The organism is Bacillus sp. TH17 (assembly GCF_016651125.1).
Taxonomy (GTDB): Bacteria; Bacillota; Bacilli; order Bacillales; family Bacillaceae_G; genus Bacillus_A; species Bacillus_A mycoides.
Genome location: NZ_JAEKEN010000001.1, coordinates 4,037,001 through 4,094,671 on the forward strand (window position 1 = coordinate 4,037,001; position 57,671 = coordinate 4,094,671).

The following is a 57,671-nucleotide window of genomic DNA, read 5'->3' on the forward strand; positions in this document are numbered from 1 at the left end:
AATAAGTAAGAACAGTAACCACTTCACAGCTCGCACTCCTTCATATTTCATTTAAAAGGTTTGAAAGTATATCACCCTTGCAAAACCCCTTAAAACGCTCATACAAGCTTCACAAAGGACAAATAACCCTCTTCCACTAAACATTATAATAAACGTTTTTCAAAGCGATTTCAGGTATTTAAAGCTACCTCTATCCTTTTTTGTGTAAAAAAAAGAGAAGGACTCCGATCCTTCTCTCCGTATTACTTCTTATAGCACTTCCGCATGTCCATTATAAACAATTCCGCGTGCTGCATCAACTGTTACTTCTTGGCCATTTTTTAAAGTTGTTGTTACGCCGTTTACACCAACGATAACAGGAATACCGATTGATACACCTACAACAGCTGCATGGCTTGTTAGACCGCCTTCTTCTACAACTAGAGCAGCAGCTTTTTCAATTGCAGGAATCATATCTTTATCCGTGCTTGTTGTAACAAGGATATCACCTTTGTTTACGTTCGCTACAGCTTCAGCAGCTGTTTTCGCTACAACTACTTTACCTTTTGCAGCTTTACGACCGATTCCTTGCCCTTTAGCAACTTCTTCACCAACAACGTGGATTTTCATTAAGTTTGTTGTACCAGTTTCAGCAACTGGTACACCAGCAGTGATTACTACAGTGTCTCCAAGTCCGATTAGACCCGCATCCATACCTGTTTGAATTGCTGTATCTAACATTTCATCAGTAGACGCTGCACGTTTTCCAGCCATAAACGCTTGTACACCCCAAACAAGTGCAAGACGACGTCCTACTTGCTCGTCAGATGTTACAGCTACGATTGGAGATTTTGGACGGTATTTAGAGATCATTTTCGCAGTATGTCCACTTTCTGTTGGAGCTACGATTGCAGCTACATCAAGAGCAAGTGCTGTGTGCGCAACAGATTGGCTAATTGCATCTGTAATTGTTGGTGTGAACTCTTTAATACGTTTTTTGAACATATCTTCATATTGTAATGATTTTTCAACACGTACCGCAATGTTAGCCATCATTGTTACAGCTTCTACAGGGTATTGACCCGCAGCAGTTTCACCTGAAAGCATGATTGCATCTGTTCCATCGAAGATTGCGTTTGCTACGTCACTTGCTTCCGCACGAGTTGGACGTGGGTTACGTTGCATAGAATCTAACATTTGTGTTGCAGTAATAACTGGTTTGCCTAATACGTTACATTTTTTGATTAGACGTTTTTGTACTAATGGTACTTCTTCTGGTGGAATTTCTACACCCATATCACCACGAGCAACCATTAAACCGTCAGAAACTTCTAAGATTGAATCGATGTTGTCGATACCTTCTTGGTTTTCGATTTTTGGTACGATTTGGATGTATTGAGCGTTATGCCCTTCTAATAATTCACGAATTTCTAATACATCAGATGCTTTACGTACGAAAGATGCTGCGATGAAATCAACTTTTTGCTCGATACCGAAAACGATATCTTGCACGTCTTTTTCAGTGATACCTGGAAGCTTAATGCTTACGTTTGGTACGTTAACACCTTTTTTATTTTTTACAGTTCCGCTGTTTAATACTTTTGTACGGATGTTTCCGTCAGCTTTCTCGATTACTTCTAGTTCGATAAGACCGTCATCGATTAGAATACGAGAGCCTGGATCAACATCATCATAAAGACCAGCATAAGATACAGAGAACTTCTCTGCAGTTCCTAATACTTGTTCAGTAGAAAGAATTACTTCTGCACCTGTTACAAGCTCAGCTTGTCCGTCTACGAAGTCATGTGTACGGATTTCTGGACCTTTTGTATCAAGTAAGATACCAACTGTTTTACCAGTTTTCTTTGAAGCTTCACGAATATTTTTAATACGAGCTCCATGCTCTTCATGGCTACCATGAGAGAAGTTTAAACGAGCAACGTTCATACCCGCTTCCATTAATTGCTCTAATTTCTCAATACTTTCACTAGCAGGACCTATAGTACATACAATTTTAGTTTTACGCATATTGCACCTCCGAAAATTATGAAACCGTTCCCAAATACAAGGCATTAAGCCGATTAGATAGATAATTCTTTAGATAATTGATACATATCTTTATCGATTGTATGCTTTTGAGCTAACGCTTCGATAATGTCATGATCAACAAGTTTATTATTTTGAATACCAACACAACGTCCGCCATTACCAGCAATTAATAATTCAACTGCTCTTGCGCCAAGACGACTAGCTAATACACGGTCTTGTGCACTTGGTGATCCACCACGTTGTACGTGACCTAATACAGTTACACGAGTATCAAAGCTTGTTGCTTCTTCAATGTGCTTACCGATGTCAATTGCACTTCCAACACCTTCAGCTACAACGATAATACTGTGCTTTTTACCACGTTCACTACCGCGTTTCAGACGAGCGATAACATCTTCCATGTCATACTTTTCTTCTGGAATTAAGATAGTTTCTGCACCATCAGCTAAACCAGCCCATAATGCGATATCTCCAGCGTGACGTCCCATTACTTCGATAACATATGTACGTTCATGAGATGTAGCTGTATCACGGATTTTATCAATTGCATCAATAACAGTGTTTAAAGCTGTATCAAAACCAATTGTGAAGTCTGTTCCAGGGATATCATTGTCGATTGTACCTGGTACACCTACACATGGGAATCCTTGCTCAGTTAATTTTTTTGCGCCTTGGTACGAACCATCTCCACCAATAACGACAAGTCCTTCAATACCATGTTTCTTTAATTGCTCGATCCCTTTTAGTCGTACTTCTGGGTCTTTAAACTCAGGACATCTTGCTGTATATAATTTTGTACCACCACGGTGGATAATATCGCCAACAGAACCAAGTTCTAATTTTTCAATATGACCAGAAATTAAACCAGCGTATCCATGGTAAATACCATATACTTCAATATCATGGAAAATCGCTTTACGAACAACTGCACGAATGGCAGCATTCATACCAGGTGAATCTCCACCACTTGTTAATACACCAATACGTTTCATTTGTACTCACCTCATAAAGATTATTTGCCTTATAATAAAATAACACGAAAAAATACAAAAACACAATGGAGAAGATGTGTCTTTTCATAATAAAAACGTGCATTCGCGAAGAGGAACGCACGCTTTTCTTATTTTATCCCAATGGAAGCGTTTGAAAACGAAACTTGCCCAATTTTCATATATTTTTCATAACGTTTTTCGATTAATTCATCTTTCGAAATTCCGCTTAATTGTTCAAAAGTTTTCTTAAGCATTAAATCTATATTTTCTGATTGTTTCAAAACATTACGATGTGCTCCGCCTTTTGCCTCTGGAATAATTTCGTCAATTACACCTAATTCTTTCAAATCTAATGCTGTAATTTTCATCGCTTCTGCAGCTTCTTTTGCTTTACCAGCATCTTTCCAAAGAATCGCCGCCGCACCCTCTGGTGTAATAACAGAATAAGTGGAATTTTCCAGCATATGAATGTAATCTCCTACTCCAAGACCTAACGCACCACCGCTACCACCTTCACCGATAACGATACAAATAACAGGTACAGTTAAACCCGCCATTTCAAATAAATTACGGGCAATTGCCTCACTTTGTCCACGTTCTTCAGCTGCTTTACCAGGATAAGCTCCCTTCGTATCGATGAAACAAATAATGGGACGATTAAACTTTTCCGCTTGTTTCATTAGACGCAGTGCTTTTCGATATCCTTCTGGATGAGGCATCCCAAAATTACGACGAATATTTTCTTTCGTATCTTTTCCGCGTTGGTGCCCAATTACAGTTACGGGCATCCCCTTATATTTCGCAATGCCGCCGACAATCGCTGCATCGTCGCCAAATAGGCGATCTCCATGACATTCAAAAAAATTAGTAAATAAGTGCTCAATATAATCGAGCGTTGTCGGTCGTTCTGCATGACGAGCAATTTGAACACGGTCCCATACTTTCATATTGCCGTATATATCTTCCTCTAGTTTTTCTAGCTTGTCTTCCAAAATACGAATCTCCTCACTGAAGTCCATCTGGCTGTTTTTCGTATAGTCTTTCAGTTCACGAATCTTATTTCTTAGCTCAACAACTGGTTTTTCAAATTCTAGCTCTGCCATACAGCCATTTCCCCCCCTTGATGAACTTCTAAAATCTTACGGAGTGATTCTCTCATATCATCACGATGCACCACCGCATCTAATTGACCGTGCTCTAGTAAAAATTCTGCCGTTTGGAAATCTTCCGGTAGTTTCTCACGCACTGTTTGTTCAATTACGCGTCTACCAGCAAATCCGATAAGTGCACCTGGCTCTGCAAGATTGTAATCACCAAGTGAAGCGAAACTCGCTGAAACCCCGCCCGTCGTTGGGTGAGTCATAACAGAAATAAATAACCCTCCTGCATTACTATGCTTTTTCAAAGCTACGCTTGTTTTTGCCATTTGCATTAAACTTAATATCCCTTCTTGCATACGAGCACCACCCGAAGCAGTAAAGATAATAAATGGAACTTGTAAGTCGTATGCCTTTTCAACCGCACGGGCAATTTTCTCTCCTACAACAGAGCCCATGCTGCCCATTCGAAAACGAGAATCCATTACTGCAACAACAACAAGCATGTCATCAATTGTTCCTTCACCAGTTACAACCGCTTCATTCAATTTAGTCTTCTTACGATCGTTTTCTAGTTTCTCTTCATATCCCGGAAACTCAAGTGGATTTAGTGAAACCATCTCTTTGTCATACTCACGAAATGAACCTTCGTCCAATATACTATCAAGGCGTTCCCATGCATTCATCGGATGATGATATCCACAATTCACGCATACTTTTAAATTTTTAAGAAGCTCTTTCGTATACATGATTTTTTTACATTTCGGACATTTTGTCATAACGCCATCTGGTACATCTTTTCGTACTTGTTCTGAAGGTATTGCAGCGTACTTTTTCTTTTTCACGAATAAATCTCTTAGCACAATTTGACCCCCTTCATTGAGAGCTAAGGTTAGCGTAAGAAGAAAATGGGGCTAACACCAATGTTTGATGTTAGCCTTATCTTCTCAATCTGTCTAATAACCTCTCTCTTTACGTTTAACTTTAACCGCTATGCGGTAGAATGTTTGTCATAACGTGTCATGGTCATTTCGACAAATTTTATACATTACGAGTGAAACTGTATATTCTCTACTAATTCATCGTAAATTTTTAATGCATCATTTTCTTGTTTCACTTCCAAAGTAGCATAAAGCTTTCTATACATTTCGATAGAATCTCCTGAAACTTCACAAGAAAGAGTTGCAACGTAATCATTTACGATCATCCAAATGCGATAGAGTAAATAATTATCGAATTGTTCAATAAGTGTTTTAAAGAACGTTTGATGAAGCACCGGAATTGAGCTTTCATTTTCTTCAAGCACTTGGTGTAATTTACTTAGTACTTCAGAAAACGTTTCTTTCGGTAAATTACATACAAGTCGAATCATATCTTTCTCAAGCAATCGTTTTGTTTGTAATAAATCACGAATTGTTTTCTCATCTTGCAGCAAGAACGGAGCAATTAATTGTACAAGACCGTTATCGTAAAAGTTTCGAATAAACGTTCCCTCACCACGTCTCGTTTCAATTAATCCTACCAGCTCTAACGCACGTAATGCTTCTCTTACAGAGGAACGTCCAACATTTAAGCGTGAACTTAACTCACGCTCAGATGGCAAACGATCCCCTGCTACTAAACAATCCTCTTCCATAATGGAACGGATTTTTTTTACAATTTCGAGATATACTTTTGTATTTGATGATGTCAATGGAAATTCCTCGCTTATTCTTTACCAATCAGCGCTAATTGTTTTGTTTTCTCAGCGACTTCATTTGGATCTACTTGACGGCGAGCTACTCCTGTCTCCATTGCTGCTTTCGCAACGTAAGCCGCTACTTGAGGCGCTACACGCGCGTCAAATGGTGCTGGAATGATATGATCTGCATTCAACTCATCCTCTGATACAAGCTCTGCAATGGCCTGTACAGCTGCCATCTTCATTTCTTCATTAATTTGTGTCGCATGTACATCAAGTGCACCGCGGAAAATACCTGGGAACGCTAGTACATTATTTACTTGGTTCGGGAAGTCAGAACGACCTGTTCCAACAACAGCTGCGCCCGCTGCTTTTGCCAATTCTGGCATAATTTCTGGAACCGGATTCGCCATTGCAAAAATAATTGCATCGTCATTCATTGTACGAACCATCTCTTCAGTTAATGCACCTGCTGCAGATACACCAATGAATACGTCCGCACCTTGTAAAACGTCAGCTAAAGAACCTTCTATACGACTCTTATTTGTATATTTTGCAACTTCATCTTTCACCGGATTCATACCGACAGGACGACCTTCATAGATTGCACCTTTACGGTCACACATAATAACGTCACGTACACCATAGCGATATAAAAGTTTAATGATTGCAATACCTGCTGCACCTGCACCATTTGCGACAACTTTAATGTCAGACATTTTCTTTCCAACTAACTTCAGCGCGTTCACAAGGCCTGCTACTGTTACGATAGCTGTTCCGTGTTGATCATCATGGAATATTGGAATGTTTGTTTCTTTTTTCAAACGTTCTTCAATAACGAAGCAGTTTGGCGCTGCGATATCTTCTAAGTTTACACCGCCAAAAGTTGGCTCCATTAATTTTACAGTTTCAACAATTTTATCTACATCGTTTGTATTTAAGGCAATCGGGAATGCATCTACACCAGCAAAGCTCTTGAATAATACAGCTTTACCTTCCATTACTGGAAGAGATGCTTCAGGTCCAATGTTACCAAGACCAAGTACAGCCGTTCCATCTGTCACAACTGCTACCATATTTCCCTTCATTGTATATTCATATACCTTACTTTTATCGTCATAAATTTCTTTACAAGGCTCTGCAACCCCTGGAGAATATGCAAGACTTAAATCTTTTGCATTTTCTACTTTTACTTTTGATACAGTTTCTAATTTTCCTTGATGCACTTTATGCATGTGAAGTGCTTCTTCACGAAGTGTTGACAAACTATCCACTCTCCTCAAATTATGCTTGCTGATATCAATTTCTCCAAGTGGTCTGACCACGAACACTACTACTATAATAATCGAAGTGTAGGGAAATTGTCCATTATATTTTCACAACGACATTTTCGTCACCGACAATTTTACGAAGTGCTCCTAGACATTCTTCGCTTGGATGAATCGATAAACTTCGAGATAATTGTACCATTTTATGTTCCTTTTCATAATAAATTAGTACTTTCGTAAAACCTGAATAATCAAACAATATTTTTGTAACTTGATTTACAAGCTTTTTTTCATATTGAGACGGCAATTTCACGTAAACAGATGCTTCTTTCATTCCTTCATAAACATCCATTTCTTCTAGCGGATATAGTCCATTCACGATCCATTGCAACTTATGATTTCTTTGCTCGATCGTACCATCAACTAAAACGATTGCACCTTCTTGTAACCTGTCCGAAAAATGTATATACGTTTCTGGAAAAATAACGGCTTCCATTTCATCATTTTGATCACAGAATGTAATAAACGCCATCTTTTGCAACTTTTTCGTACGAATAACTTTCACACTTGTTATATATACGATCGCTCTTTGTACTTTTTTCTTATGTCGCATCGCCTGAGCAAGAGATGGAATTTCTAATTCTTTTCCTAGCTCCGCATACTGCGCTGTCGGATAGCTAGATAAATAAAAACCGAGTGCTTCCTTCTCTTTATTTAACTGTTCAATAAAGGATAGCTCTTCTCCTTGTACGTATTTTGATTTCGGAACAGCATCCCCTAAATCAAAATCACGTGCAAGATTTGCATACTCCAACGCTCCTTTAAGACTTCTCCATAACGTCGTCCTCGAAACACCAAAACCGTCAAAACAACCAGACCAGACAAACGCTTCTAAATTTCGCTCTGTTACAAATTTTGATGGCATACGAAGACAAAACTCAAATAAATCTTCGAACATTTTTTCCTCTCGTTCTTCGAGTAATGCCGTCACGGTAGCCATTCCGATATTCCGAATCGAAAGTAAACTATATCGAATCGCATTCCCTTCTATTTGGAAGTTGTAACCACTTCTCTGAAGAGACGGCGGTAAAACGTGAAAACCTTTCCGCTTCGTTTCTCGTACATACTGCACAATCTTATCTTCATTTCCAATTGCACTTGATAATAACGCAGTCATAAATTCCAGCGTATAATTTGCTTTTAAATATGCAAGCTGATATCCGATCATACTGTAAGCTACAGCGTGACTTCGGTTAAAACCGTAATTCGCAAATCTTACAATTAAATCATAAATTTGTTCTGAAGATGTCTCATCGTATCCGTTTTCCAAACAACCTTGAACAAAATGCTTACGTTCTTGATCTAAAATATCACGATTCTTTTTACTCACTGCACGGCGCAGCAAATCCGCTTCTCCAAGCGAAAATCTAGCTAACTTCGATGCGATTTGCATAATTTGTTCTTGGTATACAATTACGCCGTATGTTCTTTCTAAAATCGGCTTTAAATCCGGATGTAAATATTCAATTTGTCTTTTCCCATGCTTCGATTCAATAAAGGTTGGAATTTGTTCCATCGGTCCTGGTCTGTATAACGAGTTAACAGCGACTATGTCTTCAAATTCATTCGGTTTTAACCCACGAAGTACATTTCGCATACCACCTGATTCAAGCTGGAATACACCTGTTGTATCCCCTCTTCCTAACAATTGAAACGTCTTTTCATCTTGCAGAGGTAAATTTCTTATATCAATTTGTTTCCCAGTTTTTTCAACAATAAATTTTATAATATTTTCAAGTAACGTTAAATTACGTAAGCCTAAAAAGTCCATCTTGAGCAATCCAAGTTCTTCCAATGCATCAGCTGGATATTGCGTAACATAGACATCGTTATGCCCTTCTTGAATCGCTACACTTCCCGTTAACGGTTCTTGGCTCATAATAACGCCAGCTGCATGAATAGACGTATGACGCGGTAATCCCTCTACACGTTTTGCAATTTCAAACACACGCTCATGTAACAGATTCCCTTGTATAAACTCACGGAGCGATTGCGATTCCTCATATGCATCTCTTAACGTTATACCAAGCTTTGATGGGATAAGTTTTGAAAATATGTCAATATCTCTTGGCAGGAGTCCCATTACACGAGCAATGTCTCTAATTGCGGCTTTCGCTGCAAGAGTTCCGAACGTTACAATTTGAGCAACACGAAGCTGACCATATTTATCTTTCACATATCGAATCATCTCATCACGTCTTATATCTGGAAAATCAATATCAATATCTGGAAGTGTCACACGTTCAGGGTTTAAAAACCTTTCAAATAATAATTCATATTCAATCGGATCAATATCTGTAATTTCCAATACGTAAGAAACGAGTGAACCAGCTGCCGATCCACGGCCTGGCCCAGTTAAAATATGATTTTCATGTGCATATTTCATAAAGTCCCATACGATGAGGAAATAATCGCTAAATCCCATACGAGAAATAACATTTAATTCATGATCCAAACGTCCTATATGCGCTTCTTTCGGCGTACCATAGCGTTTCTGCAAGCCTTCTTCACAAACACGGCGCAAATACGTATCATTCGTCTCGTTAGATGGAACAGGAAATTTCGGTAATTGATTTACATGGAAAGGAATTTCTACTTGGCAACGTTCCGCGATTGTTATTGTATTTTGAACCGCTTCCTCAGCATGAGAAAATAGTGCTCCCATTTCATCCGATGACTTTAAATAATACTGATCCGTTTTCATTCTCGGTCTATCTGGATCAGTCATTTTCGTTCCGCCTTCAACAGATAATAAACATTCATGAACAAGTGCGTCACTTTGATTAATATAACGAACATCATTTGTTGCAACGACTGGAACGTTTACCTTATTAATAAATTCAGGCAGTTTTTCTTGTAAAAGTAGTTCATCTTGAATCGCATGATGCTGCAAACTTATATAAAAATTGCTGAACATATTTTGATACGTACGAGCTACTTCTTCAGCCTGACTCTCTTTGTCTTCTAATAATAGCTGTTCAATCTCTCCGTCTTTCCCTGGTGAAATTGCAATTAACCCTTTCGCATAATGAGCAAGCCACTTCTTCGGGATACCTTCTTTTGACTTCGTCATAATGCTGCTAGAGATCTTTAATAAATTTTGATAGCCTATTTCATTCTCAGCAAGTAAGACAAGTGGATAAGACCTTTCTTCTTCTTCACTAAAAATAGAAGCTGTTAAGCCGATAATAGGCTGTATACCATTTTTCTTGCATGCTTTATAAAACGGAATAACTCCATACATAACATTTTCATCTGTAATGGCCAGCGATGAAAATCCAAGCTCTTTCGCCCGAATGACAAGCTCATCAATTTTACAAGCACTTTTTAATAAACTAAAAACGGTTTGACATTGTAAATGCACAAACTTCACTGTTGTACCCTCTCTTTACCTATGTGACTACTTTTATTATAGGTGATGAGGAAAGCGGAAATCAAAACATACTTCTCATACTTTGTCCATATATATGAAGAAGAAAGGGGAATGACGATGGATGTAAGAGAACATACTTTTTTCTCTCTGCTTATTATTAGTTATTTTATTGCCTTTGGAGTTATACTTGGTGGTTCATTAATTGGCGGATTTGGTGCATTTCTCATCGGAAAACCAGCTCTAACTTATATTAATCAATTCGCCCAAAATTTAAGAATTTGGGCACTCGTTGCAGCAATTGGCGGAACGTTCGATACCTTTTATAGCTTTGAAAGAAGCTTCTTTGGCGGAGATATGAAAGATATCGTAAAACAAATTCTCCTTATTTTTTTTGCAACTGGCGGTATGCAAACTGGTCTTATTATTATTAAATGGCTTACACAGGAACATGTATGAGAGTACCCAGTGCCAATACAGCCAAAAGGTGGTATTTAGTTTTAGCTGGTGCTGCTGTTGGAGGAGTGTTGAGCTGGTTTGTTTTTTTGTACATATACGGTGTTTTTCAAGAAGAACAAACTAGTAAAATAGCAGAACAAAAAGAAATTATCGAAAAACAAGAAGCAAAACTCCACGTCCTTCTCGAAGACCAAGAGAAATTGAACACAGAAAATAAACGGCTCTTAACAATTCAAGAAATCAAAATAAAAATTATAAATCGAAAAAAATATGATTTAGACAATCTTACACTTGAAAACATGACCACTTCTATCCATAATGATCTCCAGCATCTTTTAACGAAAAACATTCAAAGCATCGCAAAAAATAAAGACCTGCTCAAAAAAGTCATCGAAAATAAAACGTACAAACATTACGATCGTATATACCGCTTTAAAGTAGACACAGTCTCTTTTGATACCGTACTTGAAATTAGTATTGATATAGAGAAAGAAAAATAAAAAAAAGGAGGGCTTCAGTGCCTCTCCTTCTCTTTCGTTCAACATACAATTTTTATCTACACAGCTCACGTAAATCAGCAAACAGGCGATCTGCTTCTTCCCAAGAAGATGCTTTTGCACCAGAAGCCATCGGATGTCCTCCGCCATTATATTGCATTGCTAACTTATTAATAACTGGTCCTTTTGAACGAAGACGAACACGAATAACATCATCTTCCTCTAAAAATAGAACCCATGCCTTTAATCCATCAATATTACCAAGTGCTCCGACAACACCAGATGCTTCAGTAGAAAGTACATCAAACTCTTCTAGTACCTCTTTCGTTAATTTAATGTACGCTGCGCCTTCTTCTACCATTGTGAAGTTTTGTAAAATATAACCATTTAAACGAGCGATTTTTTCTTTTGTCTTATACATTTCATTGTATAAATCTGTGAATTTTACATCCATGTCAACAAGCTCACTTACGTAACGAAGTGTTTTCGCTGTTGTATTCGGGAATAAGAAACGACCTGTATCCCCAACAATACCCGCTAAAATAAGACGAGCTGCTTCTTTCGTTATCTGTAATCCTTTATCTTTTCCATAACTGTAAAACTCATAAATCATTTCACTTGTAGAACTTGATGTCGTATCTACCCACGTAATATCTCCGTACGGATCTTCATTCGGATGATGATCAATTTTAATTAACATCTTCCCTTTTGCATAGCGTTGATCGTCAACACGTTCTTGGTTCGCAGTATCACATACGATAACAAGTGCATCTTCATATACACTATCTTCAATATCATCCATTACTCGTAAAAATGATAAAGAAGGCTCGTTGTACCCAACCATATAAATATTTTTCTCTGGAAACGATTCTTGCAGAATTGTACCAAGTCCGCACTGAGAACCTAACGCATCTGGATCCGGACGTACATGACGATGAATAATAATTGTATCAAACTCTTTAATTGCTCCTAAAATTTGCTCATGCATATGTATAATCTCCTTTTTATTCAACTTCTTCATTTTATCCCGCATTAACGTGTAGTAAGACTCCTACCTCAAAAGTATTAAAAACAATGGGGCAAAATTAATTTGGAGCCTGGATGCACGTAAAAGCCCGATTGGTGAGGGCTAATAATTAGTATGTGGGATCTCCCCACACTAATTAAAGTTTCACTTTATCCCCCATTATAACGGAAAACATTTCATACATGCGAACAATTGCTTTATAATAAAAGTTAGAAAGTTTAGATTTTTCTTTTTTCTAAATTGTTATTTTTATACCAATCGATGGGAGCGTGTATTATGCCAGTATTCGTCTTTTGTATTATCATCTCATTTGTGTTGTACCTCTTCTACAAAACAAAGTTCTTTCGTACAAACCGTCCAATGGAGAAAGGTTGGCTCTCAGGAAAATCCGCAATGGCACTCGGCTTATTCGTCCTATTCTTTGGGATAAACCAATTCTTTTTAGAACTTTCAACTGCACGCATTATCGTTGGTGTTTTGTTTATTTTACTTGGCAGCGCGAGTACATTTAATGGATTCCGCCAATATAAACATTTTCTACCATTAGCAGTCAAAGAAGCCGAATCTTATAAAACAACGTAAAAAAGCATCAACATTGTGATGCTTTTTTACGTCCCTTCACTTTCAAAATCATATATGCAACAAACGCAGATGGTATATTAAAGGGATTACCTTGCACGTGAAAATGTAATTGTTCTTCTCCAAAAGACATCTGTTTGTATAGTTCTTGCTGAGATAATCCTGTTCGTTTCTTTTTTTCATTTAATCCTTGTAAGTATAAGTATTGAATTGGTATCATCACAAGGAAATAAAAGAGTGCGATACCACCAAAAAAGAGTAATTCTGATGACATATTGCATCCCCCTTCCGACATCCATTATCTTACAATCTAATTATATCATAGTATACAATCTAAGTGAATTAATATTCTGTTTTTTCTAATTATACATTCATCTCTCCTTATATATATTTCCCGCTAAAACTCTTCCACATCTTTAACAACAGCTTCCAAACCCAATAAAACAAAAAAGATGGAACAAACCAAAGCGATTTGTTCCACCTTTTTATTTATCGATTAACTGCACCATAAGTAATGCTTTCCCGACAACATTACCTTCATGATGTACTTCTACATCAACCTTACCAAATTTACGGCCAATTTCTAATACTTTCGGATGAACCGATACAACATTATCAATTTGAACCGGTTTTACGAAATAAATTGTTAAGTTCTCAACAATTGAATCGCTCTTCTTCTGCGCACGAATGACGCGGTTTGTTGCTTCTGTCACAATTGTTGTGAATACACCGTAAGATAACGTCCCGATTGAATTCGTCATTTGTGGTGTCACTGAAAATTGATATAAATGCTCATTTTTTGCTTCTTTCGGCGTCATAAATTGATTCGTTACAATGTCATCAATCGTTTCACCAACTTGTGGTTGACGCTGAATCATTTGCAGCGCCTGAAGTACATCTTGACGACTAATGATACCTTGCAATTTATTTCCATCCTCCACAACAGGAAGTAATTCAATACCTTCCCACACCATCATACGTGCTGCAGCTGCGACGGACATTTTTCCATTTACCGTAATAGGGTGTTTCGTCATAACTTTATCAATCGGTGTTTCTTTCGCAACACCAATCATATCTTTCGAAGTTACGATACCTAACACCTTTTTATTTTCATCCACAATTGGATAACGTCCATGCATCGTCTCTTCATTGTACTCATGCCATTTCTGCACTATGTCACTAGGCTTTAAATATAGTGTTTCTTCAATTGGTGTTAAAATATCTTCAACTAGTACAATTTCTTTCTTAATAAGTTGATCATAAATTGCACGGTTAATTAACGTTGCGACCGTAAATGTATCATAACTACTCGAAATAATTGGCAATTTCAATTCATCTGCTAACTTTTTCACATGCTCTTCTGTATCAAATCCACCTGTAATTAATACAGCAGCCCCTGTCTCTAATGCTAATTGATGTGCGTTCGTACGGTTACCGATAATAAGTAAGTTCCCCGCTTCTGTATAGCGCATCATCGCTTCTAATTTCATAGCCCCAATAACGAATTTATTTAACGTTTTATGTAGTCCTTCTCTGCCCCCAAGTACTTGGCCATCGACAATGTTAACGACTTCTGCATATGTCAGTTTTTCGATATTCTCTTTCTTCTTTTGCTCAATTCGAATTGTTCCGACACGTTCAATTGTACTAACATACCCTTTATTTTCTGCATCTTTAATTGCACGGTAAGCGGTCCCTTCACTTACACTTAGATCTTTCGCAATTTGCCGCACAGAAATTTTATGCCCTACTGGCAGGCTATTAATATGTTCTAAAATTTGATTATGTTTGGTAGCCAAATGGTTTCACCATACTTTCTTTTCCCTAAATTCTTCATGTGTTGTATTTTCAGTATACTATATTTCCAAAACTGTTACACTCTCTCTTTGTATGTCTGTACTATTTTTTTTATAACAAAATGCTCCTTACATTACACCAGTCATTCTATTACAACAATGTAATGGTATCGTCATCTAGTTCGATGGTTTGTCCACACGCTTCAATATACAATTAAGACAAGAAATGAAACAAAGGAGCGAATACATTATGAAAAAATTTTTAGAGGTTGTAGGTGCTGTATTTTTAGCTTTCGTAGATGGGAAAAAAGTTGCGATGGAATTGAATGAAACACCTGAACAGCCACTTCCAAAAAGAAAAGAATCACCAAAACAAGTGCAAACTTTAAAAGCTGTACTACACACGTAAAAAACCCTTCACTTGTCTTTTCACAATGAAGGGTTTCTTTTTTATAGTGTAATACTTTCTCCAGCTTCTAATACTTTCCCTGTACAATTTTGTAGCTTTTCTACAAATTGATATGGATCTTGTTCGATAACTGGGAACGTATTGTAATGCATCGGTACAACCGTTTTCGCACCAATCCATTTTGCAGCTAAAACAGCATCTTCTGGCCCCATTGTGAAATTATCACCAATTGGTAAAAATGCTACATCAATATTATTAAGTTCTCCAATTAACTTCATATCAGAGAATAAAGCAGTATCTCCTGCATGATATACCGTTTTCTCCTCTGCTGTAAACAAAATACCAGCTGGCATACCTGTATATGTAATCGTCTTATTTTCTTCATCAATATAACTAGAGCCGTGGAATGCTTGAGTAAATTTCACTTTTCCAAAGTCAAATTCATGTGAACCACCAATATGCATTGGTTGTGTATTTACACCTTGCCAACTTAAAAATGTCGCCAGTTCAAATGGTGCTACAACAACTGCATTATTTTTCTTCGCAAGCTCTACTGTATCTCCAACATGATCACCATGACCGTGAGATAAAAGAATTGCATCAACTTTTACATCTTCAGCCTTTAAATCTGTTTTCGGATTTCCCGTTAAAAATGGGTCAATTAAAATAACTTTTCCATTCATTTCAATCTTTACAACTGAATGCCCGTGATACGATACTTTCATCATTACATTCCTCCCCTATTCACATTCACACTTTTTATTCTACATGATTTCTCAATTCCCTGTCTTTTCTAACATCGATTTACTTGTCATAACGCTTTCGTCCGATGTAAAGTTATATTTGTAATTAAATATCTCGGGGGTGCCAATCGATGAATGCTAGATTAGAAAATTTAATGCAATGGCTAAAAGAAAAAAACGTAGAAGCTGCGTTCTTAACTTCTACACCGAACGTCTTCTACATGACAAACTTCCACTGTGAACCACATGAAAGACTACTTGGTATGTTTGTATTCCAAGAAAAAGAGCCTATTTTAATTTGTCCTAAAATGGAAGAAGGCCAAGCACGTAACGCTGGCTGGGCACATGAGATTATCGGATTTACTGATACGGACAGACCATGGGATATGATTGCAAAAGCAATTAAAGATCGTGGTATTGATGCAAATGCAGTTGCAATTGAAAAAGAGCATTTAAACGTAGAACGTTACGAAGAATTAACAAAGTTATTCCCAAATGCAGCTTTCAAATCAGCTGAAGAGAAAGTTCGCGAGCTTCGCTTAATTAAAGATGAAAAAGAACTTTCTATTTTGCGTGAAGCAGCTAAAATGGCAGATTATGCTGTTGAAGTTGGTGTAAATGCAATTAAAGAAAATCGTAGTGAGCTAGAAGTATTAGCAATTATTGAGCATGAATTAAAAACAAAAGGCATCCATAAAATGTCATTCGATACGATGGTATTAGCAGGCTCAAACTCTGCTCTTCCACACGGTATTCCAGGTGCAAACAAAATGAAACGCGGCGATTTCGTACTATTTGATTTAGGTGTAATCATTGAAGGTTATTGCTCTGATATTACGCGTACAGTAGCATTTGGTGATATTTCTGAAGAACAAACTCGCATTTACAACACTGTACTTGCTGGACAACTACAAGCAGTTGAAGCATGTAAACCAGGCGTTACATTTGGTGCAATTGACAACGCCGCTCGCTCTGTTATCGCAGATGCAGGTTATGGAGACTTCTTCCCACACCGACTTGGTCACGGACTTGGAATTAGCGTACACGAATATCCAGATGTAAAAGAAGGCAATGAGTCTCTATTAAAAGAAGGTATGGTCTTCACAATCGAGCCAGGTATTTACGTACCAAACGTAGGCGGCGTTCGTATTGAAGATGATATTTACATCACAAAAGACGGATCAGAAATCTTAACGAAATTCCCGAAAGAATTACAATTTGTGAAATAATAAAAAAGGTAGCGTGATCGCTACCTTTTTATTAAAGAAGGCCCTTTAAAAAGTGCCTTCTTCTATCTCACTAATATTTATTTGAAATTTCACGATCCAAACTGAGAAAAGGTGGACAAGAAGCGCAAACGCCATACATGCTCCGCTTAAAAAAGTTAGTATAGGATGCGAATACACGTGCCCTAATCCATAGGATATCGCCACGAAAAACATTGTTATGTAAATATAAATTGCTCCATGTATTTGCCTCATATAAACCTCCTTTTCCCATATTATAACATAAATTTTCTGATTATTCACATTAATTAATTGTAATCAATATTTCTCAACTGTTACGCCTCTTACAGCCGCCTTAATATATGGTGCTCCTTGTAAACCTTGTAAATCCTCTGTTTTCCCTGTTACAACTACACCGTATATTGGTAGGTCTTTTGGTTTCGTGTTTTTTATTTCTTTATAATATTGTTCAAAATAATCACTTGGTATACCTTCACTATTTTTTGCTAAATACTTCATTTGGTATAGAAATTCTTTTGAGTTTATTGTTAAATCGTTTTTCAAAATAAAAAGCACATCTATTTTGATGCGCTTCTCTCCAACATACTATTCTATTATTTCATTACTTCCTTCACAACATCTTGAATCATAACAACTTCTGTTTTCATATCAACAGACGGTGTTTCTTCATCAATACATTCATACCAAAACGCTAAGTGCTTTTTATCAATTTCATGATGAGAATTTTCGACAAGAGCCCCGCCTTCTCCTTGCACAGAATACCAATATAAGTACTCTTCTCCATCTCTTATTTCCCGGAAAATTGTCTCTACATACATCTTTTCGTCGTTTAATGTCAAAAGCACTTCTTTCATATTATCATTAAGAAGCTGCATCCATTCGTCTACCCGATGACTTTTACCTGGCTTGACTTTGAATCTTGTTAATTCTACGTTCATCTTTTATTCCCCCATTTTCTTGCGGACAAACAAAACATATTCTACTGGATTATGGAAGCTTAATTTACTAGCTAATTTTTGCGAGGGAATATTATCTACATTACAATCCCAGCATGGTGTAATATGATTTTGTATACACTGTTCAATGAAACGTGTTGCGACAGCTTGAGCTAACCCTTTCCCTTGATGTGCTTCATGTGTTGCAATATCAATTTCAGCAAAACCATTCCCTCTAAATATTGAGACGCATTCGGCTACAATCATCCCATCTTGTTCTATACAAAAACCAAAGCCGTTATTTAAAAACACTTCTTTTGATCCCCAATATTCTTTGTAATAATCCTCTGTAAATTCATTACTTCGTTCTATATCACTTTTATCAATACGTTTAATTTCATATGTATTTTTGTTTAATTCTATTCTTCTGTCTTCAAAAACTTCTCTTTGAAATTGAAATGTCATTCGTGGGATGTTCCGAAATGCATTACTAAAGTACTCTTCAATCATCATTTCCCACTCTTCACTCGAAGTGAACAGTGTAAATCGTTTCTCTGTTTTTTCAATAGCCATTTTTAAATACGCAAATAAATATTCGTTATAATTTTGATCATCCGTATCACCAAATAAATAATAGATACCATTAGCTGTACGAATTAGTCCTGCTGTTAACTTCTCGTTTGCAAAAACTTCACCATCTATCATTTGATCACATACCGCATGAGCAAAGGTTGTTGTCCTTGTATGACCTTCTAAAATCGGAAGGATTTTTCTATACTGGGCTACAGATAATGTTTTCATAATTGCTCCACTTTAATCGTATCCGCCTCTATATTTTCAAAACAAAGATTTACCGTTCTCTTGAATGCTCTCGTTCTATGGATCGTGCATGCTGGAATTAAGATAGAATCATTTGGCTTTAAAACCGCCGTCTCTCCATCTTCAAAATCGATAAGTAGTTCTCCCTCTAGCACAATAAATAATTCATCCGAATTAGAATGATAGTGCCAATCATATTCACCAGTAAATACGGCGATTCGTAAGCAATGATTATTTACATTTGAAACGACGAAGTTTTTATGTTGTTCTTGAATGTCCTTTGTTAATTCTAATAAATTTACAGTTTCCATCTTTCGTCCCACCCTTTCATTAGTCGTTCTTCTGAAAAACTAACTTAGTCTCCACCACCTCCGCAATCTCCCCCACCATCACTTGAGCTGCTACAATCGTTGCTACTGTAGTCACCAAATCCACTTGATGAGCTTGAATCGGATGAAGATTTTTTCTCTTTTTCTTTTCCTATCTCTCTTACTTTCATAACTAGGCCATACTTTATGAAAGAATATAACGAATAAGACTAATTCTATTACAACAAGGATAAAAACTAGACTACTCTCAATAATATTAGGAGTTATCTCAAAACTGTAAAACAGTCCAAATGAATACATACACAAAATCACATACAGAGCCATACAAATATACCGAAATGTTTTTTCTATCATAATGACTACTTTTTTTGAAAGAGGTATGTTCTGTTCCTGTTTTTTCTTTATATACTTTTGTCTTTTAGCTTGCTTTTTCTTCCTATTTTTACTCCCCATTGAATCTCCTCTATCGACTTTCATTTTTCATTTAATTCCAAATTATCACAAAAAACAACATCATAACAAGCAATATTTCTCGTAAAGTTTCATTTACTTTTTGTAAAGTTTTATTTACTTTTTACCTAAAAATGGATATTATAAATGTAACAAATTTACAAAAAGGAGACTTTGTATATTTGATTAAAAATAAAGTAAAACAATTCCGCGTCGTTAGAGACATCACCCAAGAGCAATTAGCTTCCTCTGTTCAAATCACTAGACAATCCCTCATCGCTATCGAGAAGAATAAATACAACCCAAATTTAGAATTAGCATTGAAATTATGTGAGTTTTTCGGCTGTAAAGTGGAGGATTTATTTCAATTAGATAAGACTGGGGAGGAAAAAAATGAAAAATAATTTTAATCAAGAGTTCATTTCGCATCTTACCATTTTATTGTTAGGTTCAACTTTTCTTTATTTCAATAGTAATGATGAAGAAAAGATTAGTTCTGTCCTTCTATTCACTGGCGTATACATACTCTTAGCCTTAATACTATCCATAGTGAAACGAATATTCTTTAAGAAAAAGAAGCACGATTCCGAGAAATATCCATTCCCTGAGATGGATGAAAGAATCGAGAAGATGAGTTTAAAACTTATGGCGCAAATTTTCGGCCTCTCTCATTTAATCGGTTCTGCGATACTATTTATTTTATATATCACTGACAAAAATTCGATGATACGAGTTGAGTATGCCTTGTATTATTTGTTTGGTATTCTTTTCTTTACAATGATGTTCGGATTAAGAATTGTAAAGAAACTAGACAATTAGCCTAAATAAAAAGCCCCTCCTTACAAAAGGAGGGGCTTACATGTATTTCTATTATGATAAAGCAGGAGCTTTTTCAAGAAGCTCTTTTGCATCTGCATATTGTAAGCTGTGCGCTTCTGCAACTGCTTCGAATGTTACGTAGCCATCTAATGTGTTAATACCTTTTAATAATGCAGTGTTGCCTAGGCAAGCTTCTTTGTAGCCTTTGTTAGCAATTTGTACTGCATATGGTACTGTTACGTTTGTTAATGCAAGAGTTGATGTACGTGGAACCGCACCTGGCATATTTGCAACTGCATAATGAACAACACCATGTTTCTCATAAGTTGGGTTGTCGTGAGTTGTAATACGGTCAGTTGTTTCGAAAATACCACCTTGGTCAATCGCGATATCTACAACGACAGAACCTGGTTCCATTGATTGAATCATTTCTTCTGTTACAAGTTTTGGCGCTTTTGCACCTGGGATTAATACTGCACCGATTACAAGGTCAGATTCTCTTACAGCTTCTGCAATGTTATACGGGTTAGACATTAACGTTTTCACTTGGTTTCCGAAAATGTCATCTAATTGACGAAGACGTTCTGCACTTAAGTCGATGATTGTTACATCTGCACCTAAACCTACTGCAATTTTCGCTGCGTTTGTACCAGCTTGACCACCGCCGATAATTGTTACTTTACCGCGTTTCACCCCTGGAACACCTGCAAGTAAAATACCTTTACCACCTTTGTTTTTCTCAAGGAACTGTGCACCGATTTGCGCAGACATACGACCAGCTACTTCACTCATAGGTGCAAGTAATGGTAAAGAACGATTGTCTAATTGTACTGTTTCGTATGCAATTGATACCACTTTGTTATCAATTAATGCTTTCGTTAATTCTGGCTCTGGAGCTAAGTGTAAGTATGTGAATAAAATTAAACCTTCGCGGAAATAACCGTATTCACTTTCAACTGGCTCTTTTACCTTCATAACCATATCTTGATTCCATGCTTCTTCAGCAGTTTCAACAAGTTTCGCACCAGCTTGTACGTATTCTTCATCTGTAAAGCCTGATCCTACACCTGATCCTTTTTGAACAAAAACTTCATGACCATTTTGTACTAAATGTACAGCTCCCGCTGGCGTCATTGCCACGCGGTTTTCATTGTTTTTAATTTCTGTTGGAATACCGATACGCATTATTAGTTCCCCCTTGAGTTATGAAATGACCCCTGAATCATTTTTTAAAGCGCTTTCTATACTCTTATATTCTAACATAATATCTCAATATTTGACAAAAAAATAATACAAGTTTTCCGATAGATTTAATCTTACATGAAAGGACAGTATTATCCGTACCTCTCAGTATAAAGGATAAACTGTCCAATTATTCGAAACTTCACTTTATTTAATTCTATCGATGTCTATGAATAACATCAACAGCGCCTGTTACTTCAATAATCGTGCCAGTAATCATATCAGAATCGTCCTCACATAAAAACGAAATGGTTCTTGCGATATCTTCCCCTGTTCCAGATCTACCAATTGGTGTGTTACTACCTTTCAGATTTCGTGCTTCTTCAATCGTTGCCTCTTTCATTTCACCAATTATATCACCAGGACATACCATATTCGCAGTAATACCGTATTCAGCTTCTTCGTATGCGACTGTTTTCGTTAAAGAAACAAGTCCGACTTTCGCAGCTGCAAAGGCTGAACGATAAATCCATCCAGGCGCGCTATCTGCCCCTTGAAATCCATAGTTAATAATACGGCCAAATTGCTGGTTTCTCATAATCGGTACGACAAGTTTTAATAAATGAAACACCGCTGTTAAATTACCCTGGATCATTTCATTCCATTCGTCTTCTTCGTAATCGACTAATTTTTTCCTTTCAAATACGTAAGGACCAGCATTATTAATTAAGAAGTCAATTTTGCCAAAACGGCTCATCGCTTCTTCTACTATTTTATGTAAATCTTCCTTTTTCGTGACATCAGCTTGCACGAACTGTAGACGTTCTTCCATATTTTTATATGTTTCTTTCATTGTTTCCATAGCACCTGTATCGCTATGATATGTTACTGTTACTGAATATCCTTTAGCCAATAACTTTTCTGTTACTTGCTTTCCTAAACCTTTCGTACCGGCTGTAATGAGCGCGTGTCTCACAAACATGCCTCCTTTTAAATTGCTATACTCCATATGTAACAAGTTCTCGCTTCAATTACAACTAAAATGAATTAAGGCAAAGTTTTCAAAATTCTGTAACGTTTCCGACAAGCACATTACCAAAATTTGTTTTATAATAAAGTTGTAAACGGTAATAAAAATGATTGGGAGGAATTTACTATGAATAATACATATACAAATATTTTAATTGCGGTGGACGGTTCTAAAGAAGCAGAAAAAGCCTTTAAAAAAGCAATTCAAGTTGCAAAACGAAACAACGCAACATTAACAATTGCTCATATCGTTGATGTAAAAGCATACTCAGCAGTAGAGGCTTATAGCCGCGCAATTGCTGAACGTGCAAATCTATTTGCAGAAGACTTATTAGAAGACTACAAAAAAACTGCGCTTGAAGCTGGTCTTGAAAAAGTGGAAACTGTATTAGAATTTGGTAATCCTAAATCTAAAATTTCAAAAGAAATCGCTCCAAACCATAAAGTGGATTTAATTATGTGTGGTGCAACTGGTTTAAATGCTGTAGAACGTTTCCTAATTGGTAGCGTCTCTGAACATATTATTCGCTATGCGAAATGCGATGTCCTTGTTGTTCGTGGTGACGAGGAGCAAGGTGATCTTTAATTTATAAATAAAACACCAAGTCCACATAGGCTTGGTGTTTTTCATTTCACAAACTTCACTATAAATACAAGACAAGCTACAACAACGGTATCTGCCAACACATACGACGGAAGGAATTTCAAAGACCATAACGCCATCATTATCGTCGCAACAGTTAAGTACGTTTGCTTTGCATCTTCTGTCATTTTTTTACGAAGTAAGAAAACATACACATAACCGATTGGCGGCGCAATGAAGCAAAGAACATATATAATTTTTGATTTTAAATACCACTTTTGTTCGCCAAGTTTCTTTATGTCTTCTTCTATTCTCTTACTCTCTTGTTCTCTCACTTCTTCTTCAATCGGATCTTCCTCTTCTCCTCGCCTTTCTTTCATATAAGGAAGAAAGTGCATGAAAAAATAACATGCAAATACGATTGTCCAAAATTCAATATCCAATCTTTCTAGTGGAATATGCTCGCTAAAAAATGCAGCAGCAATCACTAAAGAAAAACAATACGTTGTCATCCAAAATGAACGTTTTCTCTTTTTCCGTCCTATTTCTTTTTTATCTTTTACTTCTTGTACTTTCTTTTTTCTAGAAAGCCATTCAGAAATACAGCAATCTACTACAAATAAAGTAAAGATAAAGATTGCTATATGCATTGTTGTTACATTCTCAAATGAAAATACTTCTGGGAATGCAACGTGTAATACAATTAGCGTGTACAAAATTAACCCTACAAAATAAAGTGAAACTTTAATCAGTGGGGTTTTGTTCATCCCCCACTGATTATTAGTTGAACCAATCGGGCTTTTACGGGCAGTTGATCCCCCACCTAACTTCTTTGCTTTCGCTGAATTTTGAGGTGGGGGTCTTACTGCCCGTTAATGCAGGATAAATACGTCTCATCTTCCATTCCTTTCTCATTTCCTAACATTAGGCTAACATACATTTTTTAGAAATAGACGGACAAAATATATGTGTTTAGAAAAGGAGGATGCTACATGGATGATTATGAACGTATTATTTTAGATGTGAACGGTACAGAACTCGAAATGTTAAATACGATTCGCGAGCATTTTAAAGAAAAACATGGTGTTGAACTAAGTCACGGTGCATTACTTAGAGATTTAATGGATATTGAATACATTCGAATTACAGAAGATCGACACAAGTATGATTAATCAATGAAGCTTTAAGCCTAGAGCATATTGTTCTAGGCTTAATTAAATCCATACAAAAAGGTAAGGTACTTTCTAAAAAAGCACCTTACCTTCTATATCATATATCATTTAACTTCCAACAAACTCTATTGCTAACCCCTTCGCTTTCTCCAAAGCTTTTTCAATTTGCTCAAATCCTGTCCCGCCAGCACTGTTACGACGCTTTACAGCTGCATAAGGTGAAAGAACTTCATATAAATCTTCTTCAAATAACGGACTCATTTCTTTATACGTTTCAAGTGGTACATCTAATAAATAGATTCCTTTTTGCGTACAATGAAGAACTAGTTTCCCGACAATTTCATGAGCTTGACGGAACGGCAGTCCCTTGCTTGCTAAATAGTCGGCAATTTCTGTTGCGTTAGAGAAATCTTGCGTCACAGCTTGCCCCATTTTTTCTTTGTTTACAGTCATCGTTTCAAGCATGCCTGCCATAATATGAAGGCATCCTTCTACTGTTTTCACTGTATCAAACATTCCTTCTTTATCTTCTTGTAAGTCTTTATTGTAAGCGAGCGGCAATCCTTTCATTACTGTAAGTAAACTGAATAAATTACCGTATACTCTGCCAGTTTTGCCACGAATAAGTTCCGCCATATCCGGATTTTTCTTCTGCGGCATAATACTGCTTCCTGTTGCGTATTGATCGCTCATTTCAATAAATTGAAATTCTTGACTACTCCATAAAATAAGTTCTTCGCAAAAGCGTGATAAGTGCATCATAAGCATAGATGAGTTACTTAAAAACTCCAGTATGAAATCACGATCACTCACCGCATCTAAACTATTTTCATAGATTCCATTAAATCCAAGAAGCTCCGCACTATATTCTCGGTCAATCGGGAATGTTGTACCAGCTAGTGCTCCTGCTCCTAATGGTGAAATGTTAATACGCTTTAACGAATCTTCATAACGATTCACATCGCGCTCTAACATCCAAAAGTAAGCAAGAATATGATGCGCAAATGAAATCGGCTGTGCACGTTGCAAGTGCGTATAGCCGGGCATAATTGTTTCAATGTTATTTTCCGCTTGATGAACAAGAACAGTTTGCAATTGTTTTGTAGCTTTTATAATATCTTCTACTTTTTCTTTTAAATACAAATGCATATCTGTCGCTACTTGATCGTTACGGCTTCGGCCTGTATGAAGTTTCCCTCCTACTTCACCGATTCTTTCAATTAACATCTTTTCAATATTTAAATGAATGTCCTCAGCCTCGACTGAGAAATTCAATTTATTTTGTTTCGCTTCCTCTAGTAAATATTGAAGCCCTATCTTTATTTTCTCTGCTTCTTCTTTCGTAACAATGCCTTGCTTTGCTAACATCGTTACGTGTGCGATACTCCCTTTTATATCTTGATTTACTAATTGTTGATCAAAGGAGATGGATGCTCCAAACTCTTCAACCCACGCTTCCGCTTCTTCTGTAAAACGTCCGCCCCAAAGTTTGCTCACGCTTCCACCTTCTTTTGATTCACTTGGCTGTATACTTTCGTAGGTAAACCGAATAATGAAATGAATCCAACTGCTGCATCATGATTAAATTCATCCTGGGCAGTATACGTTGCTAATTTTTCATCGTATAAAGAGTACTCAGATTTACGCCCTTCTACAATCGCATGACCTTTAAATAATTTCACACGCACTGTACCTGTTACATTTTTTTGCGTTTCTTGTAAGAAAGTATTGAGCGCTTGTTTTAAAGGTGAGAACCATAAACCGTTATAAATTAATTCTGTTAGTTTTTGCTCAATCATCGGTTTGAAATGAGCGACCTCTTTCACAAGTGTTAAATCTTCAAGTTCTTTATGCGCTGTTATTAATGTCATTGCCGCTGGGCATTCGTACACTTCACGAGATTTAATACCGACAAGGCGATTTTCTACATGGTCGATACGTCCCACGCCATGTTTTCCAGCTAAGGCATTTAACGTTTTAATTAGTTCTGAGAGTGGGTATGCAGTGCCGTTTAAAGTCGTCGGTACTCCTGCTTCAAATCCGATTTCTACAAACTCTGGTTTATTCGGTGTATCTTCTAATGCTAATGTCATCTCGTATGCTTCTTCTGGCGGCGCTGCCCATGGATCTTCTAAAATTCCACATTCGTTGCTGCGTCCCCATAAGTTTTGATCGATTGAAAAAGGGCTATCTAAATTAATTGGAATCGGTATATCATTTTCTTTTGCATATGCAATTTCTTCTTCACGTGACCATTTCCATTCACGTACAGGCGCAATAACTTCTAAATATGGATTCAACGCTTGAATAGAAACTTCAAAACGAACTTGGTCATTCCCTTTCCCTGTACATCCATGTGCAACTGCACTTGCGCCTTCCTGCTCTGCAATTTCTACTAATTTTTTTGCAATAAGCGGACGAGATAATGCAGAGACAAGAGGATATTTCCCTTCGTATAACGTGTGAGCTTGCATCGCTATCAATGCATATTCATTCGCATATTCTTCTTGAACATCAATCATATATGATTTAATTGCACCTACTGAAAGTGCTTTTTCTTTTACAAACGCTAAGTCTTTACCTTCCCCTAGATCTAAGCAAAGCGCGATAATATCATAATTCTTCTCTTGTAACCATTTAATTGCAACGGAAGTATCAAGACCTCCGGAATATGCTAATACAACTTTTTTCTTCTCCATTTTGCATCCCCCTAAAGAATAAATATTCATCTTTTCTTATAATAATCCAAACTTTATCACCTTTCATAAAATGAATCAAGGGGAATTTATAAAATTTTTTCAAACAATTTCGTCGAACTTCTTTCTTTTTTTATGTAAAATAGAGGAAGGAAAATGGAGGGGTGTCTATGAAAAAGTATTTTATATACAATGAACATCTAGGAATTGAAGTACCGAACATACAAAAAAAATGGGAAGACATCTCTGAACAAGCGCAGCATTCTATTTTATTAAAATGGGAGCAAATTCGCGGAAAAATACCTGATCGCATAAAGGAACTTGAGCACCATATTAACGCTAAACAACACCACTTAAATAACGAAGAAGACTTCGAAATTTCTTGCAGGCTAAATTCAGAAATTGCCGATCTTGCTTCAATTATTAACGATCTTTGGCTTTGGTATCGTCTAACCCAAAACGTATCTGAGGGAAAAGCACACCAATGAAAAAAGCATGCCCCTCAATTAATTCGGGTCATGCTTTTTTGTCGTAACACGATTTACAATATATTTCTTGTGCTGTTTTCGCCAAACACACATCAAACGGACCAACTAATATACTTCTTTCTTTTGGCAACTTTACAAAAGCAACTAGCTCTTCTTCATATTGAATCTTTTTCTGACATGAAACACATTTTAATTCTTTTCTTTTAAACATGTCTTTTAGCATATCTCCATTCTCCCCCTCATCTATCTATATTAATATACTCTCATAATAGTTAGAGCTTGTAAAAAAATGACACATTCCGAAACAAATTATTCATATACTATGTACAAAAGGAGGTCTCAAACTTATGCGAGCTTTCATTATTATCGCTTTAACTTTTTTAAGTATCATTAGCTGGGATGCATTTTTTAAAGATAAAAGTGATGAGAACAATACAATTGAATAAAAACCCTTCTTTTCTTACTTATTGGACAAACTTCTAAAAGTTGTCCAGTTCTACGAAATAACTTAGGCTTTTCTACAAAAATATTTAAACATAACATTTTTTGTAGATTCTCTTCGGTTATTGTCGGTTTCCATCCGCATGTATTTTTTGAAAGTATGATATAATAATATAAATCTTGAAGGAAGGGATTTTGATATCATGATCGCTCGAAGGAGCATGTGGCATCGTATTGACGAATCATACACGTAGCGTATTTTTCAGCTCAGATACTTTAGTCTAGCGAAAAAAATACGAGAGTGGGGAAATTATGATTGCCCGAAGGATAATTTGGCAAAAAAAAGACTCTTCTTACACATAGCGTTTTGTTTAGGACTTAATTGTTACTAGCTAAACAAAACAAAGAAGAGCAGGATTGCTAAATGAAGAATCCTACTCCCCGTTTTGTTTAGTCGCTTTAAGACTTAAACTAAAACGAAGGTAGGGAGAATTGATGGACGAGAGGATTATTCGTTATTTCTTCAGCGACATATAGCGTAGTTAGTTTTTTTCGTAAACTAACTGAAAGCTACATGTGAGCTCGTAGTTAGTTTACAACACCAAAAGGACTACTAACTACGGAAAGAAGGAATAACGATGAGGAACATCCAAAGTCGACAAATTATTAAAGAAGTTTTTATGGTTTTAATCGGTTCATTTATATTAGCAGCAGCGCTATATCACATTCACTTCCAAAACCACTTAACAGAAGGTGGCTTTGTAGGTATTGCACTATTCATCCAAAATTTTTATGATATTTCACCGTCTATTTCAACTGTAGTAATGGATATCCCTATTATTTTACTATGTGCTTCATTTTTAGGTAGAAAAATGGTTGGCTATTCATTCTTAGGTTCACTTTCATTCGGAGTATTTTATTCCCTTATGGAAAATTATTCTCCTTTTACGGTAGATTTATCAAATAATTTATTTGTAGCTGCAGTAGTTGGCGGTGCGTTAGCTGGTATTGGACTCGGTTTTATATTGCGATTTGGCGGTGCAACCGGTGGAGACGATATTTTAACAATTATATTAAGTAAACGAACTCGGTTTACAATTGGGCAAATTTTCTTCGTCTTTGACGCGATTGTTCTTGCGCTTTCATTATATTATTTAAATTGGACAGAAATTGCTTTTACTATTCTTTCGATTGCCGTACAGGCAAAAACATTGGATTTAATTTACTATCCAAAAACAGAAAAGAAAGCAGCAAAGCAACCCGTTTCTATTCCAATATCCAAAAAACATGCGACAAACTAAAAAGCGAAAGGCTTCGGCCTCTCGCTTTTTTCATGCTCTCTTTTCTTTTTCTAATATGTAGCGTACTTGATAAAACTTATTTGCAAATTCAGTAACATTCCTCGTTAAGCGATAGTTCACTGTAGAGCCAATCGCCATTCCGAGTACAGGAATGCCTTGGAATACTTTACGACGAAGAGCATAAATCGAAAACGTCTTCAAAATTTGTTTTAACACAACCTCAGTAGAAGCTGGCTTTAATACTGCTTCGTCTCCTTCATAGAAGAATGAATCCTCTTGTTCGAGTTCTCTCAGTAAATTGTACCATGCATATTGCTGAAGTCTCGCCGGCAATAATGCTGCATGGAATACCTTTAACGCAAGCATCATTTCATACGGCTTGTTCACATCATGCCCAAATGATGTCGCAACAAGTTGGACAGCCTTCACATTTAACGCAATCATAACCGGAAAATCAGCCGTTAATAATAATAAACCACCAGCACCAGTTGCTCCGCCTTGTACGAATGAATATAGACGATGACGTGCTGTTTGCTGCTCTGCTATGTATGTTAATTGATCAATAGATAACGCCTTCAAATCTTCAAGTTGCTCAATTGATTCATCAAATAATCTCGATGTTCCTAAAATACGATTACGTGCATCTAGCTGTGATTGTGAACTTTGAATAAGTGCATGCAAATGAAAGAGCCATCCATCTGCTTTCGTAAAAAAGTCTTTTCGTTTTTTCTCAGGTAGTTTTGCAACTGTAGTATGCAACCACTTATCAAATATCTTTTGAAAATCGGTCGCTTCTTGCTCTACTAATTGCCCTTCCCACTCTTTTATATTGTCTAAAATGGCTTGTTCTCGCTTCGATCGCATCACAACAACCACCTCGTTCGATTTTTTCCTATTGTAACATATTTCCGCTTGTTCTTTGCAAATATGCTTGTCTATCTTTATTCACATACCATTTTTTAGTGACATAAAATATTAGCAAAAAGGATGAGATGAATCACATGAATCTATCCAATATAAAAAAAGAATATAATGCAGTATTCAGCTTAGGACAAAACTGCTGGCCTGCTTGGGCTTTATATCAATTCGAATTATCACCATTTTTTGGTGTTATCGATTTTATGCTAAGCCCTTCATTAGAAAAAGTGAATTTATTATTACAAAATCGATTTGACCGTTTTTTACAGTTCGAAAACTTATCCTTCATCTCATTTTGGGATGATGATGCGAAATTAAGACTCCGTGACAACCTATATGAAATCGACTCCTGTCACGACTTTAAAACAGATGTAAACACACCAACATCCTGGCCTTCTTATACAGAAATTAAGTTAAACTATGAGCATCGAATTAATCGTTTTCTAACTACAATCGAAACGGCAGAATCCACATTGTTTATTCGAACGGGAGGAACATACGAAGAAGCACGTTCCTTGGAACAAATTTTATCTCAAATAGTTAAACATACATTCTCTGTCCTATTACTCATTCCTGAAGATGTACCAACTATCGCCCAAGAAGATTGGGGATTACAAAATATTTGTGTTATAAAATGCCCAGTGATGGATATATACCAGTACAATGAAGCATTTTGGAATGACTTATTTAATGGCATCACAATTCGGCCAAACGCTTAAATACACGTCACCTTTTATCACACCCTGCCTTATAATCATCCTTATACAAAATAAATAAGGAGTAATTATATATGTATCCACGTGCAAAAGCTTTTGGCATTGCTATACATCACGGTCGCCTTCTCGTACAAGAATATCATACAGGCGACGAAACATATTACCGACCTCTTGGCGGATCAATTGAACTTGGTGAAAAATCAGCACATACTGTTATTCGCGAATTTCAAGAAGAGCTTCACACAGAAGTGGAAATCACCAATTATTTAGGCTGCTTAGAAAACATCTTTCATCTAGATGGAGAAATTGGTCATGAAATCATTCAGCTATATTCTTTACGCTTATTAGACACATCACTATATGAAATGGAAAAAATGAATATACAAGATGAGCAAACCGTATCGTATGCGAAATGGATTCCCATTACAGCTTTCATTCAGAAGGAAAAAGTGCTATATCCAGATGGAATTTTAAACTATATCCAAAAGAAAAAAGACGAAATCCTATAGGATCTCGTCTTTTTTTATATAGTATATTAACCAATATCTCCAAGACGTAATACGTCACGAGCAATCATAACTTCTTCGTCAGTTGGAATTACGATAATTTTTACTGGAGAGTGCGGGAAGCTGATGAATGCTTCTTCACCGAATACGTTATTGCGTTTTACGTCGAAGTATACGCCCATGTACTCAAGGCCTTCTAATACGCGCTCACGAATAATTGCACTGTTTTCACCTACACCAGCTGTAAAGATGATAGCGTCAACGCCTTTCATACGAGCTGTGTAAGAACCGATGTATTTATGGATACGGCTCACGAACACGTCAAGTGCTACTTTCGCACGGTGGTCGCCTTCTTCTTCTTTCGCAATGATGTCACGTAGGTCACTAGAGTAACCAGTAAGACCTAACATACCACTCTTCTTGTTTAATACGCTAACTACTTCTTCTACAGTTTGGCCTGTTTTTTCCATGATGTATGGAATTAACGCAGGGTCAATGTTACCAGAACGCGTACCCATTGTTACACCAGCAAGTGGAGTGAAGCCCATAGAAGTATCGATAGACTTACCGCCTTCTACTGCTGCGATACTTGCACCGTTACCTAAGTGACAAGAAAGTAGGCTTAAGCTTTCAAGTGGACGACCTAATAATTCAGCCGCACGCTCAGTTACGTATTTATGAGAAGTTCCGTGGAAACCGTATTTACGGATGCCAAATTTCTCATAGTATTCATATGGTAAGCTGTATAGGAATGCAGATTCCGGCATTGTTTGGTGGAATGCTGTATCGAATACTGCTACTGCTGGTACGTTTGGTAGTACTTCTTGGAATGCTTTAATACCAACAAGGTTTGCTGGGTTGTGAAGTGGTGCTAAATCGCTTAATTCTTCGATATCAGCTAATACTTCAGCATCAATTAAAACAGAATCAGCAAATTTTTCGCCGCCGTGTACAACACGGTGACCGATACCGCCAATCTCATCAAGAGATTTTACGATTCCGTTTTCAGTTAATTTCTTAAGAAGCATGTTAACTGCTACTGCATGATCTGGGATGTTTGTAATTTCTTTTTGTTTTTCGCCATTTACAGTAATTGTGAAGATACTATCTTCTAAACCGATACGTTCTACTAAACCTTTTGTTAATACTGTTTCACTTGGCATTTCAAATAATTGGAACTTTAACGAAGAGCTTCCTGCGTTAATCGCGATGATTTTTGACATCTAGTCTTTCGCCCCTTTTTCTCTTGGTAGTTGTGTGGATCATTCCACAAACCGCTCGATTTTATCTAATTAAATTCACTCATTATGAAAACGTTTCATCATTAGTAAATTTTATACTCACGATTTTAATTTAAACATCGTCCGACATATATTTCAAGTGAAAAAATTGTAACACCAAGAAAAAAATATATTACAGATTTCAAAAAAATTCAGTTAAATCTTATATATATTAAAAAACATTACATATCCTATAAAACTGTACTACATTAATTACTAACCCTGTTACATATATATCGTATTATTTATGTGTTGCAAACCAAGTATTCAATTGATCCATAATATTCTCCATAGCCTTCATGTTAGAGAATTTAGGTAATTCCACTAGTAGTGCCTGTTTCGGCATTGTTACACCTTGGCCTTTCTTTTGGAGAACAAATATACTTTTTGCATTTTTCTCGTTTTTAAACATGGAAACAGGAAGCTGTAATAATCCTTGAATAAAACATGTCTCTTTAATGAATGCATGTAGCTTTGGCGCTTGATCACTTTCAAAAATGAAGTTTGGTACTAAGAAGAATAAATACCCGCCTTCTTTCGTATGTTTCACACTTTGTTCAATAAATAAGTGATGTGCATATGACATTCCTTCATTTGCTTTTAATGTATATTCACTTGCAACAATTTCATTTGGATAATAACCAATTGGTAAATCTGAAACGACTGCATCAACTGGATCAATATAAAGTGGTGCTACTCCATCTTGGTGGAAGAATTCGATTGCATGCTTTTGTAAATTTGCATTTACTAAAGCAAGTTTAATTAACACCTCATCCACTTCTACACCAAATCCACTCATTGTTAGTTCTTCTTTGGCGCTATTAAACAATGTAGTCATTAAGTTACCAGTTCCAATTGCAGGGTCTAAAACAGTAATTTCTTTTTGACCTTGCATAAACTTATGGAATAAGTAGCTCATGAACATTCCAACTGCATCTGGCGTCATTTCGTGATTCGCTTGTACGCCCTCTTTCATTCCTTTTAAAATGGCTAGCTGAAATGCTTTACGAATTTCTTCCCCTTTATATGTTTCTTCATTAAACGTACTATATTCACGATTCAACCGTTCAATTGTTGATTCGGATAATTCCTCTTGTAAAATCGCTCCTTCAAACAAGTTATCACCTGTTTCTACAAGCGCCTCTAAATATGTTACATCTAATTCTTTACGTAAAACTACCGTAGAAGAATCAAAAATAGAAAATAATGTTTCTACTGCCTGACTCACGTACATTCCTCCTTCTCTCTTTTACACATAACTTATATCATACCATAATCTAAATTTTTCCCAAAAGAAAAAGCGACCTCTTGCAAAGAGCTCCCCTTCAAGTTGTTTATGATGTAACGTCTTTTCTCATATATTGGTTCAGTTAACAATACATGAGAAAAGACGACCTCTTCTAAAGTAAAACTTTAATGAGAGGTCGTCTTCATTTACATTACTTCGCAGATTTAGCTGCTTCTAATGCTGCTTCATAGTTTGGATGGCTTGTACCTTCGCCTACGTATTCTGCGTAAACTACTTTGTCATTGCTATCTACTACGAATACTGCACGAGCAAGTAAACGAAGTTCTTTCATTACTAAGCCATAAGCTTCACCGAATGAAAGGTCACGGTGATCAGAAAGTGTTACAACATTTTCTAAACCGTTTGCTGCACACCAGCGTTTTTGAGCGAATGGTAAATCAGCGCTAATTGTTAATACTTTCGCGTTTTCAATACCTGCTGCATCTTCGTTAAAACGACGAGTTTGTGCATCACATACACCTGTGTCGATTGAAGGTACAACACTAATTAATTTCACTTCACCTTTGTATGTTTCTAAACTTACTGGAGATAAGTCATTTGCTAATACTTGGAAGTTAGGCGCTTGATCGCCAACTTTAACTTCTGTTCCAACTAAAGTCATTGGGTTACCTTTAAAAGTTACATTTGCCACTTAAAAATCCTCCCTTATTTTAAACAAAATATGTACAATGTAAATGATAGTTTGTCCCTATCGATAATGCAAATAAAATCGCTTTATTTACAAAAAAATTAAAGAAGCTAATCCACTGATCAGCTTCTTTATTCGTTAAATTTGAAATTCAGGATCATCTTCTTTTCGTTTATCCATCATTTCTTTCACTTTATCAACAGCTTGTGGCGCTAATTCAATTATTTTATCGATGACGTGTGTTTGCTTATCTAAGTGTAATACTTTCACACCTTCTCCATTTATAACAAGAAAGGCAACAGGATTAATAGAAACTCCTCCACCACTTCCCCCGCCAAATGGATGACGGCCTGAATGTTCTACTTTACCAAATTCACTTCCACCAGCAGCAAATCCAAAACTGACTTTCGAAACTGTAAGAATTACACTTCCATCTGCCGCTTTAATTGGGTCACCAACAATTGTATTTACATCAGTCATTTGTTTTAAATGCTGCATTGCGGTTGTCATTAAACCTTGAATTGGATGGTCCATTCTATATCCCCCCTATGCTTGAACAGATTTTTCTGTCATACCAGATCTTTGCTTTCTCATAAACACGAGTAATTTTATCGCTGTTTTTACAGTACGGAATATACGAAAAGATGCTGTTAACTCGCATCTTGATGCAAATCCCTTTCCTTGAAAAACAGGGGTAATTTCAAATTCTGGTATGTCGACAATATGCATATATTGTCCTACAACTCCAGCAGCCATTCCTTTTGTCCCCCATGCATATCCAGTGACAATTCCAGTACTAGCCGCGTCGCCTGCTCCAATTTGCGTATGCCATTTCCAACCATTGATTTTCACTCTTTTGAGAAAATCTTTAACAATAGTATGAACGTCTTGAAGCTTTTTTATCAGTTCCCCTATACTATCAAGTTGTGCCATAATTTTATTATCTATTCCGCCGTCCTCTTCAGCTTTTTTAATTTTTTGTCCTGTCTTCTTCTGCTGTTTTTCAATTCTTTCCAATACATCAAACGTATATCGAATCATCCATATTTTCACTTGAAATAAACATTGTTTTTCCATTTCTGAATATAAAAACGTCACCTTAAGCGATATTTTCGATAATAGTATAAGCAAAATAAAAAGTAGAAGAATTATCATTCCAATTACGAGCCACTTCATTCGTACCATCCTTTCACTCCATACCCATTATCGACAAGTTTATTCATCATTAAACAGACTTTGATAAAATTGAATATAGAAATTTTTCTAAAAATAAAAAGGAATTTTGACAATTTATATCGAAATATACTATTTGAACATATCATCCAGAAACATACTCTAACGATATGTAGCACTAAGACTAGAAAATTTAACTGCAGTGGAGGGATACATAATGGCAAATCGTCGCAATTTATTTTTCTTTTATGGTGATGACAAAGTAACACTCGTTGAAAAAATGAAACCAGTATATCGTATTTTAGAGGAGAATGGATTTACCATATTAGATCATCCAAAAAATGCAAACGCTATCGTCAGCGTTGGAGATGATGGAACTTTCTTACAAGCCGTTCGTAAAACCGGCTTTAGAGAAGATTGCTTATACGCAGGTATTTCTACGAAAGATGAAATTTCTTTCTACTGCGATTTCCACATCGATCACGTTGATACAGCCCTTCAAGAAATTACAAAAAACGAAATTGAAGTGCGAAAATATCCAACAATTCAAGTAGATGTAGATCACGGTACATCTTTCCATTGTTTAAATGAATTCACATTACGCTCTAGTATCATTAAAACATTTGTCGTAGATGTACACGTCGACAATTTACATTTCGAAACCTTTAGAGGTGATGGATTAGTTATCTCCACACCAACAGGAAGTACCGCTTACAATAAATCATTACATGGTGCAGTTGTCGATCCACTTATCCCATGTTTCCAAGTAAGCGAACTAGCATCTTTAAATAACAACACATACCGTACACTCGGGTCACCGTTCCTTTTAAATCACGAGCGTACGTTAACTTTAACACTTAAACCAGATGGAAATGATTATCCTGTTATCGGAATGGATAACGAAGCACTTAGCATTAAACAAGTGGAAAAAGCCGTTGTTCGTTTAAGCGATAAACAAATTAAAACTGTTAAATTAAAAAACAACTCTTTCTGGGAAAAAGTACAGAGAACGTTTTTATAGTAATCAAAAAACCCTCGAATTATGGGATTTCCATAATTCGAGGGTTTTTTATTTATCAAATGCAACTTGACGCTGTTTCACAAAACATTTTGGAACAGGACAACAGTATATGAAATTATATCAACGATTTTACCCAAAATATCAATTTACCGACATCATCAACCTATCTAAAAAGAGGAAGCAGCACCAAAATGTATTTTCGGAGCCGCTCCCTCAAATTTTTAGACGTCTTTTCTATAAACAATCTTCCCATCAATGACGGTCATTTCTGCCTGTACTTCTTTTATTTCTTCCGCCTCAATTTCAAAAACATTGCGGTCTAATATCGTAAAGTCTGCCTCATATCCTTTTGCGATTTGTCCTCGCTTCGCTTCTTTTCCGATTGCATAGGCACTTCCTGTTGTAAATAAAGAGACAGATTCATATACCGTTAATCTTTCCTCTGGCATATAGCATACACCATCAATAAAACTTCTACGTGTAACAGCACTATATATACCTAAAAACGGATTCACTTGTTCAATTGGAGCATCAGAGCCTCCATTACAGTGTAATCCCGCATCCAGTAACGTCTTCCAAGCATACGCATAACGAAGACGGCGTTCTCCTAGTTTTTCAATCACTGACGGGAAATCTGACGAAACAAAGACTGGTTGAATATCAATAATAGCTGGCAATTGTTTCATTCTTTCAATCAACTCTTCACGAGCTAGCTGACAATGAATAATACGGTCACGTAATCCTTCTGCAGGTGGATGTAATTCAAGCGCATCAATGACATATTCAAGCGATAAATCACCAATTGTATGAATCGCAACTGGCATATGTAAATCTCGTGCTTTTTTCACTAAACCTGCAAGCTCTTCACGTGAGAAAATGGCAACTCCATTTGTTTCCTTCGCATCTTCATACGGTTCACTTAATAAAGCTGTTCTTCCGCCAAAAGAGCCGTCAGAAAAAATTTTCATCGCACCAAATTCAATATAGTGCTCATTTTCATATTCTTTTCGTTCATTCGCTACTTCATGGTGAACGAGTAAATGCGCTTTAAACCGCATTTCTTTTATAACGTTTGAAAACGCATTGTACGTTTTTTGAAAGCCGCCATAATAATTTAAGTCTTCCGTATGTCCGCCAACTAATCCGTATTGCCAGCAATCTGAAATCGCTGTTTGCAGAGCACTTTGCAAATAAACTCCATCTATTTCAGGCTGAGCATGTTTAATTAACTCTTGTCCTTGCTCATATAAAAGTCCTGTTAAATTATTTGACGCATCACGGCCAATTTTCCCGCCCTTTGGATCTTGCGTCGCTTCTGTTATGTTCGCTTCTTGCAATATGTATGAATTCACCCATGTCACGTGACGACAAACACGCTTTAATAAAATCGGATGTTCTTTAGAGATTTCATCTAAATCACGTACATGAACTTGTTTTGTATCTGTGAAATTATTTTCATTCCATCCTTCTCCGATAATCCAAGATCCTTTTGGCGCTTCTTCTACTCGCTTCTGAACAAGAGTAAGTACTTCGCTATAAGATTTGCAATTTGATAGATCTAGACGAAGCAACCTCTCCCCATGCCCAATAAGATGCATATGGCTATCAACGAGTCCTGGAATCATCGTTTTCCCTTTTAAGTCATATAACTTCACTTCTGAATATCGGTTTTCTAACTCTTCTTTATTCCCCATATGAACAATGACGCCATTTTCAACGTAAATAGCTTCTACTTTTTCATTCTCTTCTCGCATAGTGTAAATGGTGCCGCCATACCAAATTTCTCCCATATGCTCATCCCCTTTTTCCTTTAGTCTACGAAATTAGAGCGTATAAAAAAAGCACCATTTCGATTAAAAATGGTGCTTTTCCAAAAATTAATTTTGTTCAGTAGGATTCGTTGTAACTTGCCATTCAATGTTAAATTTATCTTTTAGTTGTCCGTATGCTGGGCTCCAGAAAGTTTCTTGAAGTGGCATAATAACTTCTCCACCTTCTTGTAACTTATCAAATACTTCTTTCGCTTTTTCTGCATTATTAATTTGAATTGCGATTGTTACTTGAGATCCGATTGTATGCCCTTGACCTGGGAATGTATCAGAAATCATAAGGTCCGTATTACCAACTTTTAAAGTAGCATGTAAAACGCGCTCTTTCGCTTCAGCTGGAATTGGGTATTCTGGATTTTCAGGCATGTCACCAAAAGTTTGCATTACTTCTACTTTTGCGTCTAACGCCTCTTTGTAAAACTGTACAGCTTCTTGCCCACTACCATCTAAAACTAAGTACGGATTAATACCTAAAATCATACGAACACCTCTTTTTTTAGTTTATAAAATCGAACTTGTGTTCGTTTTTATAATATCATCGTTTTACATTTCATTCAACTATTTACTTCCCTATTTTCAAAATTATTTTGAAGGAAGCTCCATTTCTTGTTTTCTAAGTTCAATACGGCGAATTTTTCCGGAAATCGTTTTTGGTAGTTCATCTACAAATTCAATTTTGCGAGGGTATTTATATGGTGCAGTCAATTCTTTGACGTGTTGTTGGAGCACTGGAATTAATGTTTCTTCGTTCTTGTCTATATTCTCTCTTAATACGATAAATGCCTTCACGACACTTCCGCGAATTTCATCAGGGCTTGCGACAACCGCACATTCTCTTACATATGGATGTTTTACAAGTGCATCTTCGACTTCAAACGGTCCGATTGTATAACCAGAGCTAATAATAATATCATCACCGCGACCTTCAAACCAAAAATAGCCTTCTTCATCTTTTTTCGCTTTATCACCGGTAATATAATAATCACCGCGGAATTGCATCGCTGTACGCTCATCGTCTTTATAATATTGTTTAAAGAGTGCTGGTGTTTCAATGTGAACTGCAATATCACCAACTTCTCCTACCTGTACAGGAGTTCCTTCTTCATTTACGATATCAACATGGTTTCCCGGCGTCGGTTTTCCCATTGATCCTGGTCTAATGTCCATCCCTTTCATTATCCCAACGAGTAATGTGTTTTCCGTTTGCCCATAACCGTCTCTTACCGTAATATCAAAATGCCTTTGGAACGTTTCAATAACTTCCCTGTTTAACGGCTCACCAGCTGATACAGCGCTATGTAACGCTTCTAAATTGTACTCACTTAAATTTTCTACCTTTGCCATTAATCTATACTCAGTCGGCGTACAACAAAGCACATTCACCTTATTATCGCCTAATAAATTTAAATACGTTTTTGGTTCAAACTTACCATTGTATACAAATCCTGTTGCACCTGAACCGAGAGTCGCTACAAACGGGCTCCAAATCCATTTTTGCCAACCTGGACTAGCCGTTGCCCATACAACATCTTCTTCTTCGATTCCGAGCCAGTTCGGGGCGCTTGTACGTAAATGAGCGTATGCCCATGCATGCGTATGAACAACTCCTTTTGGATTTCCTGTCGTCCCTGACGTATAAGATAAAAAGACCATATCTTCTTTATCCGTCTTCGCCATTTCTAACGTATCACTTTCCGTTTCTAATGCTGTTTTTAAATTCGTCCATCCATCTACTGAACGCTCGCTCAAAACGAATTTTTGAAGAGATTCCACCGCTTCTACGCCGTCGAATTGTCCAATATACGGTTCGTAACTTACAATTGCTTTCACTTCTCCGTGCCCAATACGGTACTCAATATCTTTTTTACGCAACATTTCTGAGCTTGGAATAACGACAAATCCTGCTTTAATCGCAGCAATATACGTCATGTAAGCTTCAATTAAGCGCGGCATCATAATAAGGATCTTGTCCCCTTTTTGTAAGCCACTTTTTATAAAAGCGTTTCCAATTTTATTCGCACCTTGCATTAATTCAAAATATGTAATCTCTCGTCTATTCCCTTTATCATCTTGCCAAATTAAAGCAAGCTTCTCTTTATCACTCGTATATTTCTCTATTTCCGAAACTAAATTATAAGACGGCGGCGCTAACAATTCCTCTCTCTTCATATAACATCCTCCTTTATTTCTATGCCTCCCTTATATAATAAAGAATTTTCAGTAAATTTTGAACCCTCTTCTTTTGACAATTTTTTTATATTTATGTCGAATTGATGTATGAATGTATAGCGACGATGTTTTTAACATAACGATTCATCGGCAAATAACGACGAAAACGACAAAAAGAAAGAGCGGGAGAACCCGCTCTTTCTAAGCCATCGTATATGGGATTATTTTTGGTAACCGCCTAATTGTTGCTCAGCTAGTGAAACTAGACGTTTAGTAATTTCGCCACCAACAGATCCGTTAGCGCGAGATGTTGCATCAGCTCCAAGTTGAACACCAAACTCTTGAGCGATTTCGTATTTCATTTGATCTAATGCTGCTTGAGCACCAGATACTGCTAATTTATTTGTGCTTGCCATGTTGTATCACCTCCTTGTGAGTATAGAGTGTGATAAACAACATGACTTCATGCACATTTGAATGTGGTAATTTATGGGTTTAGAAAAGTTCTTCGAATTTTTCTTCTTCAGCCACTACTTCTACTGTTTGTAATACCATTGTTTCTTTGTTCGCTACAGCCTCTTCAATTAACGGCGCGAAATCGTACTTCGCTTCAAAACGATTTGCTTTCTCACGCTTCGGTTTCGTCGATGGACTTGCTGGTGTAAACACTGTACAGCAGTCTTCATATGGACGAATTGAAATATCATACGTTCCAATTTCTTTTGCAATTTTAATAATTTCTAATTTATCCATCGTAATAAGCGGGCGAATAACAGGATAGTTTGTCACTTCGTTAATCGTATGCATACTATCTAACGTTTGGCTCGCTACTTGTCCAAGACTTTCACCAGTCGTAATTGCAAGTGCATTACGCTCCTCTGCAATACGCTCTGTAATACGCATCATCATACGACGCATAACTGTCATAGAATAGCTAGATGGAATTTCTTTATTAATCGTTTTTTGCACTTCAGTAAATGGAACAAGATGAAGTGTTACACGTTTACAGTATTGCGTTAACTCTTGTGCTAAATCGATTACTTTTTGTTTCGCGCGCTCGCTTGTGAAAGGTGGACTATGGAAGTGAACTGCTTCCACAGATACGCCGCGTTTCATCGTTAAGTACGTTGCTACCGGGCTATCGATACCACCAGAAAGAAGTACCATTACTTTTCCGCCAACGCCAACTGGTAAACCGCCAGCTCCCATGTGCTCACCACACATAATATAGCTGTAACCACTGCGAATTTCTATACGTACATTCACATCTGGATTATGAACATCTACTGTGATATCCTCTGTATTTTCTAAAATGTGCCCACCGATTTCTGGAAGTAACTCCATCGTCTTCATTGGGAAGCGCTTATCAGAGCGGTGCACTGTAATTTTAAATGTTTTCACATCACCTTTTACTTGTAAGAAAGCTGCTAATGCACCTTTTTTAATATCTTCTAATTCTGATGGTACTTTCATTGCTAAGTTAAACTTATGAATACCAAATACATCTTTCAATCTTTCAGAAATTGCTTCATGGTCTTCACCATTTAACTGAATGTACATACGATCATGTGTTGCATCAATTTTAATGTTTGGGAATTTTTTTAATTTGAATTTCACATTATCTTTTAACGTACTTACAAACTTAGAACGGTTCTTTCCTTTTGTCGTCATTTCTCCATAACGAACTAAAATATATTCATATGTCATCATATTTCTTTACCTCATCACTTCATATAATTTTGGCATCGTCTCTTTAACAATACCTTCAAATTGTTTTACTTCTTCCATCGTGTTGTCTGGTGCTAGACTAATGCGAATCGCACTTGTAGCTGCGGCGTGCGGTACTCCCATTGCCACTAGTACTCTGCTCACTTCATTTGCTTTTGAAGAACAAGCAGACTTCGTCGATACATATACACCATGCTCTTCTAAAGCATGAACGACTACTTCTGGTTTTAAACCGACAAATGATACATTTAAAATGTGCGGTGCCGCATATTCAAGTGATGTATTAATCGTTACAGTTTCCATCTCTTTAAAGAAACGGACCAGCTCTGTTTGTAAATTTTGCAAATGAACTATCTTTTCTTTCACTTGTTCCATCGTCATACGAAGTGCTTTCACCATCGCTACAATACCAGGTAAATTTTCTGTACCTGAACGATACTTGAGCTCTTGTTGACCACCTGATAAGATTGGATCTAACCTTACACCATCACGTACGTAAAGAAGACCTGTCCCCTTTACGCTATGAAATTTATGTCCAGATATTGAACAAAGGTCAATATGAGAAGCGTATAAATCAAGTGGTACTTTTCCTATCCCTTGTACATGGTCCACGTGGAATCTTATTTTCGGATAGTTCGTTAATAATGTTCCAATTTCAGCAACGGGCTGAATCGCTCCAGTCTCGTTGTTCACGTGAATAATTGACACAAGAATCGTATCTTCACGAAGTGCTCGTTTTACATCTTCTACCGATACAACACCGTGCTCGTTAACCGGTAAATACGTTACATCAAAACCGAGATCTTCTAATTGTTTATATGCTTCAAACACAGACGCGTGTTCAATATTTGTTGTAATGATATGTTTGCCGCGCGAACGATTCCTCATCGCTATCCCTTTAATCGCAAGGTTATTCCCTTCCGTTCCACCTGATGTGAAAATAATTTCAGAAGGTTTAACGTGAAGGAGCTGTGCCGCAATCGTTCTCGATTGTGTTAATAGACGCTCTGCCTCTCCTCCAAGCGAGTGGATAGAAGAAGGATTACCAAAATATTTCCCTGCAACCGTTACGTACGATTGAAGCGCTTCTGGATATGGCTTCGTCGTCGCACTATTATCAAAATAGATCATCGTTCTTCCCCTTTCAGCGCTATCACATCATATAATCATATCACAAATACGTGTAATTACGCTAAGACTACTCAAAGGTTCCGTTTTTATATAAAAGTGTACATTTCCCCCGGCCATTTGCAGGCATACTGAGTGGTGAAGATTAATAATCAGTGGTGGATGAAACCCCATCACTTATGGTTTCACTTTATTTTGAAACGAACAACCTTACTGTATTCCGCTATTCATTATAGCAACATCGACTTCAAAATTACACAAAAAAACAAACCCTTTATTAAAGGGTTTGCTCATTGTCTACATATTCAGCTATTTTTTGAACAACACCAGGTTCAAGTTGCTCTAATATAGAAGCCGCTTGTTCTAAAGCTGCATCGTATTGATATTCACGGAATAATTTCTCCGCATAATTTAAGCTTTCTGCAAGATTCTCATCATGACTGCGGTATCGGTTACCGTATTGAATTAGTTTTTCAACTAAATAAGCTTGTCCAATTACTTCTTCTGTCATTTCAGATACACCATTCACAACTGTGTATGCTTCTTCTAAACTGCTATTTACAGTATTCATATTTAACGGCTTTACTTCTAATTGCTCATATACAGCTTGCATCGCCATTTGCCCTTTTTGTAAATCTTCCATAATACTCTCTGGAAGACCTGGTAAATTCGACTTTTGCATAAAACGTTTCGTCTCAAAAATTGTATTTCGCATTTCTTGTAACTTCTCACGTGCTTCAAATTCTTCTTTGCGCATCGTTTGCAGCATTTCTTTATATTCTGCATGAAGTACTTTTAAAGTTTCACATTGCTCATAAACCTCTTCTAGTTCCTCACGAATGATAGAGAATGCAATATCTTGTTCAGCAACGCGTATTTGTAACACTTCAAAACGTTTCATTAAAATATGCATTTGCTTTTCAATTACTTTTTGTGACTCAATATCTTTGTCTTGTAATTGATAACTTTGTTTCACAAGTTGTGTTTCTATTTTCGTTTCAATTGTTTCTGTACGAATTTCTTCTAAATCTTCATAAACAGACAGTGTTTTTTGCTCCACATAATGTTTCGCATGCACTTCTTGTTCAAGTTGATCATAAAAACTGTCTAAACGAGTTTTTAAGTTCTCTACTTTTTCTGCTGCTTCTGTTATATGAAGTTCCTGTATATCCATTAAACATGTGTGTAGTTGTGTCGTCATATCGCGGACTTCTTTAGGGATTTCCAAATACTCTAATACATAGCCTTGTCTTATCATATCATCATGACCTTGTAATAAATCTTCCAGCTGAACTGGTAATGTCGCTTGACACTCTACCAATAAATCCGGAATTTGATGAATAACGATTTCTAAACTTGCTAAACCTTCTTCTAAACTAATAACAATTTCTCTCGCTTTTAAATAATCACCATTATCTGTTGCCTCTTCAAAAGTTTTGAACTTCTCGGATTCAACATCTAACATCTCTTCAATTTTTTGCTCAGCTACTCCATACATGTGTCGATGAGCAAGAACGCTCTTTTTCATACTACGATATGTATCACGTAACCCTTCAATTTCCGCGCTATTTTTCTCATGGCTTTCTAACAGTTGCTGTAATTCATTTAAAATGTCTGTAATACGATTATCAGCGTCATCTAAACCACTTATGGATTCTTTCATCGCATGCTTTGCTTTGCGGAAGGAGAATTGCGAGGCGAATTTTCGCGCTTGCCCTAAATCTTTTTCAGCTTTCGGAAGAGTTGTTGATACAATTTCATCCCACTCTTCACGCCATTTACCAAACAGCTCTTCTGTTTGACCTGTCATATTTAAATCTTTTACCCGCTTTAGTTCATCTGCCACAGGTTTATCTTTTATCTCTTGTTTCCACTGCTCCAGTGCTTCAATATCTTTATATGAACGATTTCTTATCACAAGCTCTATCATGAGCAGCACTAGAATAGAGCTTACTACAATGATAACGATCGTCAGGATAGAATCCATGCAAAAAAGCCTCCTAGTTATATCTCTTTTTTTGTCCGTTCCGTTTATGAAATGGAAGGCATTATGTATAAAAAGGGAATTCCCCTATATTTAACAACTAACAATGTTCTAATCATACCATGTAATGACGTGTTTTTGACCTAGTTTTTTTTAAAATTTCATGTTTCTTTACATGTGATTGTAATATTTCTTAATATTCCACTTATTCCATTATCCGTCCTCAAATGAATGCAATAAAGGTAAGACTTTTACCGGCAGTTAATGCAGGATAACGAGCTCTCTTTCATATGAGAGACGAAATAAATCTTTCGCATTAGTGGTGGTTCTACAGAAATCGCACGTACGTTACCTTGCATTACGGCTTACTGTAAAGCGGTTTCCGGAAGCAATGTTATACCAAGTCCAGCTCCTACCATCGCAATCATCGGTTCTGCATAAGATGTTTCAACCGCAATTATTGGTTTCGCGCCCATACATTGAAACACATTCATAATCATTTTCCTTACATCACATATTTCTAGGTATACAATTAGCTGTTCATTAACAATTATTGCGCTAGTATGCAAAAATTTATGGCAAAGAAAACAACATATAAAAATCCCCACCTCAGTTCGTTAGGTGGGGATTTTTCACATATGAACAGCTCTTGGTAGTTCATAATACATACTCGCTTTATATAATGTTCGTTCCATCCATTGCTCAATTTCCTTCGTATACATTTCTAAGAAAAACGTCTCAGACGGAAATGAGTGTAGCACCTCTGATATATATTGTGGATATAAAAACGGCATATTTATCATGCCTTTTAATTGCGTCATAAACATTGTAAAAGATATCTTTTTAAATTCTTGCTTCATTTGTCCTTGTTTAATGATTTGCTCTATATAATATCTTTCTCTAGAAAAATAAACGGTCATCACTTCACGAATTAATGTCGTATCAAGCGAAAGCTCTCTATAAAAAAAACGTGTCAGTTCTCTATTATCAAATTGATATCGTAAAATCCCGCGCACCATTTGCACCATCACATCTTTAGCCGATAAATATTCTCTCTGTTCAAATGACGTTTCAATTACGTGAATATATCCTTCTAAAAAATCAGTAATAAGCTGTTCTAATAACCCTTGCTTTCCAGCAAAATAATATGAAATATTCGCTACATTCACATCCGCTCGCTTTGCAATTTCTCGCACCGACGTTCCATCATAACCTTTCGTATTAAACAACGATATTGCCGCATCAATTACTTTTTGTTTCGTCTGTTTCATGCGCTCACTTCCTCTCACTGAACAGCTATAGTTTAAATTTCTTGACTTTTAAGACAAATTCCTTTAATTTTCTATCGACAAAGTCATGTGAAATACATCGTATTTTGCTATCGTTTTACATATCTCGCTAAAAAGGGAGTTGTTTCCATGTTTACAAAAGAAAGTTATGCAGGATCTCGTGAAGAGCAATATGAGACAGTAATTAAACAACTGGATGCATTATTAACTGGCGAACCGAACGTAGTCGCAAACTTATCAAATGCGTCCGCACTATTAAATCAATTTTTAGATCGCGTTAATTGGGTTGGCTTTTATGTAACAGAAGGAAATCAACTTGTTCTTGGACCATTCCAAGGGATGCCAGCTTGCGTGCGTATTCCGTTCGGACGTGGTGTTTGCGGCGTTGCAGCTGAAACAAAAACAACGCAACTTGTAGCAGATGTTCACCAATTCCCAGGACATATCGCTTGCGATAGTGCCTCTAATTCTGAAATCGTTGTACCGATTATGAAAGAAGGAAATATCATTGGTGTGCTTGATATTGATAGTCCTGAAAAAAATCGTTTCGATGAAGTAGATCAGCACTATTTAGAAAAGTTTGTGGAAACACTCCTAAAACATATTTAATAAAGAAAAGAGTGAGCTATCGATTACGTACGTAACGTACGAAACCGATAGCTCACTCTTTTTTATTGATTACTAACAGTAGATATCTTCTTTAGTGCCTGTTCTAAATCAGAAACGATATCTTCCCATGATTCTAAGCCGACAGATAGGCGTATTAAATTATCAAAAATACCCATTTCTTTTCTTAGTTCAGCCGGAATAGCTGCATGCGTCATCGTCGCTGGATGCTGAATTAACGTTTCTGTATCACCTAAACTTACGGCAATTGTAATAAAATGGAGGTCATTGATAAACGACTGTGTTTCTTCTTTCCCGCCTTTAATTGAAAAAGAAATAACGCCCCCACCTCGTTTCATTTGCCGAGATGCTAATTCTCCCTCCGGATACCAAACACCTTCTACTGCTTCATGATTTTTCAAAAACGATACAATTTTTTCCGCATTATCACAATGACGATCCATTCTTACTGCTAATGTTTTTAATCCGCGTAACAATAACCACGCGTCAAACGGCGCCATAATACCGCCGATATCTTTTCGCATCGGACGGATTTTGTCAGCTAACGTTTTCGTTCTACAAATTGTTACACCCGCTACAACATCCCCGTGACCACCAATATATTTTGTCGCACTGTGAACGACGGCGTCACAACCGAGCTCAAGAGGTCTTTGTAAATAAGGTGAACAAAACGTATTATCGACAATAACAAGCAAATCATTGCGCTTCGCTACCCCAATCACCTTTTCTAAATCAATTAATTTCATCGTTGGATTTATCGGTGTTTCAACGAAAATGAGCTTTGTATTTGGACGAATTTTATTTTCAATATCAGTCTCTGTCTCCATATCACAAAACGAATGAGTAATCATAAATTTCTCTTCTAATACTTCTAAAAAACCGTACGTACATCCATATAATCCATTTGAACAAATAATATGATCTCCAGCCTTTAGAAAACCGATTAAAGTTGCTGAAATGGCTGCCATACCTGAACCGAACGCCAGCGCCTCCTCTCCATCTTCTAAAACAGCCATACGTTCTTCAAATAATTTCACAGTTGGATTCCCAAGCCTTGAATAAATATAAGATGGATCTTCTCCCGCAAAACTCGCTTCTCCTTGTTGCGCAGTCTCAAATGTGAATGTAGACGTTTGAAATAAAGGTGGTGTTAAACTTCCTTTATGTTCCTCTGATGTATAACCGTGATGAATTAACGCTGTCTCCATATGCTTCTTTTTCATAAAAACATCCCCCTTATGTCTTTATTGCCACATATCCACCAGTAAAAAACTGATGAACATTTTTACTACATTTTATGTAAGCGTTTTATTTGTGCTTCTATCTTTTCTTTTATATTGTTTTAAATTCCTTCTTGTTAATTCCCAAAATTTATCTGCATAAAACAAAAAGGGAGTCTCTTGACGAAACTGTAAGTAAAAGATATAATAGCGTTTGTGTAAAATAAAAAGGCAGCCTTGTAATGTGAGTTTATCGTTTGTATTTTGTTCCTCTGCGGAGGTGTATCTCGTAACTCCCTGCTGCTGGAGCGAAGGTACATGAAAACAAAATACCCGTAAATATCGATTACGTCTGTTTTTATTTTACGAAAATAAAAACATTTTTAAAGGAGGAGTCAACTATGGCTCGTTATACAGGTCCAGCATGGAAACTGTCTCGTCGTCTTGGAATCTCTCTAAGCGGCACAGGAAAAGAATTAGAAAAACGCCCTTACGCACCAGGTCCTCACGGTCCTAACCAACGTAAGAAACTTTCAGAATACGGTTTACAATTACAAGAGAAACAAAAACTTCGTCACATGTACGGCATGACTGAACGTCAATTCCGTCGCACATTTGACCAAGCAGGTAAAATGCCTGGTAAGCACGGCGAAAACTTCATGATCCTTCTTGAAGCTCGTCTTGACAACCTAGTTTACCGCATGGGCTTAGCTCGCACTCGTCGTGCAGCTCGCCAATTAGTAAACCACGGTCACATCACGGTTGATGGCGCTCGCGTAGATATCCCATCTTACCGCGTTAAACCTAACCAAACTATCAGCGTTCGCGAAAAATCTAACAGCCTTGTTGTTGTTAAAGAAGCGATCGAAGTTAACAACTTCGTACCAGAATACTTAACTTTCGATGCTGATAAGTTAGAAGCTACTTACACTCGTCACGCTGAGCGTTCTGAGTTAGCAGCTGAAATCAACGAAGCATTAATCGTAGAGTTCTACTCTCGTTAATCTCGGTACTCTGCAAAGAGTATTATTAAAAGCCTTAGGAACCTTGTTTATCAAGGGACCTGGGCTTTTTTTATTTATATAAATGTCGTATGTGTAGTAAGATACTTCAAGGCAGTTTTTTCATGAGTTATGGATAATCGTCATTACTTCTCTTTTATTCATTCCAACGATTGGATTCTCTTTAATACTGGCTCCGTTTATTGTGCAAAATTTTATAATCCATCTTCATTACATGCTGTTATACTTATTCCCTTAAACATATAATCATTTCGTTTTCAGACTACTCCTTATTTCATTACTTCCAAATTATATCTCAATAGAAAAAGCTACCAAAGAAACTAAAACGTTCTCTCTGATAGCCCTTATTTATATATTAAAGTTATTTATTTTCCTCTTTTTGAACATATACATAAGCATCTTTCTGCTCTTTATGTACATCAACCTTCGAATGCTCTGCAAGCTGACCAGCGTTTAGCAAAGAAAAAATAATGAGCGCTTCTAGTGACATTTTGTTTTACCACTCCTTTCTATTTGTTATACATTTATCATACCGCTTACATGTGATTTCCGTATGAACTCGAAAAGGAGATTACAACAAAAAGGTTACAGGAATACGAATGCACGCTATAATAACCATTAAATAGGAGGTTGTTTCATTTTGACAATAAATCAAATGGTTCAATTGGGTAGTGCCTGTATGCTTTTTATTACTTCAGCACTTATGAGTTGGTATCAAGGGAGTAATTTAATAGATTATCCTGATGAATGGAAATATAGCGCTAAGTTTACGAATTATTTTAAAGGGTACGTTTCACATTATGACGATATTTATCAAATCGATTTCTTTATATATGCGGCAAAATTTTATCCCGGGGCATTTGTCGTTATGCTAATTAGCTTACTTTACATGCTCGTATTAATTCTTCATATTCTATTTAAAAGAAATCATGAGGCAATTTAAATGCATACATAAAAACCCCGAACGATAGACTTTTCAGCCTACCATTCGGGGTACTATTTGTTTTACATTCGTTTCTGATTAGTAACGAATTAAGAAATATTTCTTCTTACCGCGGCGAATGATTGTGAATTTACCTTCGATGCGGTCGTTTTTTGTTACAACGTAGTCTAACGCTTGTGTACGCTCACCGTTTACGTAGATTGCACCGTTAGTTACATCTTCACGTGCTTGACGTTTAGATGGTGAAATTTTACTTTCTACAAGTAAGTCGATTAATACTGTATCTTCTGCAGTGCGTTCTACAGATGGTACGTCTTTGAATCCTTGCTCGATTTCGCTTGCAGTAAGTTCTGCTACAGAGCCACTGAATAATGCAGCTGAAATTTTAATTGCTTGCTCTAACGCTTCTTCGCCGTGAACAAGTTTTGTCATTTCAGATCCTAATGATTTTTGTGCTGCACGTTTTTCTGGTGCTTCAGTTACTTGCTTTTCAAGCTCAAGAATTTCTTCATGAGATAAGAATGTGAAGTATTTTAAGTATTTAACAACGTCGCGGTCATCTGTGTTAATCCAGAATTGGTAGAACTCGTAAGGAGTTGTTTTCTCTGGGTCTAACCAAATTGCGCCGCCCTCTGTTTTACCAAACTTCGTACCGTCAGATTTTGTAACTAGTGGAATTGTTAAACCGAACGCTTTCGCATCTTCTTCTGATTTACGGATTAATTCAAGACCAGCTGTAATGTTACCCCATTGGTCACTACCACCGATTTGTAGACGGCAATTATGGTTTTGGTATAAGTTTAAGAAGTCGTATGATTGTAAAATCATATAACTAAACTCAGTAAATGAAATACCAGTATCTAAACGAGATGCTACTGTATCTTTTGCTAACATATAGTTTAAACCGAAGTTTTTACCGATATCGCGTAAGAATGAAATTACATCTAAGTTACCAAGCCAATCATAGTTATTAGCCATTGTTGCTGGGTTGTCCACGTTTTCGAACTCTAAGAAGTTTGAAAGTTGGTTTTTAATGCTTTCTGTGTAGTAAGCAACTGTATCTTTCGTATTTAATGTACGTTCAGCTTTTTTACCACTTGGGTCACCGATCATACCAGTACCACCGCCAACAAGTGCGATTGGTTGGTGACCAGCTAATTGGAAACGACGTAACATTAATACTGGTAACATATGACCGATGTGTAAGCTATCCGCTGTCGGATCGAAACCACAGTATAATTTAACGCTTTCTTTTTCTAATAATTGCTCAAGGCCCTCAGCATCTGTTTGCTGGTTAATTAGACCGCGAAATTCAAGATCTTGTAAAATACCCATATCCTACATACTCTCCTTTAAGTTCATTACTGGCGTGAAGGTTGAAAACATAAAAAAATCGCCCCTTAAATAAGGGACGATTTTGATTATCGCGTTACCACCCTAGTTGCAGGCAAAAAAAGCCTACCACCTTATTTACATAACGGCTTAGCACCGTCTTTTCCCTTTTGAATACACTTCAATCGAAAAAAGATGCTCTAGGGGCGTAATTCGCGATCATCTATGTGCTGATTTCCACCGACCATCAGCTCTCTAAAACAGGGAAATGATCACTACTTCTCCCTTTCCACGCTCAATTATTCATATACTTTTCTTTATACCATCATTTATATAGGCGTGTCAAATAGAGGTAGGGTTTCTCTCCTTGCCAATCCTTTACAACGTCGCAAAGAGTATCGTAATAAGAGAAAGAATTGGAACTCCAACTAATAACGATACATGAAACACAACCGATAAATCATTTCCAATCGTTGCCTCCACAGGATCTTTCGCTGGAGAACCAAGAAATCCGATTAATCGATCGAAGCGACTTACCGTTTTTGGAAAATCCGGTATTTCTACATGGTCACTATCTAAATGCTGTTTTAATTTATATTCACTCTTAAAGGGATTTTCGCTCAATTTCATCCACCTCCAGCAATTGTTTCAATTTCTTTATCCCGTTATGGAGTCTCGACTTCACTGTTCCAACCGGAATGTTTAATATCTCCGCAATCTCTTTTTGCTGCATATCATGATAATAAGAAAGAATAAGGACAGCTCGCTGTTCTTCAGGAACTTTCAAAATTGCCGCTCTTACTGTGAGCCGATCTTCGTGAGAAAATTCTTTTTCCTGAATCGGCACTAAAAATGGCAAAAGCGTACGCCACTTTTTTCTTCTATTTAATTTATTAATCATAAGACGATAACCAATTTGAAATAAATACGTTTTTATTTTACCTTTTTCAGGTTCATACATATGTTTCTTTCGTTCTAATGTCAAAAATGTATCTTGCACGAGATCGATACTTAATTGTTCATCTCGGTTAAATCGATATAAAAATGTGTATAGCGCTGGTTTGATCAAAACATATAGTTTTTCTCCTGCCTGCTTATCTCCACTTTGATACGCAAGCATGAGCTCTTCCTCAATCCCAATCTGCGCCATGATTTTTGATCTCCTTTATTCCTTTTAATGTTAATGAAATGCGGGAAATTAAATAGCAACTTGCGACAATAATCCATACTTGCGATTGATTCGTAAAAAATTGAACATACGGGTTTTGAATTGTCTGTCCGGTTGAAACTAAAATATTTAATGCTTGCACACATACGCACGCATACACTGCCAAACAAGCCGAAATCGTATCAAATACATTCCAGCGAAAATACACTTTTGTTTTTGTAAAATCAATTTTATATCCTTTTTTCCGTACTATATGTTTTCTATCAAACGGAATAATGATTGAAAACATAACAATCATCATGACACCGGCTGTAATCATTGATACTTTAAATCCGATTGGCATCGGTAATAGCAAACCACAAGAAAATACGACGATAATTCCAATTACGGCAAAAGCAAGAAGTAATTTATTAGACATAAAAAAGCCTCCCTCATCTATTCTTTCATAAATGTATACAGACGAGGAAGGCGCTTCGTTCAAATATTATTTTATTTTTTTTATGATTCTCGCAGGATTCCCGCCCACTACTACATTATCCGGCACATCTTTCGTTACAACGGCGCCAGATGCGATAACCGCATTGTCTCCAATTGTTACACCTGGATTAATAATCGCTCTTCCGCCAATCCATACGTTATCGCCAATTGTAACTGGTTTTCCGTATTCTGATCCGCTTATGCGCTCTACTGGATCAAGCGGGTGTGTTGCTGTATAAATGTGAACACCTGGAGCTAACATGCAGTTCACTCCGATTGTCACCGGGCATACGTCTAAAATCGTACAATCAAAGTTCGCGTAAAAATTTTCACCAACGTGAATGTTATAGCCGTAATCACATCTAAAAGAAGATTCAAGATGAATGTTATCTCCAGTCGTTCCGAATAGTTCTTTTACGATTTCGCTACGCTCTTTTAATTGTACTTCTGGTGTTTCATTTAATTTTCTCGTTAATATACGAGCCTGCTCCCTCTCTTGAATCAAAACAGGATCAGCTGGTATGTACATTTCCCCAAGTATCATCTTTTCTTTTTCTGTTTTCATTTCCTTCTCCCCTTTAACTCGTATGTATAAGTTTATGATACCATAAAAAAAGAAAGGTCTGAACATATTACTTGTTCAGACCCTTCCTTCTTAATCTTCCATCGTTGATAAGTCACCTGTTGGTAAGTTTAGCTCCCAAGCTTTTAATACACGGCGCATAATTTTACCACTTCTCGTTTTCGGTAATTTATCTCTAAATTCAATTTGTCTTGGCGCTGCATGAGCTGCTAAGCCTTTTTTTACAAATTGACGAATCTCTTCTTTTAATTCTTCAGATGGTTCGTATCCCACGCGAAGCGCGATAAATGCTTTAATGATTTCCCCGCGTACTGGATCAGGAATACCAATTACACCAGCTTCTGCTACAGCAGCATGCTCGATTAATTTACTTTCTACTTCAAACGGACCAACACGCTCACCTGACGTCATAATTACATCGTCAATACGTCCTTGGAACCAGAAGTATCCATCTTCATCCATATAAGCAGAGTCACCTGATACGTACCAATCTCCCGGCATAAAGTAAGAATCATATTTTTGTGGGTTATTCCAAACCGCACGCATCATAGATGGCCACCCTTTACCAATTGCTAAGTTCCCCATTGTGTATGGAGGCACTTCATTTCCTTCATTATCAACAATCGCTGCTTTCACACCCGGAATTGGTTTCCCCATTGAACCTGGACGGATTTCCATACAAGGATAGTTACAAATAACTTGTCCGCCTGTTTCTGTCATCCACCACGTATCATGAATACGAAGTCCAAATGCGCTCATACCCCAGCGAATTACTTCTGGATTTAATGGCTCACCAACACTTAATACGTGACGCACTTGTGATAAATCATATTTTTTAATTGCGTCTTGTCCAGCTCCCATTAACATACGGAACGCTGTCGGTGCACTATACCAAACTGTTACACCGTAATCTTGCAGTGCTTCATACCATGCCTCTGGACTAAATCTCCCGCCTAAAATAACATTTGATGCTCCCACTAACCACGGTGCAAAAATACCGTAAGCTGTTCCAGTTACCCAGCCTGGGTCAGCTGTACACCAATATACATCATCTTCTTTTAAATCTAATACCCATTTCGCTGTTTGATAGTGCTGAACCATTGCGTTTTGAGCATGAAGGACGCCTTTTGGCTTACCAGTAGAACCAGATGTGTAATGTAGAATTAAACCGTCTTCACGGCCTAACCACTCGATATGTAATTCTTTTGAAGCTTGTTCAAATAAAGGATTGAACGCTACAGTTTTACCGCCTTCTTCTGCATTGTCTCCAACAAGGAAGACTGTTTTTAAAGCAGGTAAATCATTTAATGGTATGCGCTCTAACAATTCAGGAGTTGTAATTAACACCTTAGCTTCGCTATCTTCTAAACGATCGCGAACTGCGCCTTCCATAAATGCTTCAAATAATGGTCCAACAATTGCCCCTAATTTCACTGCACCTAAAAGTGCGAAATATAATTCTGGGGAACGCGGCATAAAAATAAAAACGCGATCGCCTTTCTCAACATCGCCATAGTTTTTCAGGACATTTCCTGCTTTATTAGAAAAATCCTTCATTTCCTTAAACGTATATTTCTCTTTTCGCGATCCATCTTGATAATAAAGTGCTACTTTATTCTTTCGATCGGATTTCGCATGCTTATCAATTGCCTCATACGCCATATTTACTCGTCCTGTTTCATTCCAAGTAAAATTTTTATTAACCTCTTCCCAGTTAAAATTCGCGTATGCCTCTTCATAATTCGGCAAATTATTTTCTCCTTTAATGACAGGAAGCGTTTCCACTTTCATACTTTACATCCCCCTCCTATGTATTCTATTATCTATTATAATAACATTATTTAAAATTTTCAGTATTTTTGTTGATTTTTAGACAAATTTTTAATGACAAAATTCGATTCACATCGCATATATTATAAAGTACGATATTAATAGATTCACAAACCCTCAAGGTGGTGAGCAATAAATTGATTCATAAAAAAATATATAATGCCAGAAACTTAAAAACAGCGAAAGGCACTTTAATTATTGAAGGTCCTGTCTCTACACATAATCTTGAAATGTATGAATTTCATCAAGACTTAATTGCGTTTCGTCCTGCCGAGCAGCAATATAAAGCAATTGTCGAAATTTCTAAATTACCAGAAGCTCGTCTCATTATTGCTAGACATGACCAAACGATCGTTGGATATGTTACATACTTATATCCTGATCCGCTCGAGCGATGGTCAGAAGGAAAGATTGAAAACTTAATTGAACTCGGGGCGATTGAAGTTGTCCCAGCCTTTCGTGGTTGCTCTGTCGGAAAAAATTTATTAGAAGTTTCAATGATGGACGATCATATGGAAGATTACATTATATTAACGACTGAATATTATTGGCACTGGGATTTAAAACAAACAGGCTTAAATGTTTGGGAATACCGAAAAGTAATGGAAAAAATGATGAATGCTGGTGGTTTACAATGGATGGCTACAGATGATCCTGAAATTTGTTCACATCCTGCCAACTGTTTAATGGTCCGCATCGGTAAACGTGTTGATACGGATTCCATTCAAGCATTCGATCGTCTACGTTTTCACAATCGTTTTATGTATTAATAAAGGGGGGCAACTGGAATGATTGTAGAAGAAATTATGAATCAAGATGTAGTGACACTGCATCCAAACGATACAATTGAAACAGCAATCCGAACGATACGTACGAAAGGCATTCGGCACATTCCAATTGTCGATCAAAATAATCATGTCGTAGGCATTATTTCTGATCGGGATGTAAGAGATGCAAGTCCGTCTATTTTAGATGAACAAGTTTCACTGGATATGCTGAAGCAACCGCTTGAACTCATAATGAAACACCCTGTTATGACTTGTCACCCTCTCGATTTCGTTGAGGAAATTGCGACTTTATTTTTTGAAAATAAAATAGGCTGTCTTCCTGTTACGAAAGCTGGAAAACTCGTAGGTATCATTTCTGAATCTACAGTGCTGCACACGTTAGTGAAATTAACAGGAGCTCATCAACCGAGTTCACAAATTGAAATTCAAGTGAAAAATGAACCTGGTATTCTTGGAAAAGTCGTTGCTATTTTTAGTGATTTACAAATAAATATTGTGAGCGTTCT

63 protein-coding genes, 3 pseudogenes and 1 other annotated feature (2 of these 67 cut by a window edge) are annotated in these 57,671 nt (G+C 36.8%); of the genes and pseudogenes, 19 read left to right on the forward strand and 47 right to left on the reverse strand.

The genetic code is table 11. The annotated features are described in order from the left end of the window. From JFT95_RS20645 to dnaE, 8 genes are all read right to left on the reverse strand, one after another. A protein-coding gene (locus JFT95_RS20645; RefSeq protein ID WP_201053136.1) for an FxsA family protein crosses the window boundary here: on the reverse strand, positions 1-27 show its beginning. 363 nt of this gene lie to the left of the window's left edge; 27 of the gene's 390 nt are visible here — the first part of the coding sequence; the start codon lies at positions 25-27; its stop codon lies off the left edge, out of view. A gap of 222 nt (positions 28-249) precedes the next feature. Then, positions 250-2,007 (reverse strand): pyruvate kinase, encoded by a 1,758-nt coding sequence (pyk, locus tag JFT95_RS20650; RefSeq protein WP_201053138.1) that lies wholly within the window; start codon positions 2,005-2,007, stop codon positions 250-252. Between the two features lie 53 nt (positions 2,008-2,060). Then, entirely contained in the window at positions 2,061-3,020 is a 960-nt protein-coding gene (gene pfkA / locus JFT95_RS20655; RefSeq protein WP_002034288.1) for a 6-phosphofructokinase, read from the reverse strand. 128 nt (positions 3,021-3,148) lie between these two features. Next, positions 3,149-4,123: an acetyl-CoA carboxylase carboxyl transferase subunit alpha gene (accA, locus tag JFT95_RS20660; protein WP_000818787.1), complete on the reverse strand. Its 975-nt coding sequence runs from the start codon at positions 4,121-4,123 to the stop codon at positions 3,149-3,151. Continuing rightward, on the reverse strand, positions 4,111-4,980 hold the full coding sequence (gene accD / locus JFT95_RS20665) for an acetyl-CoA carboxylase, carboxyltransferase subunit beta (RefSeq protein ID WP_002015500.1): 870 nt from the start codon (positions 4,978-4,980) through the stop codon (positions 4,111-4,113). The genes accA and accD overlap by 13 nt, the downstream gene beginning before the upstream one ends. 185 nt (positions 4,981-5,165) lie before the next feature. Beyond that, entirely contained in the window at positions 5,166-5,810 is a 645-nt protein-coding gene (locus JFT95_RS20670; protein ID WP_002015502.1) for a FadR/GntR family transcriptional regulator, read from the reverse strand. A gap of 14 nt (positions 5,811-5,824) precedes the next feature. Continuing rightward, positions 5,825-7,033 carry an NADP-dependent malic enzyme gene (gene ystJ, locus JFT95_RS20675; RefSeq protein ID WP_161793975.1) on the reverse strand — a complete coding sequence of 403 codons (1,209 nt, stop codon included), beginning with the start codon at positions 7,031-7,033 and terminating at the stop codon, positions 5,825-5,827. Positions 7,034-7,166: 133 nt separating this feature from the next. Further along, positions 7,167-10,499 carry a DNA polymerase III subunit alpha gene (dnaE, locus tag JFT95_RS20680; protein ID WP_201053139.1) on the reverse strand — a complete coding sequence of 1,111 codons (3,333 nt, stop codon included), beginning with the start codon at positions 10,497-10,499 and terminating at the stop codon, positions 7,167-7,169. Between the two features lie 42 nt (positions 10,500-10,541). Between dnaE and JFT95_RS20685 the strand changes: the two genes are divergently transcribed. Together JFT95_RS20685 and ytrI are read left to right on the forward strand one after the other, a co-directional pair. Further along, on the forward strand, positions 10,542-10,955 hold the full coding sequence (locus tag JFT95_RS20685) for a YtrH family sporulation protein (protein ID WP_002034291.1): 414 nt from the start codon (positions 10,542-10,544) through the stop codon (positions 10,953-10,955). Further along, positions 10,952-11,455 (forward strand): sporulation membrane protein YtrI, encoded by a 504-nt coding sequence (gene ytrI / locus JFT95_RS20690; RefSeq protein WP_002088948.1) that lies wholly within the window; start codon positions 10,952-10,954, stop codon positions 11,453-11,455. Before JFT95_RS20685 ends, ytrI begins: the two co-directional genes overlap by 4 nt. A 52-nt stretch (positions 11,456-11,507) precedes the next feature. Here the strand turns inward: ytrI and JFT95_RS20695 are convergent, their stop codons facing one another. Beyond that, the gene (locus JFT95_RS20695; protein ID WP_012261810.1) at positions 11,508-12,440 is read right to left on the reverse strand and encodes a DHH family phosphoesterase; all 933 of its coding nucleotides are present in this window, start codon (positions 12,438-12,440) and stop codon (positions 11,508-11,510) included. A 315-nt stretch (positions 12,441-12,755) separates the two neighbouring features. Between JFT95_RS20695 and JFT95_RS20700 the strand changes: the two genes are divergently transcribed. Then, on the forward strand, positions 12,756-13,061 hold the full coding sequence (locus tag JFT95_RS20700) for a YtpI family protein (RefSeq protein ID WP_002088950.1): 306 nt from the start codon (positions 12,756-12,758) through the stop codon (positions 13,059-13,061). Positions 13,062-13,068: 7 nt separating this feature from the next. Here the strand turns inward: JFT95_RS20700 and JFT95_RS20705 are convergent, their stop codons facing one another. Together JFT95_RS20705 and JFT95_RS20710 are read right to left on the reverse strand one after the other, a co-directional pair. Continuing rightward, a complete protein-coding gene (locus tag JFT95_RS20705; RefSeq protein ID WP_002034294.1) occupies positions 13,069-13,332 on the reverse strand; it encodes a DUF3949 domain-containing protein in 264 nt (87 codons plus the stop codon). A 211-nt stretch (positions 13,333-13,543) separates the two neighbouring features. Further along, a complete protein-coding gene (locus JFT95_RS20710) occupies positions 13,544-14,857 on the reverse strand; it encodes a DRTGG domain-containing protein (protein ID WP_002034295.1) in 1,314 nt (437 codons plus the stop codon). A 247-nt stretch (positions 14,858-15,104) separates the two neighbouring features. Between JFT95_RS20710 and JFT95_RS20715 the strand changes: the two genes are divergently transcribed. Then, positions 15,105-15,263, forward strand: coding sequence for a hypothetical protein (locus tag JFT95_RS20715; protein ID WP_186321013.1), 159 nt, complete (start codon positions 15,105-15,107; stop codon positions 15,261-15,263). Between the two features lie 41 nt (positions 15,264-15,304). On the opposite strand, the gene JFT95_RS20720 is transcribed toward JFT95_RS20715, so the two are convergent. Continuing rightward, positions 15,305-15,988: a metal-dependent hydrolase gene (locus JFT95_RS20720; RefSeq protein WP_201053680.1), complete on the reverse strand. Its 684-nt coding sequence runs from the start codon at positions 15,986-15,988 to the stop codon at positions 15,305-15,307. Between the two features lie 149 nt (positions 15,989-16,137). On the opposite strand from JFT95_RS20720, the gene pepQ reads away from it, so the two are divergent. Continuing rightward, positions 16,138-17,235: a Xaa-Pro dipeptidase gene (gene pepQ, locus JFT95_RS20725; RefSeq protein ID WP_002143359.1), complete on the forward strand. Its 1,098-nt coding sequence runs from the start codon at positions 16,138-16,140 to the stop codon at positions 17,233-17,235. Between the two features lie 45 nt (positions 17,236-17,280). On the opposite strand, the gene JFT95_RS20730 is transcribed toward pepQ, so the two are convergent. The 6 genes and pseudogenes from JFT95_RS20730 to JFT95_RS20755 form a co-directional block, all read right to left on the reverse strand. Beyond that, positions 17,281-17,487, reverse strand: a complete 207-nt coding sequence (locus tag JFT95_RS20730; protein ID WP_002088956.1) for a hypothetical protein — start codon at positions 17,485-17,487, stop codon at positions 17,281-17,283. 63 nt (positions 17,488-17,550) lie between these two features. Beyond that, positions 17,551-17,796: pseudogene (locus JFT95_RS20735) on the reverse strand (anti sigma factor C-terminal domain-containing protein); the annotation flags it as partial. A gap of 50 nt (positions 17,797-17,846) precedes the next feature. Continuing rightward, on the reverse strand, positions 17,847-18,191 hold the full coding sequence (locus tag JFT95_RS20740) for a DUF6176 family protein (RefSeq protein ID WP_002034307.1): 345 nt from the start codon (positions 18,189-18,191) through the stop codon (positions 17,847-17,849). 3 nt (positions 18,192-18,194) lie between these two features. Further along, positions 18,195-18,989 carry a GNAT family N-acetyltransferase gene (locus tag JFT95_RS20745; protein ID WP_201053140.1) on the reverse strand — a complete coding sequence of 265 codons (795 nt, stop codon included), beginning with the start codon at positions 18,987-18,989 and terminating at the stop codon, positions 18,195-18,197. Then, entirely contained in the window at positions 18,986-19,318 is a 333-nt protein-coding gene (locus JFT95_RS20750; protein WP_002129379.1) for a cupin domain-containing protein, read from the reverse strand. Before JFT95_RS20750 ends, JFT95_RS20745 begins: the two co-directional genes overlap by 4 nt. 44 nt (positions 19,319-19,362) lie before the next feature. Continuing rightward, positions 19,363-19,789: pseudogene (locus tag JFT95_RS20755) on the reverse strand (hypothetical protein). 131 nt (positions 19,790-19,920) lie between these two features. On the opposite strand from JFT95_RS20755, the gene JFT95_RS20760 reads away from it, so the two are divergent. Both JFT95_RS20760 and JFT95_RS20765 read left to right on the forward strand, forming a co-directional pair. Beyond that, on the forward strand, positions 19,921-20,190 hold the full coding sequence (locus tag JFT95_RS20760; RefSeq protein WP_201053141.1) for a helix-turn-helix transcriptional regulator: 270 nt from the start codon (positions 19,921-19,923) through the stop codon (positions 20,188-20,190). After that, positions 20,180-20,605: a hypothetical protein gene (locus tag JFT95_RS20765; protein WP_201053142.1), complete on the forward strand. Its 426-nt coding sequence runs from the start codon at positions 20,180-20,182 to the stop codon at positions 20,603-20,605. Before JFT95_RS20760 ends, JFT95_RS20765 begins: the two co-directional genes overlap by 11 nt. Before the next feature lie 51 nt (positions 20,606-20,656). On the opposite strand, the gene ald is transcribed toward JFT95_RS20765, so the two are convergent. Further along, the gene (gene ald / locus JFT95_RS20770; protein WP_002015529.1) at positions 20,657-21,790 is read right to left on the reverse strand and encodes an alanine dehydrogenase; all 1,134 of its coding nucleotides are present in this window, start codon (positions 21,788-21,790) and stop codon (positions 20,657-20,659) included. A 214-nt stretch (positions 21,791-22,004) separates the two neighbouring features. Continuing rightward, positions 22,005-22,796, reverse strand: coding sequence for an SDR family oxidoreductase (locus JFT95_RS20775; protein ID WP_201053143.1), 792 nt, complete (start codon positions 22,794-22,796; stop codon positions 22,005-22,007). 147 nt (positions 22,797-22,943) lie between these two features. Here JFT95_RS20775 and JFT95_RS20780 point away from each other — a divergent pair, with 147 nt between their 5' ends. Next, positions 22,944-23,402, forward strand: coding sequence for a universal stress protein (locus JFT95_RS20780; RefSeq protein ID WP_001066676.1), 459 nt, complete (start codon positions 22,944-22,946; stop codon positions 23,400-23,402). 41 nt (positions 23,403-23,443) lie between these two features. On the opposite strand, the gene JFT95_RS20785 is transcribed toward JFT95_RS20780, so the two are convergent. Then, entirely contained in the window at positions 23,444-24,166 is a 723-nt protein-coding gene (locus JFT95_RS20785) for a hypothetical protein (protein WP_201053144.1), read from the reverse strand. A gap of 225 nt (positions 24,167-24,391) precedes the next feature. Here JFT95_RS20785 and JFT95_RS20790 point away from each other — a divergent pair, with 225 nt between their 5' ends. After that, positions 24,392-24,571: a hypothetical protein gene (locus JFT95_RS20790; RefSeq protein ID WP_002034316.1), complete on the forward strand. Its 180-nt coding sequence runs from the start codon at positions 24,392-24,394 to the stop codon at positions 24,569-24,571. A gap of 108 nt (positions 24,572-24,679) precedes the next feature. On the opposite strand, the gene argH is transcribed toward JFT95_RS20790, so the two are convergent. Continuing rightward, complete coding sequence (gene argH, locus JFT95_RS20795; protein ID WP_002143374.1) at positions 24,680-26,068, reverse strand: argininosuccinate lyase; 1,389 nt, start codon at positions 26,066-26,068, stop codon at positions 24,680-24,682. Beyond that, positions 26,065-27,270: an argininosuccinate synthase gene (locus tag JFT95_RS20800; RefSeq protein ID WP_201053146.1), complete on the reverse strand. Its 1,206-nt coding sequence runs from the start codon at positions 27,268-27,270 to the stop codon at positions 26,065-26,067. Before JFT95_RS20800 ends, argH begins: the two co-directional genes overlap by 4 nt. A gap of 167 nt (positions 27,271-27,437) precedes the next feature. Here JFT95_RS20800 and JFT95_RS20805 point away from each other — a divergent pair, with 167 nt between their 5' ends. Further along, positions 27,438-27,755 (forward strand): radical SAM protein, encoded by a 318-nt coding sequence (locus JFT95_RS20805; protein ID WP_149190985.1) that lies wholly within the window; start codon positions 27,438-27,440, stop codon positions 27,753-27,755. Positions 27,756-27,783: 28 nt separating this feature from the next. On the opposite strand, the gene JFT95_RS20810 is transcribed toward JFT95_RS20805, so the two are convergent. Continuing rightward, positions 27,784-27,978 carry a hypothetical protein gene (locus tag JFT95_RS20810; protein ID WP_002067549.1) on the reverse strand — a complete coding sequence of 65 codons (195 nt, stop codon included), beginning with the start codon at positions 27,976-27,978 and terminating at the stop codon, positions 27,784-27,786. Between the two features lie 856 nt (positions 27,979-28,834). On the opposite strand from JFT95_RS20810, the gene JFT95_RS20815 reads away from it, so the two are divergent. Next, a complete protein-coding gene (locus JFT95_RS20815; RefSeq protein ID WP_002015542.1) occupies positions 28,835-29,497 on the forward strand; it encodes a YitT family protein in 663 nt (220 codons plus the stop codon). Positions 29,498-29,527: 30 nt separating this feature from the next. Here JFT95_RS20815 and JFT95_RS20820 read toward each other — a convergent pair whose 3' ends face one another. Further along, positions 29,528-30,361: an EcsC family protein gene (locus JFT95_RS20820; RefSeq protein ID WP_201053148.1), complete on the reverse strand. Its 834-nt coding sequence runs from the start codon at positions 30,359-30,361 to the stop codon at positions 29,528-29,530. Between the two features lie 137 nt (positions 30,362-30,498). Between JFT95_RS20820 and JFT95_RS20825 the strand changes: the two genes are divergently transcribed. Further along, a complete protein-coding gene (locus JFT95_RS20825) occupies positions 30,499-31,134 on the forward strand; it encodes a DUF1796 family putative cysteine peptidase (RefSeq protein ID WP_002129398.1) in 636 nt (211 codons plus the stop codon). 71 nt (positions 31,135-31,205) lie between these two features. Then, positions 31,206-31,640, forward strand: coding sequence for an NUDIX hydrolase (locus JFT95_RS20830; protein ID WP_002138624.1), 435 nt, complete (start codon positions 31,206-31,208; stop codon positions 31,638-31,640). Positions 31,641-31,666: 26 nt separating this feature from the next. Here JFT95_RS20830 and ackA read toward each other — a convergent pair whose 3' ends face one another. From ackA to JFT95_RS20855, 5 genes are all read right to left on the reverse strand, one after another. Further along, positions 31,667-32,860 (reverse strand): acetate kinase, encoded by a 1,194-nt coding sequence (ackA, locus tag JFT95_RS20835; RefSeq protein WP_201053150.1) that lies wholly within the window; start codon positions 32,858-32,860, stop codon positions 31,667-31,669. Between the two features lie 298 nt (positions 32,861-33,158). After that, positions 33,159-34,145: a class I SAM-dependent methyltransferase gene (locus tag JFT95_RS20840; protein WP_002143380.1), complete on the reverse strand. Its 987-nt coding sequence runs from the start codon at positions 34,143-34,145 to the stop codon at positions 33,159-33,161. A gap of 211 nt (positions 34,146-34,356) precedes the next feature. Continuing rightward, positions 34,357-34,857 carry a thiol peroxidase gene (gene tpx, locus JFT95_RS20845; RefSeq protein ID WP_002015549.1) on the reverse strand — a complete coding sequence of 167 codons (501 nt, stop codon included), beginning with the start codon at positions 34,855-34,857 and terminating at the stop codon, positions 34,357-34,359. 135 nt (positions 34,858-34,992) lie between these two features. Then, positions 34,993-35,388, reverse strand: a complete 396-nt coding sequence (gene ytfJ / locus JFT95_RS20850) for a GerW family sporulation protein (RefSeq protein ID WP_000350005.1) — start codon at positions 35,386-35,388, stop codon at positions 34,993-34,995. 12 nt (positions 35,389-35,400) lie between these two features. Further along, a complete protein-coding gene (locus JFT95_RS20855) occupies positions 35,401-36,039 on the reverse strand; it encodes a DUF2953 domain-containing protein (protein WP_061674746.1) in 639 nt (212 codons plus the stop codon). A gap of 205 nt (positions 36,040-36,244) precedes the next feature. Here JFT95_RS20855 and JFT95_RS20860 point away from each other — a divergent pair, with 205 nt between their 5' ends. Further along, the gene (locus JFT95_RS20860; RefSeq protein ID WP_012261821.1) at positions 36,245-37,048 is read left to right on the forward strand and encodes an NAD kinase; all 804 of its coding nucleotides are present in this window, start codon (positions 36,245-36,247) and stop codon (positions 37,046-37,048) included. 221 nt (positions 37,049-37,269) lie between these two features. Here the strand turns inward: JFT95_RS20860 and JFT95_RS20865 are convergent, their stop codons facing one another. The 9 genes and pseudogenes from JFT95_RS20865 to refZ form a co-directional block, all read right to left on the reverse strand. Beyond that, the gene (locus tag JFT95_RS20865) at positions 37,270-38,838 is read right to left on the reverse strand and encodes an amidohydrolase (RefSeq protein WP_201053152.1); all 1,569 of its coding nucleotides are present in this window, start codon (positions 38,836-38,838) and stop codon (positions 37,270-37,272) included. Between the two features lie 87 nt (positions 38,839-38,925). Further along, complete coding sequence (locus JFT95_RS20870) at positions 38,926-39,357, reverse strand: VOC family protein (protein ID WP_201053154.1); 432 nt, start codon at positions 39,355-39,357, stop codon at positions 38,926-38,928. Between the two features lie 102 nt (positions 39,358-39,459). Continuing rightward, entirely contained in the window at positions 39,460-41,046 is a 1,587-nt protein-coding gene (gene mbcS, locus JFT95_RS20875) for an acyl-CoA synthetase MbcS (protein ID WP_201053156.1), read from the reverse strand. A 221-nt stretch (positions 41,047-41,267) separates the two neighbouring features. Next, a complete protein-coding gene (locus tag JFT95_RS20880) occupies positions 41,268-41,462 on the reverse strand; it encodes an alpha/beta-type small acid-soluble spore protein (protein WP_000168891.1) in 195 nt (64 codons plus the stop codon). A 79-nt stretch (positions 41,463-41,541) separates the two neighbouring features. Next, the gene (gene thiI, locus JFT95_RS20885; RefSeq protein ID WP_002034334.1) at positions 41,542-42,756 is read right to left on the reverse strand and encodes a tRNA uracil 4-sulfurtransferase ThiI; all 1,215 of its coding nucleotides are present in this window, start codon (positions 42,754-42,756) and stop codon (positions 41,542-41,544) included. A gap of 6 nt (positions 42,757-42,762) precedes the next feature. Beyond that, positions 42,763-43,905, reverse strand: coding sequence for a cysteine desulfurase family protein (locus tag JFT95_RS20890; protein ID WP_033731427.1), 1,143 nt, complete (start codon positions 43,903-43,905; stop codon positions 42,763-42,765). A 274-nt stretch (positions 43,906-44,179) separates the two neighbouring features. Further along, a complete protein-coding gene (gene ezrA, locus JFT95_RS20895; protein WP_201053158.1) occupies positions 44,180-45,889 on the reverse strand; it encodes a septation ring formation regulator EzrA in 1,710 nt (569 codons plus the stop codon). A 248-nt stretch (positions 45,890-46,137) separates the two neighbouring features. Continuing rightward, a pseudogene (locus tag JFT95_RS20900) lies at positions 46,138-46,431 on the reverse strand (LysR family transcriptional regulator substrate-binding protein); the annotation flags it as partial. Positions 46,432-46,518: 87 nt separating this feature from the next. Next, positions 46,519-47,157 carry a forespore capture DNA-binding protein RefZ gene (refZ, locus tag JFT95_RS20905; protein WP_060750625.1) on the reverse strand — a complete coding sequence of 213 codons (639 nt, stop codon included), beginning with the start codon at positions 47,155-47,157 and terminating at the stop codon, positions 46,519-46,521. Between the two features lie 147 nt (positions 47,158-47,304). On the opposite strand from refZ, the gene JFT95_RS20910 reads away from it, so the two are divergent. Further along, a complete protein-coding gene (locus JFT95_RS20910; RefSeq protein WP_002138633.1) occupies positions 47,305-47,784 on the forward strand; it encodes a GAF domain-containing protein in 480 nt (159 codons plus the stop codon). A 62-nt stretch (positions 47,785-47,846) separates the two neighbouring features. On the opposite strand, the gene megL is transcribed toward JFT95_RS20910, so the two are convergent. Continuing rightward, the gene (megL, locus tag JFT95_RS20915; protein WP_016092437.1) at positions 47,847-49,025 is read right to left on the reverse strand and encodes a methionine gamma-lyase; all 1,179 of its coding nucleotides are present in this window, start codon (positions 49,023-49,025) and stop codon (positions 47,847-47,849) included. 398 nt (positions 49,026-49,423) lie between these two features. Here megL and rpsD point away from each other — a divergent pair, with 398 nt between their 5' ends. Further along, positions 49,424-50,026 (forward strand): 30S ribosomal protein S4, encoded by a 603-nt coding sequence (rpsD, locus tag JFT95_RS20920; RefSeq protein ID WP_002015568.1) that lies wholly within the window; start codon positions 49,424-49,426, stop codon positions 50,024-50,026. Positions 50,027-50,405: 379 nt separating this feature from the next. Here the strand turns inward: rpsD and JFT95_RS20925 are convergent, their stop codons facing one another. After that, complete coding sequence (locus JFT95_RS20925) at positions 50,406-50,534, reverse strand: hypothetical protein (protein ID WP_000050938.1); 129 nt, start codon at positions 50,532-50,534, stop codon at positions 50,406-50,408. A 150-nt stretch (positions 50,535-50,684) separates the two neighbouring features. Here JFT95_RS20925 and JFT95_RS20930 point away from each other — a divergent pair, with 150 nt between their 5' ends. Further along, positions 50,685-50,987 (forward strand): YjdJ family protein, encoded by a 303-nt coding sequence (locus tag JFT95_RS20930; protein WP_060750626.1) that lies wholly within the window; start codon positions 50,685-50,687, stop codon positions 50,985-50,987. 78 nt (positions 50,988-51,065) lie between these two features. Here JFT95_RS20930 and tyrS read toward each other — a convergent pair whose 3' ends face one another. The 6 genes from tyrS to acsA form a co-directional block, all read right to left on the reverse strand. Next, positions 51,066-52,322, reverse strand: a complete 1,257-nt coding sequence (gene tyrS, locus JFT95_RS20935) for a tyrosine--tRNA ligase (RefSeq protein WP_201053160.1) — start codon at positions 52,320-52,322, stop codon at positions 51,066-51,068. 69 nt (positions 52,323-52,391) lie between these two features. Next, positions 52,392-52,620 (reverse strand) — a binding site (T-box leader). Between the two features lie 77 nt (positions 52,621-52,697). After that, on the reverse strand, positions 52,698-52,943 hold the full coding sequence (locus JFT95_RS20940) for a hypothetical protein (protein ID WP_001293781.1): 246 nt from the start codon (positions 52,941-52,943) through the stop codon (positions 52,698-52,700). Beyond that, positions 52,924-53,469 (reverse strand): RNA polymerase sigma factor, encoded by a 546-nt coding sequence (locus JFT95_RS20945; protein ID WP_002143399.1) that lies wholly within the window; start codon positions 53,467-53,469, stop codon positions 52,924-52,926. The genes JFT95_RS20940 and JFT95_RS20945 overlap by 20 nt, the downstream gene beginning before the upstream one ends. Next, positions 53,450-53,905, reverse strand: a complete 456-nt coding sequence (locus JFT95_RS20950) for a hypothetical protein (RefSeq protein ID WP_002143400.1) — start codon at positions 53,903-53,905, stop codon at positions 53,450-53,452. Before JFT95_RS20950 ends, JFT95_RS20945 begins: the two co-directional genes overlap by 20 nt. A gap of 66 nt (positions 53,906-53,971) precedes the next feature. Next, positions 53,972-54,529 carry a maltose acetyltransferase domain-containing protein gene (locus JFT95_RS20955; RefSeq protein ID WP_002143401.1) on the reverse strand — a complete coding sequence of 186 codons (558 nt, stop codon included), beginning with the start codon at positions 54,527-54,529 and terminating at the stop codon, positions 53,972-53,974. 90 nt (positions 54,530-54,619) lie between these two features. Then, positions 54,620-56,338 carry an acetate--CoA ligase gene (gene acsA / locus JFT95_RS20960; protein WP_003191836.1) on the reverse strand — a complete coding sequence of 573 codons (1,719 nt, stop codon included), beginning with the start codon at positions 56,336-56,338 and terminating at the stop codon, positions 54,620-54,622. Positions 56,339-56,514: 176 nt separating this feature from the next. Here acsA and acuA point away from each other — a divergent pair, with 176 nt between their 5' ends. Continuing rightward, positions 56,515-57,147 carry an acetoin utilization protein acetyltransferase AcuA gene (acuA, locus tag JFT95_RS20965; RefSeq protein ID WP_002089011.1) on the forward strand — a complete coding sequence of 211 codons (633 nt, stop codon included), beginning with the start codon at positions 56,515-56,517 and terminating at the stop codon, positions 57,145-57,147. 18 nt (positions 57,148-57,165) lie between these two features. Further along, positions 57,166-57,671, forward strand: the 5' portion of a protein-coding gene (locus tag JFT95_RS20970; RefSeq protein ID WP_000634566.1) for an acetoin utilization AcuB family protein. The gene runs 139 nt beyond the window's last position; the window shows 506 of its 645 coding nt (coding positions 1-506); its start codon is at positions 57,166-57,168; its stop codon lies off the right edge, out of view.

Bases quoted from the DNA above. Each gene is read 5' to 3' on its own strand.
- pyk (WP_201053138.1), bottom strand. From the start codon at position 2,007: ATGCGTAAAACTAAAATTGTATGTACTATAGGTCCTGCTAGTGAAAGT.
- pfkA (WP_002034288.1), bottom strand. From the start codon at position 3,020: ATGAAACGTATTGGTGTATTAACAAGTGGTGGAGATTCACCTGGTATG.
- accA (WP_000818787.1), bottom strand. From the start codon at position 4,123: ATGGCAGAGCTAGAATTTGAAAAACCAGTTGTTGAGCTAAGAAATAAG.
- ystJ (WP_161793975.1), bottom strand. From the start codon at position 7,033: ATGCATAAAGTGCATCAAGGAAAATTAGAAACTGTATCAAAAGTAAAA.
- ytrI (WP_002088948.1), top strand. From the start codon at position 10,952: ATGAGAGTACCCAGTGCCAATACAGCCAAAAGGTGGTATTTAGTTTTA.
- JFT95_RS20695 (WP_012261810.1), bottom strand. From the start codon at position 12,440: ATGCATGAGCAAATTTTAGGAGCAATTAAAGAGTTTGATACAATTATT.
- JFT95_RS20700 (WP_002088950.1), top strand. From the start codon at position 12,756: ATGCCAGTATTCGTCTTTTGTATTATCATCTCATTTGTGTTGTACCTC.
- JFT95_RS20705 (WP_002034294.1), bottom strand. From the start codon at position 13,332: ATGTCATCAGAATTACTCTTTTTTGGTGGTATCGCACTCTTTTATTTC.
- JFT95_RS20715 (WP_186321013.1), top strand. From the start codon at position 15,105: ATGAAAAAATTTTTAGAGGTTGTAGGTGCTGTATTTTTAGCTTTCGTA.
- JFT95_RS20720 (WP_201053680.1), bottom strand. From the start codon at position 15,988: ATGAAAGTATCGTATCACGGGCATTCAGTTGTAAAGATTGAAATGAAT.
- pepQ (WP_002143359.1), top strand. From the start codon at position 16,138: ATGAATGCTAGATTAGAAAATTTAATGCAATGGCTAAAAGAAAAAAAC.
- JFT95_RS20730 (WP_002088956.1), bottom strand. From the start codon at position 17,487: ATGAGGCAAATACATGGAGCAATTTATATTTACATAACAATGTTTTTC.
- JFT95_RS20740 (WP_002034307.1), bottom strand. From the start codon at position 18,191: ATGAACGTAGAATTAACAAGATTCAAAGTCAAGCCAGGTAAAAGTCAT.
- JFT95_RS20745 (WP_201053140.1), bottom strand. From the start codon at position 18,989: ATGAAAACATTATCTGTAGCCCAGTATAGAAAAATCCTTCCGATTTTA.
- JFT95_RS20750 (WP_002129379.1), bottom strand. From the start codon at position 19,318: ATGGAAACTGTAAATTTATTAGAATTAACAAAGGACATTCAAGAACAA.
- JFT95_RS20760 (WP_201053141.1), top strand. From the start codon at position 19,921: ATGGATATTATAAATGTAACAAATTTACAAAAAGGAGACTTTGTATAT.
- JFT95_RS20765 (WP_201053142.1), top strand. From the start codon at position 20,180: ATGAAAAATAATTTTAATCAAGAGTTCATTTCGCATCTTACCATTTTA.
- ald (WP_002015529.1), bottom strand. From the start codon at position 21,790: ATGCGTATCGGTATTCCAACAGAAATTAAAAACAATGAAAACCGCGTG.
- JFT95_RS20775 (WP_201053143.1), bottom strand. From the start codon at position 22,796: ATGGAGTATAGCAATTTAAAAGGAGGCATGTTTGTGAGACACGCGCTC.
- JFT95_RS20780 (WP_001066676.1), top strand. From the start codon at position 22,944: ATGAATAATACATATACAAATATTTTAATTGCGGTGGACGGTTCTAAA.
- JFT95_RS20785 (WP_201053144.1), bottom strand. From the start codon at position 24,166: ATGAACAAAACCCCACTGATTAAAGTTTCACTTTATTTTGTAGGGTTA.
- JFT95_RS20790 (WP_002034316.1), top strand. From the start codon at position 24,392: ATGGATGATTATGAACGTATTATTTTAGATGTGAACGGTACAGAACTC.
- JFT95_RS20800 (WP_201053146.1), bottom strand. From the start codon at position 27,270: ATGGAGAAGAAAAAAGTTGTATTAGCATATTCCGGAGGTCTTGATACT.
- JFT95_RS20805 (WP_149190985.1), top strand. From the start codon at position 27,438: ATGAAAAAGTATTTTATATACAATGAACATCTAGGAATTGAAGTACCG.
- JFT95_RS20810 (WP_002067549.1), bottom strand. From the start codon at position 27,978: ATGCTAAAAGACATGTTTAAAAGAAAAGAATTAAAATGTGTTTCATGT.
- JFT95_RS20815 (WP_002015542.1), top strand. From the start codon at position 28,835: ATGAGGAACATCCAAAGTCGACAAATTATTAAAGAAGTTTTTATGGTT.
- JFT95_RS20820 (WP_201053148.1), bottom strand. From the start codon at position 30,361: ATGCGATCGAAGCGAGAACAAGCCATTTTAGACAATATAAAAGAGTGG.
- JFT95_RS20825 (WP_002129398.1), top strand. From the start codon at position 30,499: ATGAATCTATCCAATATAAAAAAAGAATATAATGCAGTATTCAGCTTA.
- JFT95_RS20830 (WP_002138624.1), top strand. From the start codon at position 31,206: ATGTATCCACGTGCAAAAGCTTTTGGCATTGCTATACATCACGGTCGC.
- ackA (WP_201053150.1), bottom strand. From the start codon at position 32,860: ATGTCAAAAATCATCGCGATTAACGCAGGAAGCTCTTCGTTAAAGTTC.
- ytfJ (WP_000350005.1), bottom strand. From the start codon at position 35,388: ATGGACCATCCAATTCAAGGTTTAATGACAACCGCAATGCAGCATTTA.
- JFT95_RS20855 (WP_061674746.1), bottom strand. From the start codon at position 36,039: ATGGTACGAATGAAGTGGCTCGTAATTGGAATGATAATTCTTCTACTT.
- JFT95_RS20860 (WP_012261821.1), top strand. From the start codon at position 36,245: ATGGCAAATCGTCGCAATTTATTTTTCTTTTATGGTGATGACAAAGTA.
- JFT95_RS20865 (WP_201053152.1), bottom strand. From the start codon at position 38,838: ATGGGAGAAATTTGGTATGGCGGCACCATTTACACTATGCGAGAAGAG.
- JFT95_RS20870 (WP_201053154.1), bottom strand. From the start codon at position 39,357: ATGATTTTAGGTATTAATCCGTACTTAGTTTTAGATGGTAGTGGGCAA.
- mbcS (WP_201053156.1), bottom strand. From the start codon at position 41,046: ATGAAGAGAGAGGAATTGTTAGCGCCGCCGTCTTATAATTTAGTTTCG.
- JFT95_RS20880 (WP_000168891.1), bottom strand. From the start codon at position 41,462: ATGGCAAGCACAAATAAATTAGCAGTATCTGGTGCTCAAGCAGCATTA.
- thiI (WP_002034334.1), bottom strand. From the start codon at position 42,756: ATGATGACATATGAATATATTTTAGTTCGTTATGGAGAAATGACGACA.
- JFT95_RS20890 (WP_033731427.1), bottom strand. From the start codon at position 43,905: ATGATCTATTTTGATAATAGTGCGACGACGAAGCCATATCCAGAAGCG.
- ezrA (WP_201053158.1), bottom strand. From the start codon at position 45,889: ATGGATTCTATCCTGACGATCGTTATCATTGTAGTAAGCTCTATTCTA.
- refZ (WP_060750625.1), bottom strand. From the start codon at position 47,157: ATGAAACAGACGAAACAAAAAGTAATTGATGCGGCAATATCGTTGTTT.
- JFT95_RS20910 (WP_002138633.1), top strand. From the start codon at position 47,305: ATGTTTACAAAAGAAAGTTATGCAGGATCTCGTGAAGAGCAATATGAG.
- megL (WP_016092437.1), bottom strand. From the start codon at position 49,025: ATGAAAAAGAAGCATATGGAGACAGCGTTAATTCATCACGGTTATACA.
- rpsD (WP_002015568.1), top strand. From the start codon at position 49,424: ATGGCTCGTTATACAGGTCCAGCATGGAAACTGTCTCGTCGTCTTGGA.
- JFT95_RS20925 (WP_000050938.1), bottom strand. From the start codon at position 50,534: ATGTCACTAGAAGCGCTCATTATTTTTTCTTTGCTAAACGCTGGTCAG.
- tyrS (WP_201053160.1), bottom strand. From the start codon at position 52,322: ATGGGTATTTTACAAGATCTTGAATTTCGCGGTCTAATTAACCAGCAA.
- JFT95_RS20945 (WP_002143399.1), bottom strand. From the start codon at position 53,469: ATGGCGCAGATTGGGATTGAGGAAGAGCTCATGCTTGCGTATCAAAGT.
- JFT95_RS20950 (WP_002143400.1), bottom strand. From the start codon at position 53,905: ATGTCTAATAAATTACTTCTTGCTTTTGCCGTAATTGGAATTATCGTC.
- JFT95_RS20955 (WP_002143401.1), bottom strand. From the start codon at position 54,529: ATGAAAACAGAAAAAGAAAAGATGATACTTGGGGAAATGTACATACCA.
- acsA (WP_003191836.1), bottom strand. From the start codon at position 56,338: ATGAAAGTGGAAACGCTTCCTGTCATTAAAGGAGAAAATAATTTGCCG.